57 protein-coding genes, 1 pseudogene and 1 riboswitch (2 of these 59 only partly in view) are annotated in these 57,671 nt (G+C 40.1%); of the genes and pseudogenes, 48 read left to right on the top strand and 10 right to left on the bottom strand.

The genetic code is table 11. The features are described 5' to 3' along the window. Both ACLNCV_RS01435 and ACLNCV_RS01430 read right to left on the bottom strand, forming a co-directional pair. Positions 1-390: the 5' end (the start) of a YfhO family protein gene (locus tag ACLNCV_RS01435; RefSeq protein ID WP_084926257.1), read on the bottom strand. 2,154 nt of this gene lie to the left of the window's left edge; only the first 390 of its 2,544 coding nucleotides appear in the window; its start codon is at positions 388-390; its stop codon lies beyond the left edge, outside the window. Positions 391-451: 61 nt separating this feature from the next. Then, on the bottom strand, positions 452-2,074 hold the full coding sequence (locus ACLNCV_RS01430; protein ID WP_000958782.1) for an ATP-binding cassette domain-containing protein: 1,623 nt from the start codon (positions 2,072-2,074) through the stop codon (positions 452-454). Between the two features lie 205 nt (positions 2,075-2,279). Between ACLNCV_RS01430 and trpS the strand changes: the two genes are divergently transcribed. Next, complete coding sequence (gene trpS / locus ACLNCV_RS01425) at positions 2,280-3,305, top strand: tryptophan--tRNA ligase (protein WP_049543296.1); 1,026 nt, start codon at positions 2,280-2,282, stop codon at positions 3,303-3,305. Between the two features lie 151 nt (positions 3,306-3,456). Beyond that, entirely contained in the window at positions 3,457-4,935 is a 1,479-nt protein-coding gene (gene guaB, locus ACLNCV_RS01420) for an IMP dehydrogenase (protein ID WP_084926258.1), read from the top strand. 50 nt (positions 4,936-4,985) lie between these two features. Here guaB and recF read toward each other — a convergent pair whose 3' ends face one another. Continuing rightward, on the bottom strand, positions 4,986-6,083 hold the full coding sequence (recF, locus tag ACLNCV_RS01415; RefSeq protein ID WP_084926259.1) for a DNA replication/repair protein RecF: 1,098 nt from the start codon (positions 6,081-6,083) through the stop codon (positions 4,986-4,988). 2 nt (positions 6,084-6,085) lie between these two features. Further along, positions 6,086-6,454: a S4 domain-containing protein YaaA gene (gene yaaA, locus ACLNCV_RS01410; protein ID WP_084887673.1), complete on the bottom strand. Its 369-nt coding sequence runs from the start codon at positions 6,452-6,454 to the stop codon at positions 6,086-6,088. 158 nt (positions 6,455-6,612) lie between these two features. Here yaaA and yfmF point away from each other — a divergent pair, with 158 nt between their 5' ends. The 12 genes from yfmF (at position 6,613) to tsf (ending at position 17,776) form a co-directional block, all read left to right on the top strand. After that, positions 6,613-7,863: an EF-P 5-aminopentanol modification-associated protein YfmF gene (yfmF, locus tag ACLNCV_RS01405; protein ID WP_084926260.1), complete on the top strand. Its 1,251-nt coding sequence runs from the start codon at positions 6,613-6,615 to the stop codon at positions 7,861-7,863. After that, complete coding sequence (yfmH, locus tag ACLNCV_RS01400) at positions 7,860-9,143, top strand: EF-P 5-aminopentanol modification-associated protein YfmH (protein ID WP_084926261.1); 1,284 nt, start codon at positions 7,860-7,862, stop codon at positions 9,141-9,143. Before yfmF ends, yfmH begins: the two co-directional genes overlap by 4 nt. Before the next feature lie 41 nt (positions 9,144-9,184). Further along, the gene (gene rodZ, locus ACLNCV_RS01395; RefSeq protein WP_084926262.1) at positions 9,185-10,012 is read left to right on the top strand and encodes a cytoskeleton protein RodZ; all 828 of its coding nucleotides are present in this window, start codon (positions 9,185-9,187) and stop codon (positions 10,010-10,012) included. A gap of 10 nt (positions 10,013-10,022) precedes the next feature. Further along, on the top strand, positions 10,023-10,568 hold the full coding sequence (gene pgsA / locus ACLNCV_RS01390) for a CDP-diacylglycerol--glycerol-3-phosphate 3-phosphatidyltransferase (protein WP_000712122.1): 546 nt from the start codon (positions 10,023-10,025) through the stop codon (positions 10,566-10,568). Continuing rightward, positions 10,565-11,392, top strand: a complete 828-nt coding sequence (locus ACLNCV_RS01385) for an energy-coupling factor ABC transporter ATP-binding protein (RefSeq protein ID WP_084926263.1) — start codon at positions 10,565-10,567, stop codon at positions 11,390-11,392. The genes pgsA and ACLNCV_RS01385 overlap by 4 nt, the downstream gene beginning before the upstream one ends. Continuing rightward, complete coding sequence (locus tag ACLNCV_RS01380) at positions 11,377-12,216, top strand: energy-coupling factor transporter ATPase (protein WP_000510424.1); 840 nt, start codon at positions 11,377-11,379, stop codon at positions 12,214-12,216. Before ACLNCV_RS01385 ends, ACLNCV_RS01380 begins: the two co-directional genes overlap by 16 nt. Continuing rightward, on the top strand, positions 12,209-13,003 hold the full coding sequence (locus tag ACLNCV_RS01375; protein ID WP_084862621.1) for an energy-coupling factor transporter transmembrane component T family protein: 795 nt from the start codon (positions 12,209-12,211) through the stop codon (positions 13,001-13,003). Before ACLNCV_RS01380 ends, ACLNCV_RS01375 begins: the two co-directional genes overlap by 8 nt. A gap of 58 nt (positions 13,004-13,061) precedes the next feature. Beyond that, entirely contained in the window at positions 13,062-13,880 is an 819-nt protein-coding gene (gene mreC, locus ACLNCV_RS01370; RefSeq protein WP_049543276.1) for a rod shape-determining protein MreC, read from the top strand. Then, entirely contained in the window at positions 13,880-14,374 is a 495-nt protein-coding gene (gene mreD / locus ACLNCV_RS01365; protein WP_049543274.1) for a rod shape-determining protein MreD, read from the top strand. Before mreC ends, mreD begins: the two co-directional genes overlap by 1 nt. Positions 14,375-14,467: 93 nt before the next feature. Next, a complete protein-coding gene (pcsB, locus tag ACLNCV_RS01360; RefSeq protein ID WP_049543271.1) occupies positions 14,468-15,652 on the top strand; it encodes a peptidoglycan hydrolase PcsB in 1,185 nt (394 codons plus the stop codon). Between the two features lie 224 nt (positions 15,653-15,876). Further along, positions 15,877-16,656 (top strand): 30S ribosomal protein S2, encoded by a 780-nt coding sequence (gene rpsB, locus ACLNCV_RS01355; protein WP_049543268.1) that lies wholly within the window; start codon positions 15,877-15,879, stop codon positions 16,654-16,656. A 79-nt stretch (positions 16,657-16,735) separates the two neighbouring features. Beyond that, a complete protein-coding gene (gene tsf, locus ACLNCV_RS01350) occupies positions 16,736-17,776 on the top strand; it encodes a translation elongation factor Ts (RefSeq protein WP_033682512.1) in 1,041 nt (346 codons plus the stop codon). A 122-nt stretch (positions 17,777-17,898) separates the two neighbouring features. On the opposite strand, the gene cysK is transcribed toward tsf, so the two are convergent. From cysK to ACLNCV_RS01335, 3 genes are all read right to left on the bottom strand, one after another. Next, entirely contained in the window at positions 17,899-18,825 is a 927-nt protein-coding gene (gene cysK / locus ACLNCV_RS01345; RefSeq protein ID WP_049521100.1) for a cysteine synthase A, read from the bottom strand. A gap of 96 nt (positions 18,826-18,921) precedes the next feature. Further along, positions 18,922-19,365 carry a PH domain-containing protein gene (locus tag ACLNCV_RS01340; RefSeq protein ID WP_060627334.1) on the bottom strand — a complete coding sequence of 148 codons (444 nt, stop codon included), beginning with the start codon at positions 19,363-19,365 and terminating at the stop codon, positions 18,922-18,924. A gap of 15 nt (positions 19,366-19,380) precedes the next feature. After that, on the bottom strand, positions 19,381-20,016 hold the full coding sequence (locus ACLNCV_RS01335; RefSeq protein WP_050391225.1) for a YigZ family protein: 636 nt from the start codon (positions 20,014-20,016) through the stop codon (positions 19,381-19,383). Between the two features lie 56 nt (positions 20,017-20,072). Here ACLNCV_RS01335 and ACLNCV_RS01330 point away from each other — a divergent pair, with 56 nt between their 5' ends. The 17 genes from ACLNCV_RS01330 to ACLNCV_RS01250 all read left to right on the top strand — a co-directional run bounded on the left by ACLNCV_RS01330 (position 20,073) and on the right by ACLNCV_RS01250 (position 36,896). Continuing rightward, positions 20,073-21,371: a DEAD/DEAH box helicase gene (locus ACLNCV_RS01330; RefSeq protein ID WP_261033248.1), complete on the top strand. Its 1,299-nt coding sequence runs from the start codon at positions 20,073-20,075 to the stop codon at positions 21,369-21,371. Beyond that, the gene (locus tag ACLNCV_RS01325; protein WP_261033236.1) at positions 21,368-22,030 is read left to right on the top strand and encodes a ComF family protein; all 663 of its coding nucleotides are present in this window, start codon (positions 21,368-21,370) and stop codon (positions 22,028-22,030) included. The genes ACLNCV_RS01330 and ACLNCV_RS01325 overlap by 4 nt, the downstream gene beginning before the upstream one ends. Before the next feature lie 79 nt (positions 22,031-22,109). After that, on the top strand, positions 22,110-22,658 hold the full coding sequence (gene hpf, locus ACLNCV_RS01320) for a ribosome hibernation-promoting factor, HPF/YfiA family (RefSeq protein WP_004255322.1): 549 nt from the start codon (positions 22,110-22,112) through the stop codon (positions 22,656-22,658). Between the two features lie 135 nt (positions 22,659-22,793). After that, entirely contained in the window at positions 22,794-24,767 is a 1,974-nt protein-coding gene (locus ACLNCV_RS01315) for a DHH family phosphoesterase (protein WP_000715142.1), read from the top strand. Beyond that, on the top strand, positions 24,764-25,216 hold the full coding sequence (gene rplI, locus ACLNCV_RS01310) for a 50S ribosomal protein L9 (protein WP_060627336.1): 453 nt from the start codon (positions 24,764-24,766) through the stop codon (positions 25,214-25,216). The genes ACLNCV_RS01315 and rplI overlap by 4 nt, the downstream gene beginning before the upstream one ends. A 43-nt stretch (positions 25,217-25,259) precedes the next feature. Next, the gene (dnaB, locus tag ACLNCV_RS01305) at positions 25,260-26,612 is read left to right on the top strand and encodes a replicative DNA helicase (protein WP_060627337.1); all 1,353 of its coding nucleotides are present in this window, start codon (positions 25,260-25,262) and stop codon (positions 26,610-26,612) included. Position 26,613: 1 nt separating this feature from the next. Continuing rightward, positions 26,614-26,880, top strand: a complete 267-nt coding sequence (locus tag ACLNCV_RS01300; RefSeq protein WP_001278169.1) for a Veg family protein — start codon at positions 26,614-26,616, stop codon at positions 26,878-26,880. An 89-nt stretch (positions 26,881-26,969) separates the two neighbouring features. Then, positions 26,970-28,088, top strand: a complete 1,119-nt coding sequence (gene cbpD, locus ACLNCV_RS01295) for a choline binding-anchored murein hydrolase CbpD (protein WP_424844794.1) — start codon at positions 26,970-26,972, stop codon at positions 28,086-28,088. A gap of 81 nt (positions 28,089-28,169) precedes the next feature. After that, a riboswitch (TPP riboswitch) is annotated at positions 28,170-28,272 on the top strand. Between the two features lie 68 nt (positions 28,273-28,340). Continuing rightward, on the top strand, positions 28,341-28,631 hold the full coding sequence (locus ACLNCV_RS01290) for a thiamine-binding protein (RefSeq protein WP_045612468.1): 291 nt from the start codon (positions 28,341-28,343) through the stop codon (positions 28,629-28,631). Then, a complete protein-coding gene (locus ACLNCV_RS01285) occupies positions 28,594-29,352 on the top strand; it encodes an ABC transporter permease (protein ID WP_261013718.1) in 759 nt (252 codons plus the stop codon). The genes ACLNCV_RS01290 and ACLNCV_RS01285 overlap by 38 nt, the downstream gene beginning before the upstream one ends. Before the next feature lie 38 nt (positions 29,353-29,390). After that, entirely contained in the window at positions 29,391-30,398 is a 1,008-nt protein-coding gene (locus ACLNCV_RS01280; protein WP_247953435.1) for an ABC transporter substrate-binding protein, read from the top strand. Beyond that, entirely contained in the window at positions 30,398-31,126 is a 729-nt protein-coding gene (locus ACLNCV_RS01275) for an ABC transporter ATP-binding protein (protein ID WP_247953434.1), read from the top strand. The genes ACLNCV_RS01280 and ACLNCV_RS01275 overlap by 1 nt, the downstream gene beginning before the upstream one ends. A gap of 118 nt (positions 31,127-31,244) precedes the next feature. Next, complete coding sequence (locus ACLNCV_RS01270) at positions 31,245-31,703, top strand: CtsR family transcriptional regulator (RefSeq protein WP_001211279.1); 459 nt, start codon at positions 31,245-31,247, stop codon at positions 31,701-31,703. Between the two features lies 1 nt (position 31,704). Next, positions 31,705-34,137, top strand: a complete 2,433-nt coding sequence (locus tag ACLNCV_RS01265) for an ATP-dependent Clp protease ATP-binding subunit (protein WP_261125889.1) — start codon at positions 31,705-31,707, stop codon at positions 34,135-34,137. A gap of 136 nt (positions 34,138-34,273) precedes the next feature. Then, a complete protein-coding gene (locus tag ACLNCV_RS01260; RefSeq protein ID WP_261125888.1) occupies positions 34,274-35,332 on the top strand; it encodes an AAA family ATPase in 1,059 nt (352 codons plus the stop codon). Between the two features lie 9 nt (positions 35,333-35,341). Then, positions 35,342-36,121 carry a nicotinamide riboside transporter PnuC gene (pnuC, locus tag ACLNCV_RS01255; protein WP_261125886.1) on the top strand — a complete coding sequence of 260 codons (780 nt, stop codon included), beginning with the start codon at positions 35,342-35,344 and terminating at the stop codon, positions 36,119-36,121. 1 nt (position 36,122) lies between these two features. Further along, positions 36,123-36,896, top strand: a complete 774-nt coding sequence (locus ACLNCV_RS01250; RefSeq protein ID WP_261125884.1) for an NUDIX hydrolase — start codon at positions 36,123-36,125, stop codon at positions 36,894-36,896. 72 nt (positions 36,897-36,968) lie between these two features. On the opposite strand, the gene ACLNCV_RS01245 is transcribed toward ACLNCV_RS01250, so the two are convergent. Then, the gene (locus tag ACLNCV_RS01245) at positions 36,969-37,199 is read right to left on the bottom strand and encodes a hypothetical protein (RefSeq protein ID WP_261050397.1); all 231 of its coding nucleotides are present in this window, start codon (positions 37,197-37,199) and stop codon (positions 36,969-36,971) included. A gap of 287 nt (positions 37,200-37,486) precedes the next feature. Here ACLNCV_RS01245 and ACLNCV_RS01240 point away from each other — a divergent pair, with 287 nt between their 5' ends. Beyond that, positions 37,487-38,185: a hypothetical protein gene (locus tag ACLNCV_RS01240; protein WP_261103416.1), complete on the top strand. Its 699-nt coding sequence runs from the start codon at positions 37,487-37,489 to the stop codon at positions 38,183-38,185. A 70-nt stretch (positions 38,186-38,255) separates the two neighbouring features. On the opposite strand, the gene dusB is transcribed toward ACLNCV_RS01240, so the two are convergent. Together dusB and hslO are read right to left on the bottom strand one after the other, a co-directional pair. Next, positions 38,256-39,236, bottom strand: coding sequence for a tRNA dihydrouridine synthase DusB (gene dusB / locus ACLNCV_RS01235; RefSeq protein WP_049551175.1), 981 nt, complete (start codon positions 39,234-39,236; stop codon positions 38,256-38,258). Further along, positions 39,223-40,095, bottom strand: a complete 873-nt coding sequence (gene hslO / locus ACLNCV_RS01230; RefSeq protein WP_000357853.1) for an Hsp33 family molecular chaperone HslO — start codon at positions 40,093-40,095, stop codon at positions 39,223-39,225. Before hslO ends, dusB begins: the two co-directional genes overlap by 14 nt. 164 nt (positions 40,096-40,259) lie before the next feature. Here hslO and ACLNCV_RS01225 point away from each other — a divergent pair. The 16 genes and pseudogenes from ACLNCV_RS01225 to ACLNCV_RS01150 form a co-directional block, all read left to right on the top strand. Beyond that, positions 40,260-41,687: pseudogene (locus tag ACLNCV_RS01225) on the top strand (helix-turn-helix domain-containing protein). Between the two features lie 159 nt (positions 41,688-41,846). Next, positions 41,847-43,355 (top strand): glycerol kinase GlpK, encoded by a 1,509-nt coding sequence (glpK, locus tag ACLNCV_RS01220; protein WP_000076785.1) that lies wholly within the window; start codon positions 41,847-41,849, stop codon positions 43,353-43,355. 41 nt (positions 43,356-43,396) lie between these two features. Continuing rightward, positions 43,397-45,223: a type 1 glycerol-3-phosphate oxidase gene (gene glpO / locus ACLNCV_RS01215; protein ID WP_153210232.1), complete on the top strand. Its 1,827-nt coding sequence runs from the start codon at positions 43,397-43,399 to the stop codon at positions 45,221-45,223. Positions 45,224-45,293: 70 nt separating this feature from the next. Next, positions 45,294-45,998 (top strand): MIP/aquaporin family protein, encoded by a 705-nt coding sequence (locus tag ACLNCV_RS01210; protein ID WP_020902151.1) that lies wholly within the window; start codon positions 45,294-45,296, stop codon positions 45,996-45,998. Between the two features lie 224 nt (positions 45,999-46,222). Beyond that, the gene (locus ACLNCV_RS01205) at positions 46,223-46,354 is read left to right on the top strand and encodes a teichoic acid D-Ala incorporation-associated protein DltX (RefSeq protein ID WP_000813667.1); all 132 of its coding nucleotides are present in this window, start codon (positions 46,223-46,225) and stop codon (positions 46,352-46,354) included. A gap of 20 nt (positions 46,355-46,374) precedes the next feature. Next, on the top strand, positions 46,375-47,925 hold the full coding sequence (gene dltA / locus ACLNCV_RS01200) for a D-alanine--poly(phosphoribitol) ligase subunit DltA (RefSeq protein ID WP_424844793.1): 1,551 nt from the start codon (positions 46,375-46,377) through the stop codon (positions 47,923-47,925). Further along, on the top strand, positions 47,922-49,166 hold the full coding sequence (gene dltB / locus ACLNCV_RS01195; protein ID WP_125392831.1) for a D-alanyl-lipoteichoic acid biosynthesis protein DltB: 1,245 nt from the start codon (positions 47,922-47,924) through the stop codon (positions 49,164-49,166). The genes dltA and dltB overlap by 4 nt, the downstream gene beginning before the upstream one ends. A gap of 13 nt (positions 49,167-49,179) precedes the next feature. Continuing rightward, positions 49,180-49,419: a D-alanine--poly(phosphoribitol) ligase subunit DltC gene (gene dltC, locus ACLNCV_RS01190; protein WP_000351967.1), complete on the top strand. Its 240-nt coding sequence runs from the start codon at positions 49,180-49,182 to the stop codon at positions 49,417-49,419. Then, positions 49,412-50,680 (top strand): D-alanyl-lipoteichoic acid biosynthesis protein DltD, encoded by a 1,269-nt coding sequence (gene dltD / locus ACLNCV_RS01185; protein WP_049543209.1) that lies wholly within the window; start codon positions 49,412-49,414, stop codon positions 50,678-50,680. The genes dltC and dltD overlap by 8 nt, the downstream gene beginning before the upstream one ends. 154 nt (positions 50,681-50,834) lie before the next feature. Continuing rightward, a complete protein-coding gene (gene adcR, locus ACLNCV_RS01180) occupies positions 50,835-51,275 on the top strand; it encodes a zinc-dependent transcriptional regulator AdcR (protein WP_001249308.1) in 441 nt (146 codons plus the stop codon). Continuing rightward, positions 51,275-51,979 carry a metal ABC transporter ATP-binding protein gene (locus tag ACLNCV_RS01175; RefSeq protein ID WP_125443258.1) on the top strand — a complete coding sequence of 235 codons (705 nt, stop codon included), beginning with the start codon at positions 51,275-51,277 and terminating at the stop codon, positions 51,977-51,979. Before adcR ends, ACLNCV_RS01175 begins: the two co-directional genes overlap by 1 nt. Further along, positions 51,972-52,778, top strand: a complete 807-nt coding sequence (locus ACLNCV_RS01170) for a metal ABC transporter permease (RefSeq protein WP_045612455.1) — start codon at positions 51,972-51,974, stop codon at positions 52,776-52,778. Before ACLNCV_RS01175 ends, ACLNCV_RS01170 begins: the two co-directional genes overlap by 8 nt. A 9-nt stretch (positions 52,779-52,787) precedes the next feature. Then, a complete protein-coding gene (adcA, locus tag ACLNCV_RS01165; protein ID WP_000724064.1) occupies positions 52,788-54,293 on the top strand; it encodes a zinc ABC transporter substrate-binding lipoprotein AdcA in 1,506 nt (501 codons plus the stop codon). A 284-nt stretch (positions 54,294-54,577) separates the two neighbouring features. After that, complete coding sequence (locus ACLNCV_RS01160; protein ID WP_261125878.1) at positions 54,578-55,729, top strand: iron-containing alcohol dehydrogenase; 1,152 nt, start codon at positions 54,578-54,580, stop codon at positions 55,727-55,729. 146 nt (positions 55,730-55,875) lie between these two features. Continuing rightward, entirely contained in the window at positions 55,876-56,760 is an 885-nt protein-coding gene (locus ACLNCV_RS01155) for an SPFH domain-containing protein (protein WP_004235732.1), read from the top strand. Between the two features lie 183 nt (positions 56,761-56,943). Further along, positions 56,944-57,671 carry the 5' end (the start) of a sugar-binding domain-containing protein gene (locus tag ACLNCV_RS01150; RefSeq protein WP_261125877.1) on the top strand. 3,061 nt of this gene lie beyond the right edge of the window, so the window shows 728 of its 3,789 coding nt (coding positions 1-728); its start codon is at positions 56,944-56,946; its stop codon lies off the right edge, out of view.

Genomic DNA, 57,671 nt, shown 5'->3' with positions numbered 1-57,671 from the left:
ATTTTTAAATAATTTATTTAAACTAAAGAAGGTTGACAAACTAATCAATCCAAATTTTAAGAGAGTTGTCAGATAGACAGCATCTGGCATATTAGTTAGATCAAAAAAGTAAACTAGAGGTGAAAGGAAACTTCCCAAGTAATAACTAGATAGGGCATAGAAATTTAATCCGAGACCACTTGTAAAGGTGTAAAACAGACTACCATTTCCATGTAGGATATTTCTTAGAGCTATATCAAAAATAACGTATTGATGAAAGCCATCTCCTAATAGAGGAGAGTTGTCGCTATTCCAGTAGATACCTTGAGATAGATATACTCCTATCATAATGATTATGGGAATGATGAAAGAAACAAAATAGGTCCAATATGTTTTAAAAAATAATTTCATGTTACCTCATAAAATGTTAGAAAACTCAGCTGGTTACCCCAACTGAGTTTTGAAGTTTTATTTAGTCTTTCCAAAGTTCTTTTACTTTTGCTTGTACTTCTGCATTTTCTAGGAATTCATCGTAGGTTTCATCAATACGATCGATGACGCCATTTTTAGATAAGACAATGATATGGTTAGCTAGAGTTTGAATGAACTCGTGGTCATGACTGGCAAAGATGATTGATTCTTTGAAGTTTTTCAATCCATCGTTCAAGCTTGAGATAGATTCCAAGTCCAAGTGATTGGTTGGATCATCAAGTACAAGGACATTTGATTTTAAGAGCATGAGTTTTGAAAGCATGACACGAACTTTTTCTCCCCCTGACAAGACATTTACAGGTTTGTTAACTTCATCTCCAGAGAAGAGCATACGGCCGAGGAAACCACGTAGGAAAGTATTGTCATCTTCTTCTTTACTTGCGAATTGACGCAACCAGTCAAGGATTGACTCTCCTCCTGCAAAATCTGCCGAGTTATCTTTTGGCAAGTAAGAACGGCTAGTAGTTACTCCCCACTTGACAGTTCCTTCATAGTCAATGTCCCCCATTATTGCACGAATTAATGCAGTCGTTTGGATGTCATTTTGACCAATAAGAGCTGTCTTATCACCTGGACGCAAGATAAAGCTGATATTATCTAAAATAGTCTCACCATCAATCTTTACAGTTAGATTTTCTACTGTCAAGAGATCATTACCAATCTCACGTTCCGCTTTAAAGTTGATAAATGGATATTTACGACTAGATGGAACAATTTCTTCTAGTTCAATCTTATCAAGCATTTTCTTACGTGATGTTGCTTGTCTTGATTTAGAAGCATTGGCAGAGAAACGAGCAACGAACTCTTGCAATTGTTTAATTTTTTCTTCTGCTTTGGCATTACGGTCTGCTAGCAATTTAGCAGCGAGTTCAGAAGATTCCTTCCAGAAGTCATAGTTTCCGACATAGAGTTTGATTTTTCCAAAGTCAAGGTCGGCCATGTGAGTACATACTTTGTTTAAGAAGTGACGGTCGTGGGATACTACGATAACTGTGTTATCAAAGTCAATCAAGAAGTCTTCTAACCAAGTAATCGATTGGATGTCCAAACCGTTGGTAGGCTCGTCCAATAGAAGCACATCTGGTTTACCAAAAAGTGCTTTGGCAAGGAGAACTTTTACTTTTTCACCGTTGGCCAATTCGCTCATGTTTTGATAGTGCAATTCTTCTGGAATGTTTAGGTTTTGAAGGAGTTGAGAGGCTTCACTTTCTGCTTCCCAACCTCCAAGCTCGGCAAACTCTCCTTCGAGTTCGGCAGCACGCACTCCATCCTCATCTGAGAAATTTTCCTTCATGTAGATGGCATCTTTCTCCTTCATGATGCTATAAAGTTTTTCATTTCCCATGATAACGACATCAATGGCACGTTCGTCTTCATAGTCAAAGTGATTTTGACGAAGAACAGAGAGACGTTCATCTGGACCAAGAGAGATGTGACCAGTAGTAGGTTCGATATCTCCAGCTAAAATTTTTAAAAAGGTAGATTTTCCGGCACCATTAGCACCAATTAATCCGTAAGTATTTCCTTCTGTAAATTTGATATTGACATCATCAAAAAGTTTGCGATCACTAAAACGTAGTGAAACATCAGATACTGTAAGCAATGTTTTTCTCCTATATGTGTAATATATTTATTCTACTAGAAAATACGGAAATATTCAAATTTTTATCTGTCAATTTTGTGTAAATTACATTTACAGCATACTTTACAAGAATCCGTAAATAGCAAGGCTGATTTATTTTGATAAATTACGGTTATTTCATTAAAAAAATGCTATAATTGAAGGGACTATATCGAAGGAGAACAAAATGACTAAACCCATTATTTTAACAGGAGACCGTCCAACAGGAAAATTGCATATTGGACATTATGTTGGAAGTCTCAAAAATCGAGTATTATTACAGGAAGAGGATAAGTATGATATGTTTGTGTTCTTAGCTGACCAACAAGCTTTGACAGATCATGCTAAAGACCCTCAAACAATTGTAGAGTCTATCGGAAATGTGGCTTTGGATTACCTTGCAGTTGGATTGGATCCCAGTAAATCAACTATCTTTATTCAAAGCCAAATTCCAGAATTAGCTGAGTTGTCTATGTATTATATGAATTTGGTGTCATTAGCACGTTTGGAGCGTAATCCAACTGTCAAGACAGAAATTGCTCAGAAAGGCTTTGGAGAGAGTATTCCGACAGGATTCTTGGTCTATCCAATAGCTCAAGCAGCTGACATCACAGCTTTTAAGGCTAATTATGTTCCTGTTGGGACAGATCAGAAACCAATGATTGAGCAAACTCGTGAAATTGTTCGTTCTTTTAACAATGCATATAACTGTGATGTATTGGTAGAACCGGAAGGTATTTATCCAGAAAATGAGAGAGCGGGTCGTTTACCTGGTTTAGATGGAAATGCTAAAATGTCTAAATCACTCAATAATGGTATTTATTTAGCTGATGATGCGGATACTTTGCGTAAAAAAGTAATGAGTATGTATACAGATCCAGATCATATCCGCGTTGAGGATCCAGGTAAAATTGAAGGCAATATGGTTTTCCATTATCTAGATGTTTTTGGTCGCCCAGAAGATGCTCAAGAAATTGCCGAAATGAAAGAACATTATCAACGAGGTGGTCTTGGTGATGTGAAGACCAAGCGTTATCTACTTGAAATATTAGAACGTGAACTTGGTCCTATTCGTGAGCGCCGTATCGAATTTGCTAAGGATATGGGAGAAGTTTATAATATGCTTCAAAAAGGTAGTGAAAGAGCGCGTGAAGTTGCAGGTCAAACCCTATCTGAGGTTAAAGGGGCAATGGGACTTCAGTACTTTAACTAAATTTATTTTACAAGAAACTATCATTTCTATCTCAAAGAAAAGATAGTTTTTTATTTACCCCTGTAACATTTGACAAATTTTTATAGAATGGTATGATAGATACAATATAAAAAGAGTCAAGCTCAAAAAGAAAGAAAAGAGGAAACTTCGAATGTCTAATTGGGACACTAAATTTTTGAAAAAAGGTTTTACCTTTGATGATGTATTGCTTATTCCAGCTGAAAGTCATGTGTTGCCTAACGATGCAGATTTAACAACTAAATTGGCAGATAATTTGACTTTAAATATCCCAATTATTACCGCTGCCATGGACACAGTTACAGAGAGTCAAATGGCTATTGCTATTGCTCGTGCAGGCGGTCTCGGAGTTATCCATAAAAACATGTCAATTGCTCAACAAGCAGACGAGGTTCGCAAGGTAAAACGTTCTGAAAATGGAGTTATTATTGATCCGTTCTTCTTGACGCCTGAACATACAATTGCTGAAGCTGATGAGCTTATGGGACGTTACCGCATCAGTGGTGTTCCAGTTGTTGAAACACTTGAAAATCGTAAATTAGTTGGTATTTTGACAAACCGAGATCTTCGTTTTATTTCAGACTATAACCAACCAATCTCAAATCATATGACTAGTGAAAATCTTGTTATTGCTCCTGTGGGTACAGATCTTGCAACAGCTGAGAGCATTCTTCAAGAGCACCGTATTGAAAAACTTCCTTTGGTAGATGAAGAAGGTCGCCTTTCTGGTTTGATTACTATCAAAGATATTGAAAAAGTTATTGAGTTTCCAAATGCGGCGAAAGATGAGTTTGGTCGTCTTCTAGTTGCAGGTGCAGTAGGTGTTACTTCAGATACATTTGAACGTGCAGAGGCTCTTTTTGAAGCAGGAGCGGATGCGATTGTTATTGATACTGCACATGGTCATTCTGCAGGTGTCTTGCGTAAAATTGCTGAGATTCGTGCTCACTTCCCAGATCGTACTTTGATTGCTGGAAATATTGCTACTGCTGAGGGAGCGCGCGCACTTTACGAAGCAGGTGTAGACGTTGTCAAGGTTGGGATTGGACCAGGTTCAATCTGTACAACTCGTGTGATTGCTGGTGTTGGTGTTCCGCAAGTAACAGCTATCTATGATGCTGCAGCTGTTGCGCGTGAATATGGTAAAACGATCATTGCTGACGGTGGAATCAAGTATTCTGGAGATATTGTAAAAGCCCTTGCTGCAGGTGGAAATGCAGTTATGCTTGGATCTATGTTTGCTGGAACAGATGAAGCACCAGGTGAAACTGAAATCTTCCAAGGGCGTAAGTTCAAGACTTACCGTGGTATGGGATCAATCGCAGCAATGAAGAAAGGTTCAAGCGATCGTTACTTCCAAGGTTCTATCAATGAAGCAAACAAACTTGTTCCAGAAGGAATTGAAGGTCGTGTTGCTTATAAAGGTGCGGCAGCTGATATTGTCTTCCAAATGATTGGAGGTATTCGCTCTGGTATGGGTTACTGTGGTGCAGCTAACCTTAAAGAACTACACGATAATGCTCAATTTATTGAAATGTCTGGTGCTGGTTTGAAAGAAAGCCACCCTCATGACGTACAAATTACTAATGAGGCACCAAATTATTCTATGTAAAAAACAATGAAAAGAACTCCCGTGGAAATAGGAGTTCTTTTACAATGTTGTCAATTATAATTTACAGAAACTTTACCATCCTGAATAGTGAAGATACTTAGATTTTCTGGCAGATTTTGAAGATGGTCTAAGCTTGTTGTTGTGATAAAAGTTTGGATTGAATGAGAAATCGTTTCTAATAATTTTAGTTGTCTAGTGTTGTCAAGTTCGCTCATGACATCGTCAAGCAGTAATATTGGAGATTCTGTAGTAACGCTTTCCATTAATTCGATTTCTGCTAATTTTATCGAGAGGACGAGACTGCGATGTTGACCTTGACTTCCAAAACTAGCATCCATCCCATTTATATAAAAAGAAATGTCATCTCGATGAGGACCGACACCAGTATTCTTTTTAAATAAATCTCTGGATCTACTTTTTTCTAAAGCAATTTTGAAAGATTCGGATAAGTCTTCTTTGTCAGTTATATTGACAGAAGATTGATAGGATATTGACAACTCTTCAATCTGATTAGAGAGTTCAAAATGTTTCTTACGCCCAAATGATTCTAGTTTTTTTATGAAATCTAAGCGGTGATTCATTACACGACATCCATAATCAACTAGCTGATCATCCAACACTGAAAGGAAGGTTTCATCTATTGTTTGAGCTGATTTTAGATAGGTATTTCTTTGCTTAAGAATATGGTTATAATTGGTTAAATCTGATAAATAGATTGGCTTAATTTGTCCAAGCTCCATATCAATGAATTTTCGTCGAACTGAAGGTGCTCCTTTAATTAGTTGTAAATCTTCAGGAGCAAATAAGACAACATTCATGTGTCCTACGTAATCTGAAAGTCGTGCCTGTTTTAAGTGATTCACTTTTGTCACACGTCCTTTTTGTGTTAGTTCGATTTCGAGAGGAATGGATCCAGTTTTTTTCTGAACAAGACCTGAAAGGTGAAGTTGTTCCTCATTAAAATGAATGAGATTTTTATCTGTTCGAGTTCGATGACTACGTGTTAAGGCTAAAAAATAGATAGCCTCTAACATATTTGTTTTACCTTGTGCATTGCGTCCTAAAAAGACATTTAATTTAGGATTAAAGTCTATTTTCGTCTCTTTGTAGTTACGAAAAGTCTTGAGAGATAGGTGTTGTAGCCACATGATTATCTACCAGGGAATCGCGGAGCTTGTTTGCTTTTGGGTGATGAAGTAGGTTTTGATTTATCTTTTTTTACACCCTTATTCATCTCCTTAACAAGTTTAGCAATTCGTTCTTTTTCAACTTTATCAGCTTGGTATTCCTCTTGCTCATCAGACGTAGGTTGTGTCAACAAGATGTCAATATTCATGTCAGGGATGTCAACTTTATCACCAATACGAAGTTTTTTACCACGACGACTCTCTAATTCCCCATTAAAGTAAACAGAATGTTCAGAGAGAAATGATTTGATAGCTCCTCCACTATGTGTAATTCCAAGTTCTTTGAGTAGTGCTTGGAGGGTAATAAATTCTTCAAATAATTTGTATTCCATAATTCACCTCAATCTTTGGTATTATACCATATTTTCCTAAAAATAGTGAGAGAAACAGGGAGAAATGTAAGCGATTTTTATTTCAAAAGTGTTACAGAGAACAAGAAAATTTCAGGTTTTCGTGATATAATAGAAGTCTGTATATAAGGAGGTAAATCATGGAGTTAGTGCATGGAATTTCAACACATTTTATCCAATCAAAAAAGTTTAAAACGAACAAAATCACCGTGCGTTTTACCGCTCCATTATCTCTTGATACGATTGCAGGTCGCATGTTGAGTGCGAGTATGCTAGAGACTGCTAATCAGATGTATCCTACTGCTCAAGATTTGAGAAAACATTTGGCCAGTCTATATGGTACAGATATGTCAACCAATTGTTTCAGAAGAGGGCAAAGTCATATTGTAGAATTGACATTTAACTATGTTCGTGATGAGTTTTTAAGTAAGAAAAATGTGCTAACTTCTCAGGTTTTGGAACTTTTAAAAGAAACTCTTTTTTCCCCCGTAGTAGTTGATAATGGATTTGATCCAGCCTTATTTGAAATTGAGAAAAAACAATTGCTAGCAAGTTTAGCAGTTGATATGGATGATTCTTTTTATTTTTCACATAAAGAATTAGACAAAATATTTTTTCATGACGAACGTCTCCAATTGGAATATAGTGATTTACGAAATCGTATTTTAGCTGAAACTCCACAGAGTTCTTATTCTTGTTTCCAAGAATTTTTGGCCAATAATCGAATAGATTTCTTTTTCCTAGGTGATTTTAATGAGGTTGAAATTCAAAATGTATTAGAATCATTTGGCTTTAAAGGTCGAGAAGGGGATGTGAAGGTTCAGTATTGTCAACCTTATTCCAATATCCTGCAGGAAGGTATGGTTCGGAAAAATGTGGGACAATCTATTTTGGAATTAGGTTATCATTGTCCTTCTAAATATGGTGATGAGCAATATTTACCCATGATTGTAATGAATGGTTTACTTGGTGGATTTGCTCACTCTAAACTATTTACAAATGTCCGTGAAAATGCTGGATTGGCTTATACTATTTCAAGTCAGCTCGATTTGTTTAGTGGATTCTTGAGGATGTATGCTGGCATTGATCGAGAAAATCGGAATCAGGCTCGAAAAATGATGAATAATCAACTGCTTGATTTAAAAAAAGGTTATTTTACAGAGCTTGAGCTAGAGCAGACCAAGGAAATGATTCGTCGGTCTTTGTTGCTTTCTCAAGATAATCAATTTTCATTGATTGAACGTGCTTATCAAAATGCCTTACTTGGAAAATCTTCAGCAGACTTTAAAGGTTGGATTGCAAAACTCGAGCAAGTTGACAAAGATGCTATTTGTAGAGTAGCTAGTAATGTGAAATTACAAGCAATTTACTTTATGGAAGGAATAGAATGACAAAGGTTGTTTTTGAAGAAAAATACTATCCAGCTGTAAAAGAAATGGTTTATCGAACTCGTTTGGCCAACGGATTGACAGTTGCTCTTTTGCCTAAAAAGGAATTTAAAGAAGTTTACGGGAGTGTCACTGTTCAGTTTGGTTCGGTAGATATGCTTGTCACTGAAGTTGACGGAGATGTAAAAGAATATCCTGCGGGAATTGCTCATTTTCTTGAACATAAATTATTTGAGAGAGAAGATGCTAGCGATTTGATGTCGGCTTTTACGAGTCTAGGTGCAGATAGTAATGCCTTTACAAGCTTTACAAAAACAAGTTATCTTTTTTCAGCAACGGATCATTTTTTAGATAATTTAGACTTAATTGATGAATTGGTAACATCAGCACACTTTACTGAAGATTCCATTTTAAGAGAGCAGGATATTATCCAGCAAGAACGAGAAATGTATCAAGATGATCCAGATTCGTGTTTATTCTTTTCAACTTTAGCGAATTTGTATCCAGGCACACCTTTAGCAACTGATATAGTTGGTAGTGAGGAGTCCATTTCCCAAATCAATCTAACTAATTTACAAGAAAATTTTACAAGATTTTACAAACCTGTAAACATGTCTCTGTTTTTAGTTGGTAATTTTGATTTGGAACGAGTACAGGACTATTTTGAAAGCAAAAAACTGAAAGATTTAGATGTTCAGGATGTAGCAAGAGAAAAGTTTGTTTTACAGGCTGTAAAGCAAACAGACAGTATGAGAATGGAAGTGTCTTCTCCAAAACTAGCGATTGGTATTAGAGGTAAACAAGATGTTGCTGAGGATGATTGCTATCGACATCATATTTTATTAAAATTATTGTTTACAATGATGTTTGGTTGGACCTCGGATCGTTTTCAGAAATTATATGAATCAGGTAAAATTGATGCGTCCTTATCTCTTGAAGTTGAAGTAACAAGTCGCTTTCATTTTATTATGTTGACAATGGATACAAAAGAGCCAGTTGCTTTATCTCATCAGTTTAAAAAGGCTATTCGTAATTTCACAAAGGATTTAGATATTACAGAGGATCATTTAGATATTATCAAAAGAGAGATGTTTGGAGAATTTTTCAGTAGCATGAACTCTCTTGAATTTATTGCAACGCAATATGATGCTTTTGGACAAGGTGAGACAATCTTTGATTTGCCGAAAATTTTACAGGAAATTACTGTAGAGGATGTCCTTGATGCTGGACACCATTTAATAGATGATGGTGACATAGTTGATTTTACAATATTTCCATCATAGTAACCTATCATAATCGACACTAGAAAGAAGGAATGACAAGTATGAGGAAAAAAACAATTGGTGAGGTTTTACGTTTAGCTAGAACCAACCAAGGGTTAACTTTAGAAGAATTACACAAAAAAACAGAAATTCAGTTGGATATGTTGGAGGCAATGGAAGCTGATGATTTTGATCAACTTCCTAGTCCATTTTATACTCGTTCTTTTTTGAGAAAGTATGCGTGGGCAGTTGAGCTAGATGAGCGAATTATCTTAGATGCTTATGATTCTGGGAGCATGATTACTTATGAGGAAGTAGATGTTAATGAAGACGAGTTGACAGGCAGGAGACGTTCGAGTAAGAAAAATAGGACATCATTTTTACCTTTATTTTATTTTATACTCTTTGCACTATCGATTGTCATTTTTGTGACTTATTATGTTTGGAATTATCTCCAGACTCAACCGGAGCGTTCGTCTGCGTCTAGTTATAGTGTAGTCCAAGCAATAAGTTCGACTAGTTCTGTAACTCCATCTTCAAGCAGTAGCTCATCTAGTAGTTCTTCAAATATAGAACCTGCTATAAGTGTATCAGGTGAAGGAAATCGAGTAGAAGTTGCTTATAAAACGAGCAAGGAAACTGCAAAATTGCAATTATCAGTGTCAGATGCTAGAAGTTGGGTTAGTGTTTCAGAAAGTGATCTTGAGGGTGGTGTGACTTTATCATCGGATAATAAAAGTGCGGAGACAAGCGTTTCAACTAAAAATCCTGTGACAATTACTTTAGGTGTTGTCAAAGGTGTTGCCTTAACAGTAGACAATCAGACTGTTGATTTATCGAAATTAACAGCTCAGACTGGAAAAATCGCTGTAACCTTTACTAAAAATTAAGGAAAAACGAATGAAAAAAGAACAAATTCCAAATATCTTAACAATAGGTCGAATTCTCTTTATACCTATTTTTATCTTTATTTTAACAGTAGGAAATTCGATAGAGAGTCATATGGTAGCAGCTATTATCTTTGCTATTGCCAGTATTACAGACTATTTAGATGGATATTTAGCTCGTAAATGGAATGTGGTTAGTAATTTTGGTAAATTTGCAGATCCTATGGCGGATAAGCTACTAGTTATGTCGGCTTTTATTATGCTGATTGAGTTAGGAATGGCTCCAGCTTGGATTGTTGCAGTGATTATCTGTCGTGAGTTGGCTGTGACAGGTTTAAGACTTTTATTAGTTGAAACTGGTGGAACAGTTTTAGCAGCAGCAATGCCTGGAAAAATTAAAACTTTTAGTCAGATGTTTGCCATTATTTTCTTGCTATTACATTGGACTTTGCTTGGTCAAGTTCTACTTTATGTAGCCTTGTTTTTCACTATCTACTCTGGCTATGATTATTTCAAGGGTAGTGCCTATGTATTTAAAGGGACATTTGGTTCGAAATGAAATCAGTAGTTGATGTAAAAAATCTTTCTTTTCGCTATAAGGAAAGTCAGGAATATTACGATGTGAAGGATATTACGTTTCACGTGAAACGTGGAGAATGGCTTTCGATTGTAGGGCATAATGGTAGTGGTAAATCAACGACGGTTCGCTTAATTGATGGCTTACTGGAAGCAGAATCCGGAGAGATTGTAATTGATGGCCAACGGCTGACTGAGGAAAATGTTTGGAATATACGTCGTCAAATCGGTATGGTTTTTCAAAATCCAGACAATCAATTTGTTGGAGCGACTGTTGAAGATGATGTTGCCTTTGGTTTGGAAAATCAGGGACTTTCTCGTCAAGAAATGAAAAAGAGAGTGGAAGAAGCTCTGGATTTGGTTGGCATGTTGGACTTTAAAAAGAGAGAGCCAGCGCGTCTATCAGGTGGCCAAAAGCAACGTGTGGCTATTGCAGGTGTTGTAGCCCTAAGACCAGCTATTTTAATCTTAGATGAAGCAACGAGTATGTTGGATCCTGAGGGACGTAGAGAACTGATTGAGACAGTAAAAGGAATTCGGAAAGACTATGATATGACGGTCATTTCCATTACACATGATTTGGAAGAAGTTGCCATGAGTGATCGTGTGTTGATCATGAAAAAAGGGTCAATTGAATCAACTAGTAGTCCAAGGGAGCTTTTCTCTCGAAATGATTTGGATCAAATTGGATTAGACGATCCTTTTGCTAATCAATTAAAACATTCTTTGAGCCAGAATGGCTATGATTTGCCTGAAAATTATTTGACAGAAAGTGAGCTAGAGGATAAACTATGGGAATTGCTCTAGAAAATGTGAGTTTTACGTATCAAGAAGGGACTCCCTTAGCTTCAACAGCTTTGTCAGATGTTTCTTTGACGATTGAAGATGGTTCTTATACGGCTTTAATTGGCCACACAGGTAGTGGTAAATCAACTATTTTACAACTTTTAAATGGTTTGTTGGTGCCAAGTCAAGGGAGTGTGCGAGTTTTTGATACCTTAATCACTTCGACTTCTAAAAATAAAGATATTCGTCAAATTAGAAAACAGGTTGGCTTGGTATTTCAGTTTGCTGAAAATCAGATTTTTGAAGAAACGGTTTTGAAGGATGTTGCTTTTGGACCGCAAAATTTTGGAGTTTCTGAAGAAGATGCGGAGCAGATTGCGCGTGAGAAACTGGCTCTGGTTGGAATTGATGAATCACTTTTTGATCGCAGTCCGTTTGAGTTATCAGGTGGACAAATGAGACGTGTCGCCATTGCAGGCATACTTGCCATGGAACCAGCCATATTAGTCTTAGATGAGCCCACAGCAGGCCTAGATCCCCTGGGAAGAAAAGAGCTGATGAATTTGTTCAAAAAGCTCCATCAGTCAGGGATGACCATCGTCTTAGTAACACATTTGATGGATGATGTTGCTGAATATGCGAACCAGGTATATGTGATGGAAAAGGGACGTTTAGTTAAGTTTGGTAAACCGAGTGATGTCTTTCAAGATGTTGTTTTTATGGAAGAAGTTCAGTTGGGAGTACCTAAAATTACAGCTTTTTGTAAACGATTGGCTGATAGAGGCGTGTCATTTAAACGATTACCGATTAAGATAGAGGAGTTCAAGGAGTCGCTAAATGGATAGTATGATTTTGGGGCGTTATATCCCAGGGGATTCGATAGTTCACCGATTGGATCCACGTAGCAAATTACTGGCTATGATGCTACTGATTTTGATCGTTTTTTGGGCTAATAATCCCTTGACGAATCTGATTCTTTTTATAGCGACAGGGATCTTTATTGCCTTGTCAGGAGTATCTCTTTCATTTTTTATTCAGGGCTTGAAGTCTATGTTTTTCTTGATTGCCTTCACAACTATTTTTCAACTGTTTTTCATTTCTAATGGGAATGTTTTATTTGAGTTTTCGTTTGTGAGAATCACGGATTATGCTTTGCAACAAGCTGGGATTATTTTTTGTCGCTTCGTATTGATTATTTTCTTTTCAACTTTGTTAACCTTAACTACCATGCCCTTAAGTTTGGCATCAGCTGTCGAAGCTTTATTAGCACCTTTAAAGCGTGTGAAAGTTCCAGTTCATGAAATTGGATTGATGCTATCTATGAGTTTGCGTTTTGTTCCGACCTTAATGGATGATACGACGCGGATTATGAACGCACAGAAAGCGCGTGGAGTGGATTTTGGTGAAGGAAGCATTGTTCAAAAGGTGAAGGCTATGATTCCCATTTTGATTCCTCTTTTTGCGACAAGTTTAAAACGTGCAGATTCCTTGGCTATCGCTATGGAAGCGCGTGGTTATCAGGGGGGAAAATGCAGAAGTCAATACCGACAACTGAAATGGACTAGAAAGGATACGCTGACCATTCTTGTTATTATCGTACTTGGTTGTTGCTTATTTTTCTTAAAATCTTAGTAGCTTTCAGGAATTGATAAAAAATTACTGTAACAGTTTTTGATATGAAGGTAGGGATATGAACCGTTTTAAAAAATCAAAATATGTCATTATTGTTTTTGTCACTGTTTTGCTTGTGTCAGCTCTCTTAGCGACGACTTATTCAAGTACAATTGTGACAAAATTAGGAGATGGAATCTCATTGGTTGATAGAGTTGTTCAAAAACCTTTTCAGTGGTTTGATTCTGTCAAATCAGATTTGGCTCATTTGACACGAACTTATAATGAAAATGAAAGTTTGAAGAAACAGATTTACCAATTAGAAGTTAAATCAAATAAGGCGGAAAGTTTAAAGACAGAAAATGAACACCTGCGCCAATTGCTTGATATGAAGTCCAAATTACAAGCTACAAAGACTTTAGCAGCAGATGTTATTATGCGTTCTCCAGTATCTTGGAAGCAGGAATTGACCCTGGATGCAGGTAAATCAAAAGGGGTTTCTGAAAATATGTTAGCCATTGCAAATGGTGGTTTGATTGGGAGTGTTTCAAAAGTGGAGGACAACTCTACTATGGTCAACCTTCTGACAAATACGGAAAATGCTGATAAGATTTCTGTTAAAATTCAACATGGTTCTACAACAATTTATGGAATTATTGTTGGCTATGACAAGGAAAATGAAGTTCTAAAAATTAGCCAATTAAATAGTAATAGCGATATTAGTGCGGGAGATAAGGTGGCCACTGGTGGATTAGGAAACTTTAACGTTGCTGATATTCCTGTTGGTGAAGTGGTTGCTACAACGCATAGTACAGACTATTTGACAAGAGAAGTAACAGTTAAATTAAGTGCAGATACTCATAATGTGAGTGTGATAGAATTAGTGGGGAATTCATAATGAGACAGTTGAAGCGGGTTGGAGTATTTTTATTGCTTCCTTTCTTTGTTCTAATTGATGCCCATATTAGTCAGCTTCTGGGCTCATTTTTTCCCCACGTGCAGTTGGCTAGTCATTTTCTATTTTTGTTTCTCTTATTTGAGACGATTGAGGTATCAGAGTATCTCTATTTAGCATATTGTTTTGTAGTGGGTTTGGTTTATGACATTTACTTTTTCCACTTGATAGGGATTGCGACTTTGTTGTTCGTCTTGTTGGGAGTATTTCTCCATAAATTTAATAGTGTTATTTTATTGAATCGTTGGACGAGAATGTTGGCAATTATTGTCATGACTTTTCTATTTGAGATGGGAGCTTATATACTTGCATTAGTGGTAGGTTTAACTGTGGATGGTATGTCTTTATTTATAGTCTATAGTTTAGTACCATCAATGATTTTGAACCTTATATGGATGATTATTTTTCAGTTTATTTTTGAAAAGATTTACCTATAAGAAAGAAATAAAAATGTAACAAAGGCGTAATATTCATTAGGCCTTTTTTTGGTATACTAGTAGTGTCTTTAAAAGAAGGAGTATCTACGAAATATGAAGAAAAAAATCTTAGCGTCACTTTTACTAAGTACAGTAATGGTTTCTCAAGTAGCTGTTTTAACAACTGCGCATGCAGAAACGACTGATGACAAAATTGCTGCTCAAGATAATAAAATTAGTAACTTAACAGCACAACAACAGGAAGCCCAAAAACAAGTTGATCAAATTCAGGAGCAAGTATCTGCTATTCAAACAGAGCAATCAAACTTGCAATCTGAAAATGATAGACTACAAGCAGAATCTAAAAAGCTTGAGGGTGAAATTACAGAACTTTCTAAGAATATTGTATCTCGCAATGATTCATTGCAAAAACAAGCTCGTAGTGCTCAAACAAATGGAGCTGCAACAAATTACATCAATACAATTGTAAATTCAAAATCAATTACAGAAGCTATTTCACGTGTTGCTGCAATGAGTGAAATCGTGTCTGCAAACAACAAAATGTTGGAACAACAAAAAGCAGATAAAAAAGCTATTTCTGAAAAACAAGTAGCAAACAATGATGCAATTAATACAGTTATTGCAAATCAGCAAAAACTAGCTGATGATGCTCAAACATTAACTACAAAACAAGCTGAATTGAAAGCTGCAGAATTGAATCTTGCTGCTGAAAAGGCTACTGCAGAGGATGAAAAAGCAAGTTTACTTGAGAAAAAAGCAGCAGCGGAAGCAGAAGCTAAAGCAGCTGCAGAAGCAGAAGCAGCTTACAAAGCTAAACAAGAAAGTCAACAACAAACAGTTGTTGCTTCTGGGAATACAACTTTTACAGCAGAAGTTCAAGCAGTCTCTGAATCATCTTCAAGCTATACTCCTGCATTAGTGAAACATCGTCCAACATATAGCACAAATGCGTCAAGTTATCCAACGGGTGAGTGTACATGGGGAGCTAAGACATTGGCACCTTGGGCTGGAGATTACTGGGGTAATGGAGCACAGTGGGCTACAAGTGCAGCTGCAGCAGGATTCCGTACAGGATCTACACCTCAAGTTGGTGCGATTGCATGTTGGAATGATGGTGGATATGGACACGTAGCCGTGGTTACAGCTGTTTCATCATCAACAAGTATCCAAGTATCTGAATCAAACTATGGTGGAAACCGTACAATCGGAAATAAACGTGGATGGTTCAATCCGACTACAACTTCAGAAGGTTTTGTAACATATATCTATCCAAACTAATGAATAAAACGAAGAGGCTCAATTTGAGTCTCTTTTATGATTTATATAGTTAACTTACTTTAAAAATCTACTAAAATAGCTTGAAAATATTGAAAAAGTATGGTAAAATGAAATTTGTCGTGTGAACGATAATACTCATTCTTGATGAATTGTGAAACAGTTGCCCTTGGGTCGTTTTGCGAGTTGAAGTCAAGAAGAGGAAAAAACAAAAAGGAGAAATACTCATGGCAGTAATTTCAATGAAACAACTTCTTGAGGCTGGTGTACACTTTGGTCACCAAACTCGTCGCTGGAACCCTAAGATGGCTAAATACATCTTCACTGAACGTAACGGAATCCACGTTATCGACTTGCAACAAACTGTAAAATACGCTGACCAAGCTTACGATTTCATGCGTGATGCAGCAGCTAACGATGCAGTTGTATTGTTCGTTGGTACTAAGAAACAAGCAGCTGATGCAGTTGCTGAAGAAGCAGTACGTTCAGGTCAATACTTCATCAACCACCGTTGGTTGGGTGGAACTCTTACAAACTGGGGAACAATCCAAAAACGTATCGCTCGTTTGAAAGAAATCAAACGTATGGAAGAAGATGGAACTTTCGAAGTTCTTCCTAAGAAAGAAGTTGCACTTCTTAACAAACAACGTGCACGTCTTGAAAAATTCTTGGGTGGTATCGAAGACATGCCTCGTATCCCAGATGTTATGTACGTAGTTGACCCACATAAAGAGCAAATCGCTGTTAAAGAAGCTAAGAAATTGGGAATCCCAGTTGTAGCGATGGTTGACACAAACACTGATCCAGATGATATCGATGTAATCATCCCAGCTAACGATGATGCTATCCGCGCTGTTAAATTGATCACAGCTAAATTGGCTGACGCTATCATCGAAGGACGTCAAGGTGAAGATGCAACAGCAGTTGAAGCAGAATTTGCAGCTTCTGAAGCTCAAGCAGATTCAATTGAAGAAATCGTTGAAGTTGTAGAAGGCAACAACGCTTAATTCATATAAATAGTAATTACCTAGGAGGGCGGGGCTTAGCCCGGCTCTCCTATTTTTAAAAAAATATAGGAGAATCAAAATGGCAGAAATTACAGCTAAACTTGTAAAAGAGTTGCGTGAAAAATCTGGTGCCGGTGTTATGGACGCTAAAAAAGCGCTTGTAGAAACAGACGGTGACATCGAAAAAGCGATTGAATTGCTTCGTGAAAAGGGTATGGCTAAGGCAGCTAAGAAAGCTGACCGTGTTGCTGCAGAAGGTTTGACGGGTGTTTATGTTAACGGTAATGTTGCAGCAGTTATTGAAGTAAACGCTGAAACTGACTTCGTTGCGAAAAATGCTCAATTCGTTGAATTGGTAAATACTACAGCTAAAGTTATTGCTGAAGGAAAACCTGCTAATAATGAAGAAGCACTTGCTTTGACAATGCCTTCAGGTGAAACTCTTGAAGCTGCATACGTATCTGCAACAGCAACTATCGGAGAAAAAATCTCATTCCGTCGCTTTGCATTGATTGAAAAAACAGACGCACAACACTTTGGAGCATACCAACATAACGGTGGACGTATCGGTGTTATTTCAGTTGTTGAAGGTGGAGACGAAGCACTTGCTAAACAATTGTCAATGCACATCGCAGCGATGAAACCAACAGTTCTTTCTTACAAAGAATTGGATGAGCAATTCGTTAAAGATGAGTTGGCACAATTGAACCACGTTATCGACCAAGACAACGAAAGTCGTGCAATGGTTAACAAACCAGCTCTTCCACACTTGAAGTATGGATCAAAAGCTCAATTGACTGATGAAGTGATTGCCCAAGCTGAAGCTGACATCAAAGCTGAATTGGCTGCAGAAGGCAAACCAGAAAAAATCTGGGACAAAATCATCCCAGGTAAAATGGACCGCTTCATGCTTGACAACACTAAAGTTGACCAAGCTTACACACTTCTTGCACAAGTATACATCATGGATGACAGCAAGACAGTTGAAGCATATCTTGAATCAGTTAACGCTTCAGTAGTTGAGTTCGCTCGCTTTGAAGTTGGTGAAGGTATCGAAAAAGCTGCAAACGACTTCGAAGCTGAAGTTGCAGCTACAATGGCAGCAGCCTTGAATAACTAATAATAAAAAGGAAGCTGAAGTGCTTCCTTTTTTCTATGCAGTAGATTCCTATAGGGAAAGAATTCTACTTTTCAAGATATAAATAAAAAGCCCTATAAAAAGGGCTAAGTGCATTTAGGAGACTACACTTCAAATTCATAAAGTGCTGTAGAGAGATAACGTTCACCGTTATCTGGTGCTAGAGCAAGAACCTTTTTACCTGTACCTAATTTCTTGGCAACCTCGATGGCTCCGTAGATAGCTGCAGCTGAAGAAATCCCTACAAGAAATCCTTCTTTTCCACCAATTTCACGGCCGAGTGCGAGAGCATCGTCTGATGTTACACGAACGATACCATCATAGGCTTTTGTATCAAGTGTATCAGGAATAAATCCAGCTGAGATACCTTGAATTTTGTGAGGGCCAGGTTTTTCACCAGATAGAATAGCAGATTCATCTGCTTCTACCGCAAAAACTTGAATGTTAGAATTTGCTGATTTGAGTGCATGAGAAACACCAGAAATCGTTCCACCGGTACCCACTCCAGCAACAAAGGCATCTAGTCCATCTTTACCGAAAGCAGCTAGTATTTCAGCTCCTGTTGTTCTTTCGTGTACTTCTGGATTAGCTGGATTGTCAAATTGAAGAGGAAGGAAACCATCACGTTCAGCAGCGATTTCTTGAGCCTTAGCAATAGCGCCTTTCATTCCCTCACTACCAGGAGTTAGGACGAGTTCAGCACCATAAGCTTGGATAATCTTACGTCGTTCTACACTCATAGTTTCAGGCATAACGATGACGACTTTATACCCTTTAGCAGCACCTACCCATGAAAGTCCAATACCAGTGTTTCCACTTGTTGCTTCAACAATTGTAGAACCTGGTTTCAGAATACCGTCTTGTTCAGCTTTTTCAATCATGCTAAGAGCAATACGATCTTTTACAGAAGAACCAGGGTTGAATGCTTCAAGCTTTACATAGACGTCCGCAGCCCCTTCTGGTACGATGTTGTTGAGTTTAACAATCGGAGTTTGACCGATTAATTCAGTAATATTGTTATAAATAGACATATGAATACCTCTTTGTATAAGATATTTCTAGTATAACGCTATCTATATCATTTGTAAAATATAGAAATCCTATCGAAGTGATAGGATTTTTTTATATCACAGGTCCAAGTCATTAATTTTCAAGCGATTGTGATAAGCTAATTCTAATAAATAGGTATAAAGTGGAACGATATCCGTTTTCTTAGGAAATTCAAATTTATGAGAACTAAAATGTTCATTATGTGCTTTTAGAAAGACATTCTCTAAATAAGTAATAGTAATTTCACTATCATCTATACCTGCTCCTGCAGTTTCCATTTCAACGTTAACAATGTTCATCAAAAAGATTGATTTAATAGACATCTTACGACCGGTAGCGCCTTGTTTATCTGTAAAGATAATGCGGATATTTGTAAATATAATTGAGTCACGAATCAGTTTATATCCACTTTGAATTTCTTCATTTTCTAGTAGATATTGTCCATATTCTTTGATAAGAGTTTCTTTGTTTTGCTCGCTAAAGTTACCAGCAAGTCCTTGAATGAATTTACCAAATGCCATATTTTTCTCCTTTGTTTACACTAAATTTACAGGAACTTCAACTTCTCGTAAACCTTGATCAGTTAAAGTAACTTTTCCATTAAAAAACTCCACCAGTGCAGCTTTAATAGTTTCTTTTTCTTCTTTATCAACATAAATCATCGTATCGACTTGATCTGTAAAGTTTGTATCCAGTTCCATGAGATTATGTTCTTTAAGGAAGTTACTGTACTCTTGGTACTGAGCGTAAGACATTTGAATAGCAATGCCAGCTTGTTCCTTTATTTCAATGATGCCAATTTCTTTGATAGCTAAGGCAACACTGCCAGCGTAAGCACGAATCAATCCTCCAGCGCCTAGTTTAATGCCACCAAAGTAGCGTGTCACTACCACACAGACATTAGTAAGATTGTGATTTTCTAGTACCCCAAGCATGGGAACGCCAGCAGTACCACTAGGCTCACCATCATCACTTGTCCGTTTGATTTCACTACGTTCTCCAATAATGAAGGCAGAGCAGTTGTGCGTAGCTTTGTAGTGCTCTTTCTTGATGGCAGTAATGAAGTCACGAGCCTCTTCTTCGCTATAAACACGCTTGGCATGACAGATAAAGCGGGATTTTTTGATTTCTTCTTGGACTTGTCCGTCCTCTTTAATTGTTCTAAATTCCATGATTTAATTGTACTAAAAAATCATCTAAAGCGCTAGGTTTTTACGAATAAAGAAGTATGAAAGTAAATCCAAATTATCTCGGTCGTTTGTTTACTGAGAATGAATTAACTAAAGAGGAACGTCAGTTGGCGGAGAAACTTCCAGCAATGAGAAAGGAGAAAGGGAAACTTTTCTGTCAACGTTGTGATAGTGCTATTTTAGATGAATGGTATTTGCCCATCGGTGCTTACTATTGTAGGGAGTGTTTACTGATGAATCGAGTCAGGAGTGATCAAGCTTTATACTATTTTCCGCAGGAGGATTTTCTGAAGCAAGATGTTCTTAAATGGCGTGGTCAATTAACCCCTTTTCAAGAGAAGGTATCAGAGGGACTGATTCGAGCAGTAGACAAGCGGGAGCCAACCTTGGTTCACGCTGTAACAGGAGCTGGAAAGACAGAAATGATTTATCAAGTAGTAGCTAAAGTGATCAATGCGGGTGGTGCAGTATGCTTGGCTAGTCCTCGCATAGATGTTTGTTTGGAGCTGTACAAGCGCCTGCAAGATGATTTTGCTTGCGAGATATCTTTACTACACGGAGAATCAGAGCCGTATTTTCGAACACCACTAGTTGTTGCGACGATCCATCAGTTATTGAAGTTTTATCAAGCTTTTGATTTGCTGATAGTGGATGAAGTAGATGCCTTTCCTTATGTTGACAATCCCATGCTTTACCATGCTGTCAAGAATAGTGTAAAGGAGAATGGATTGAGAATCTTTTTAACAGCAACTTCTACAGATGAGTTAGATAGGAAGGTTCGCATCGGAGAATTAAAACGATTAAGTTTGCCAAGACGATTTCATGGAAATCCTTTGATTATTCCTAAACCTGTCTGGTTATTCGATTTTAATCACTGTTTAGAGAAAAGTCGGTTGTCACCAAAGCTAAAGTCTTATATTGAGAAGCAGAGAAAGACAGCTTATCCTTTACTCATTTTTGCATCAGAAATTAAGAGAGGGGAGCAATTAAAAGAAGTCTTACAGAAGGAATTTCCGCATGAGAAAATTGGTTTTGTGTCTTCTATCACAGAAAATCGATTAGAGCAGGTACAAGCTTTTCGAGAAGGAGAACTGACAATACTTATCAGTACGACAATATTGGAGCGTGGAGTTACCTTCCCTTGTGTAGATGTTTTCGTAGTAGAGGCCAATCATCGTTTGTTTACCAAGTCTAGTTTGATTCAGATTGGTGGACGAGTTGGACGAAGCATGGATAGACCGACAGGAGATTTGCTTTTCTTTCATGACGGATTAAATGATTCAATCAAGAAGGCAATTAAGGAAATTCAGCAGATGAACAAGGAGGCAGGCTTATGAAGTGTTTGTTATGTGGGCAGACTATGAAGACTGTTTTAACTTTTAGTAGTCTCTTACTTCTGAAGAATGATGACTCTTGTCTTTGTTCAGACTGTAATTCTACTTTTGAGAGGATTGGAGAAGAGCACTGTCCAAATTGTATGAAAACAGATTTGTCAACAAAGTGTCAAGATTGTCAATTTTGGTGTAAAGAAGGAGTTGAGGTCAGTCATAGAGCGATTTTTATTTACAATCAAGCTATGAAGGATTTTTTCAGTCGGTATAAGTTTGATGGAGACTTCCTTTTAAGAAAAGTTTTCGCTTCATTTTTAAGTGAGGAGTTGAAAAAGTACAAAGAGTATCAATTTGTTGTAATTCCCCTAAGTCCTGAAAGATTGCTTGACAGAGGATTTAATCAGGTTGAAGGTTTAGTTGAAGCAGCAGGTTTCAAGTATCTGGATTTATTAGAGAAAAGAGAAGAGAGAGCTAGTTCTTCTAAAAGTCGCTCAGAACGCTTGACGACAGAACTTCCTTTCTTTATTAAAAGTGGAGTCACTATTCCTAAAAAAATCCTACTTATAGATGACATTTACACTACTGGAACAACTATAAATCGTGTGAAGAAACTGTTGGAAGAGGCTGGTGCTGAAGATGTAAAAACATTTTCCCTTGTAAGATGAGGAAAAAATTTGCAAAACTAAAATGAAAGCGTTATAATGAAATCAGAAAAACAAAAATGTTTAGAAAGAAGGTACTCATATGATTAAATATAGTATCCGTGGTGAAAACCTAGAAGTAACAGAAGCAATTCGTGATTATGTAGTTTCTAAACTCGAAAAGATCGAAAAGTATTTTCAAGCTGAACAAGAGTTGGATGCTCGAGTTAACTTGAAGGTGTATCGTGAAAAAACGGCTAAAGTGGAGGTGACGATTCCGCTTGGCTCAATTACTCTTCGTGCAGAAGATGTGTCTCAAGATATGTATGGTTCAATTGACCTTGTAACTGATAAAATTGAACGTCAGATTCGTAAAAATAAAACAAAAATCGAGCGTAAAAATAAAAACAAGGTAGCAACTAGTCAATTATTTACAGATGCTTTGGTGGAAGATACAAATGTTGTCCAATCTAGAGTGGTTCGTTCAAAACAAATTGATTTAAAACCAATGGATTTGGAAGAAGCTATTCTACAGATGGATTTGTTGGGACATGATTTTTTTATCTATGTGGATGTTGAAGATCAGACAACCAATGTGATTTATCGTCGTGAGGATGGCGAAATTGGTTTGTTAGAAGTTAAAGAATCTTAATTTCAATATGTGTAAAGGAAGGTTTACTGAATTGTAAACCTCCTTTTTCTTATAATTGATAGAATTACTGATTACACCTTTAAAAAGTCGCTTTTTGGTGGTTATTATGGTATAATGGGTGCCAAGAGGTTTGGAATGAAAAAATTTTATGTAAGTCCTATTTTCCCCTTAATATTAGGAATAGTGGCGTTCGGAGTGCTATCTGTGCAACTTGTTTTTGTAACGAATACACTGGTAACGCTATTTCTTTTGCTACTTATTTTGGGTTCATATAGTTTATTATTCATCCATCAGAGAGACTACTACTCAAAGAGTGAAGTAGAACAAATCCAGTATGTAAACCACCAAGCTGAAGAAAGTTTGACAACCTTGTTAGAACAGATGCCTGTCGGAGTTATTAAATTAGACTTGTCGTCAGGTGAAGTTGAATGGTTTAATCCTTATGCTGAATTGATTTTGACTAATGAAGTGGGCGAGATTGATGTTGCATTAATTCAAACAATTATCAAGGCATCGGTAGGAAATCCAGGTTCTTATGCTACCTTGGGTGAGACCCGCTATTCGGTTCATATGGACAAGGTGTCTGGAGTTCTTTACTTCTTTGATGTGTCTGGAGAATACGAAGCGACTGTTGAGTTAGTAACGAGTCGACCTGTGATTGGGGTCGTTTCCGTTGACAACTATGATGATTTAGAAGATGAAACATCGGAGTCTGATATCAGTCATATCAATAGTTTTGTAGCCAATTTTGTTTCAGAATTTGCTGGTAAACATGCCATGTTCTCCCGTCGAGTAAGTATGGATCGCTTTTATCTATTTACGGACTACACGGTGCTTGAGGGATTGATGAACGATAAATTTTCTGTTATTGATTCTTTCAGAGAAGAGTCGAAACAGAGACAGTTGCCATTGACCTTAAGTATGGGCTTTTCTTATGGTGATGGAAATCATGATGAGATAGGGAAAGTTGCATTGCTCAACTTAAACTTGGCTGAAGTACGTGGTGGCGACCAGGTGGTTGTCAAGGAGAATGACGAAACGAAAAATCCCGTTTATTTTGGTGGTGGATCTGCGGCGTCAATCAAGCGTACAAGGACACGTACGCGCGCTATGATGACAGCTATTTCAGATAAAATTAGAAGTGTAGATCAGGTTTTTGTAGTTGGTCACAAAAATCTTGATATGGATGCTTTGGGTTCTGCTGTAGGTATGCAGTTATTTGCTAGTAATGTGACAGAAAATAGTTATGCTCTTTATGATGAAAATCAGATGTCTCCGGATATTGAACGAGCTGTTTCATTCTTAGAAAAAGAAGGAGTTACGAAGTTGTTGTCTGTTAAGGATGCAATGGGGATGGTGACCAATCGTTCTTTGTTGATTCTTGTAGACCATTCAAAGACAGCCTTAACTTTATCAAAAGCTTTTTATGATTTATTTACCCAAACCATCGTCATCGACCACCACAGACGGGATCAGGATTTTCCAGATAATGCGGTTATTACTTATATCGAAAGTGGTGCAAGTAGTGCCAGTGAGTTGGTAACGGAATTGATTCAGTTCCAGAATTCTAAGAAAAATCGTTTGAGTCGTATGCAAGCAAGTGTCTTGATGGCTGGTATGATGTTGGATACTAAAAATTTCACCTCACGAGTGACTAGTCGGACATTTGATGTTGCTAGCTATCTCAGAACGAGAGGAAGTGATAGTATTGCTATCCAAGAAATTGCTGCGACAGATTTTGAAGAATATCGTGAGGTCAATGAACTGATTTTACAGGGGCGTAAATTAGGTTCAGATGTACTAATAGCAGAGGCTAAGGACTCGAAATGCTATGATACAGTTGTTATTAGTAAGGCAGCAGATGCCATGTTAGCTATGTCAGGTATTGAAGCGAGTTTTGTTCTTGCGAAGAATACACAAGGATTTATCTCTATCTCAGCTCGCAGTCGTAGTAAGCTGAATGTACAACGGATTATGGAAGAGCTGGGAGGTGGAGGCCACTTTAATTTGGCAGCAGCTCAAATTAAGGATTCAACCTTGTCAGAAGCAGGGGAAAAACTGACAGAAATTGTATTAAATGAAATAAAGGAAAAGGAGAAAGAAGAATGAAAGTAATCTTTTTAGCAGATGTTAAAGGAAAAGGTAAAAAAGGCGAAATTAAGGAAGTACCAACAGGGTATGCGCAAAACTTTCTTATCAAAAAGAGTCTAGCCAAAGAAGCGACTGCTCAAGCTGTAGGTGAACTTCGTGGTAAACAAAAATCTGAAGAAAAAGCTCATGCTGAGATGATTGCAGAAGCAAAAGCAATTAAAGCTCAACTAGAAGCAGAGGAAACTATTGTAGAATTTGTTGAAAAAGTTGGTCCAGATGGTCGTACCTTTGGTTCCATTACCAATAAGAAAATTGCAGAAGAATTGCAAAAGCAATTTGGAATTAAGATTGATAAACGTCATATCCAAGTACAAGCTCCGATTCGAGCAGTTGGTTTGATTGATGTACCAGTGAAAATCTATCAAGATATTACAAGTGTAATCAATCTTCGTGTGAAAGAAGGGTAAATTTACACTTTCTTGACAAGATTGTAAAAGGAAGGGAAGTCTGATGGCAGAAGTAGAAGAGTTACGAGTACAACCTCAAGATATCTTAGCTGAGCAATCCGTTTTAGGGGCTATCTTTATTGACGAGAGTAAGCTTGTTTTTGTGCGAGAATATATTGAGTCTAGGGACTTTTTTAAGTATGCCCATCGTTTGATTTTCCAAGCTATGGTCGACTTATCCGATCGTGGCGATGCTATAGATGCAACAACGGTTCGTACCATTCTTGATAATCAAGGTGATTTACAGAATATTGGTGGCCTGTCTTACTTGGTTGAGATTGTCAATTCTGTGCCAACTTCTGCTAATGCGGAGTATTATGCTAAGATTGTTGCAGAGAAGGCCATGCTACGTCGATTAATCTCCAAGTTGACAGAGTCTGTCAATCAAGCTTACGAGGCTTCGCAACCAGCTGATGAAATCATTGCTCAGGCAGAAAAAGGCCTGATTGATGTCAGCGAAAATGCAAATCGAAGTGGATTTAAGAACATTCGAGATGTGTTGAATATCAACTTCGGAAATCTGGAAGCTCGCTCGCAACAAACGACCGATATTACAGGTATTGCGACAGGCTATCGTGACTTGGATCATATGACGACTGGACTTCATGAGGAGGAGTTGATTATCCTAGCAGCCCGTCCAGCTGTTGGTAAGACAGCCTTTGCCTTGAATATTGCTCAGAATATTGGGACTAAGTTGGACAAAACAGTTGCTATTTTTTCACTGGAAATGGGTGCGGAAAGTCTAGTGGACCGTATGTTAGCGGCAGAAGGTTTGGTAGAATCGCATTCTATCCGTACGGGTCAATTGACTGATGAGGAGTGGCAAAAATATACCATTGCTCAAGGAAATCTAGCTAATGCAAGTATCTATATCGATGATACGCCAGGGATTCGGATTACAGAGATTCGTTCTCGTTCTCGTAAACTGGCTCAAGAAACTGGAAATCTTGGCTTGATTTTAATAGACTATTTGCAGCTTATCACGGGAACTGGTCGGGAAAATCGTCAACAAGAGGTTTCAGAAATTTCACGTCAGTTGAAAATTTTAGCTAAGGAACTGAAGGTTCCAGTAATCGCTCTAAGTCAGCTTTCTCGTGGTGTAGAACAACGTCAGGATAAGAGACCGGTCTTGTCTGATATTCGTGAATCTGGGTCTATTGAGCAGGACGCTGATATTGTAGCCTTTCTTTATCGCGACGATTACTATGAGCGTGGTGGTGAAGAAGAGGAAGGAATGCCGAATAATAAGGTAGAAGTTATTATCGAGAAAAACCGTAGTGGAGCTCGTGGAACGGTGGAATTAATTTTCCAAAAAGAATACAATAAATTTTCAAGTATCTCAAAGAGGGAGGCATAAGATGTCAGATGCATTTACAGATGTAGCCAAGATGAAAAAAATCAAAGAAGAAATCAAGGCACATGAGGGTCAAGTCGTAGAAATGACTTTGGAGAATGGTCGTAAGCGCCAAAAAAATAGATTGGGTAAGCTAATTGAGGTTTATCCATCCCTATTTATCGTTGAATTTGGAAACGTTGAAGGAGATAAACAAGCTAATGTTTACGTTGAATCCTTTACTTACTCAGATATCCTTACAGAAAAGAATTTGATTCATTATCTTGACTAAAGTGAGAAATTTTCTCACTTTTTCTTTTTTTCTCCGAATAGTTTAAGTGAAGGTAATCTTCGATTTATATTATTTTTCAAGGAGGAAGAATGAAAATTTCACCATTTAAAGTAGCAGAGACAAGATTTTCTTTCAGAAAATCAGCTAAAAAGGTTGTTCCCTTTTTAGTAGTAGGATTGATGTTAGCAGCGGGTAATAGTGTATATGCCTATTCCGGAGGAAATGGATCGATTGCGCGTGGGGATGATTATCCTGCTCATTATAAAAATGGGAGCCAGGAGATTGATAAGTGGCGCATGTATTCTCGTCAGTGTACTTCTTTTGCAGCCTTTCGTTTGAGTAATGTCAATGGTTTTGAGATTCCGGCTGCTTATGGGAATGCGAATGAATGGGGCTATCGTGCTCGTCGTGAAGGTTATCGTGTCGATAATACACCAACGATTGGCTCTATTGCTTGGTCTACTGCAGGAACTTATGGTCATGTTGCTTGGGTGTCAAATGTAATAGGAGATGAGATTGAGATTGAAGAATACAATTATGGAATAAGGGAATCTTACAACAAGCGCATCGTGAAGGCAAATACTATGACGGGGTTTATTCATTTTAAAGATTTAGCTGGTGGCAGTGTTGGGAATAGTCAATCCTCAGTTTCAACAGGAGGAACACATTATTTTAAGACTAAGGCTGCTATCAAAAATCAGCCTCTAGCTAGCGCAACTGCGATTGATTACTATTATCCTGGGGAGAATGTTCATTATGATCAAATTCTCGAAAAAGATGGGTACAAGTGGTTGAGTTATACGGCTTATAACGGAAGTCGTCGTTATATCCAGCTAGAGGGAGTAACCTCTTCACAGAATTATCAGAATCAATCAGGAAATAGCTCTAACTATGGATCCAATAACAGTTCAACTGTCGGTTGGAAGAAAATAAATGGTAGTTGGTATCATTTCAAATCAAATGGGTCTAAATCAACAGGCTGGCTGAAAGATGGTTCTAGCTGGTATTATTTGAAATCATCTGGTGAAATGCAGACAGGATGGTTAAAGGAAAATGGTCTGTGGTATTATTTGGATAGTTCAGGTGCAATGAAAACGGGCTGGTACCAAGTATCTGGTAAGTGGTATTATTCTTACTCTTCAGGCGCCTTAGCTGTTAATACGACGGTGGATGGCTACAGAGTAAATAGTGATGGAGAACGAGTATAGAAAATGGGAGTAGGAAATTTTTCCTACTTTTTCTGTAAGCAGTTTCCTTGACATTTTTTTGGTTTTGCGCTATCATATGTCCATATAATATATGGGAGTCTGTGTACAGTCTGAGAGGAAGCGTTAAGCTTCGACCGCACCTGATCTGGGTAATGCCAGCGTAGGGAACGATACTTAGTCTAATCTTGACCTTTTCCATATATGGCAAAGGTTTTTCTTTTTATCAAAGGAAAACGAGAAGTGGAGGTTGTTATGAAAGCAAGCATTGCCTTGCAAGTTTTACCCCTTTCACAGGGGATTGATCGGATTGCTGTTATCGATCAGGTCATTGCCTATCTGAAAGCTCAAGAAGTGACCATGGTAGTGACACCATTTGAAACAGTTTTGGAAGGGGAGTTTGATGAGCTTATGCGCATTCTAAAAGAAGCGCTGGAAGTGGCAGGGCAGGAGGCAGACAATGTCTTTGCCAATGTCAAAATAAATGTAGGAGAGATTTTAAGTATTGATGAGAAACTTGAAAAGTATACTGAGACGACACATTAGTCTGTTGGGCTTTCTAGGGATCTTGTCAATCTGGCAGCTAGCAGGGTTGCTTAAACTTCTCCCCAAGTTTATCCTGCCGACACCTCTTGAAATCCTCCAGTCTTTTGTGCGTGATAGAGAATTTCTCTGGCACCACAGCTGGGCGACCTTGAGAGTGGCTTTGCTGGGGTTGGTTCTGGGAGTTTTGATTGCCTGTCTCATGGCTGTGCTTATGGATAGTTTGACTTGGCTCAATGACCTGATTTACCCTATGATGGTGGTTGTTCAGACCATTCCGACCATTGCCATAGCCCCTATCCTGGTTTTGTGGCTCGGTTATGGGATTTTGCCCAAGATTGTCTTGATTATCTTAACGACAACCTTCCCCATCATCGTCAGCATTTTGGACGGTTTTAGGCATTGTGACAAGGATATGCTGACCTTGTTTAGTCTGATGCGGGCCAAACCTTGGCAAATCCTTTGGCATTTTAAAATCCCAGTCAGTCTGCCTTACTTTTATGCAGGTCTGAGGGTCAGTGTCTCCTACGCTTTTATCACAACAGTAGTATCTGAGTGGTTGGGAGGCTTTGAAGGACTAGGTGTCTACATGATTCAGTCCAAGAAATTGTTTCAGTATGATACCATGTTCGCTATTATTATTCTGGTATCGATTATCAGCCTTCTTGGTATGAAATTGGTCGATGTCAGCGAGAAATATGTTATTAAATGGAAACGTTCGTAGAATTAGAATGTTTCGGAAAAAGAAAAGAGGAAATCAAAATGAAAAAAACATGGAAAGTGTTTTTAACTGTTTTAACAGCTCTTGTAGCTGTTGTGCTTGTGGCCTGTGGTCAAGGAACTGCTTCCAAGGACAACAAAGAAGCAGAACTTAAGAAGATTGACTTTATCCTAGACTGGACACCAAATACCAACCACACAGGGCTTTATGTGGCTAAGGAAAAAGGCTACTTCAAGGAAGCTGGGGTGGATGTTGATTTGAAATTGCCACCAGAAGAAAGTTCTTCTGACTTGGTTATTAACGGTAAGGCACCATTTGCAGTCTATTTCCAAGACTATATGGCTAAAAAATTGGAAAAAGGGGCAGGAATTACTGCCGTTGCAGCTATCGTAGAACACAATACATCAGGAATCATCTCTCGTAAATCTGACAATGTAGCTAGTCCAAAAGACTTGGTTGGTAAGAAATACGGAACTTGGAATGACCCAACTGAACTTGCTATGTTGAAAACCTTGGTAGAATCTCAAGGTGGAGACTTTGAGAAGGTTGAAAAAATACCAAATAACGACTCAAACTCAATCACACCGATTGCCAATGGAGTATTTGACACTGCTTGGATCTACTATGGATGGGATGGAATTCTTGCCAAATCTCAAGGTGTAGACGCTAACTTTATGTACTTGAAAGACTACGTTAAAGAATTTGACTATTACTCACCAGTCATCATTGCTAACAACGACTACCTCAAAGACAACAAAGAAGAAGCACGTAAAGTCATCCAAGCTATCAAAAAAGGCTACCAATATGCCATGGAGCATCCAGAAGAAGCAGCTGATATCCTCATCAAAAATGCACCTGAACTTAAGGAAAAACGTGACTTTGTCATCGAATCTCAAAAATACTTGTCAAAAGAATACGCAAGCGACAAGGAAAAATGGGGGCAATTTGATGCGGCTCGCTGGAATGCCTTCTACAAATGGGATAAAGAAAATGGTATCCTTAAAGAAGACTTGACAGACAAAGGCTTCACCAACGAATTTGTGAAATAATGACAGAAATTAGACTAGAACACGTCAGTTATGCCTATGGTCAAGAGAGGATTTTAGAGGATATCAATCTGAAAGTGACTTCAGGTGAAGTGGTTTCTATCCTAGGCCCAAGTGGTGTTGGTAAGACTACGCTTTTCAACTTAATTGCGGGGATTTTAGAAGTTCAGTCAGGGAGAATTGTCCTTGATGGTGAAGAAAATCCCAAGGGGCGGGTGAGTTATATGTTGCAAAAGGATCTGCTCTTGGAACACAAGACGGTGCTTGGTAATATCATTCTGCCCCTCTTGATTCAAAAGGTGGATAAGGCAGAAGCTATTGCTCGCTCAGATGAAATTCTTGCGACCTTCCAGTTGACAGCTGTAAGAGATAAATACCCTCATGAACTCAGTGGTGGGATGCGCCAGCGTGTGGCCTTGCTCCGGACCTACCTTTTCGGGCACAAGCTCTTTCTCTTGGATGAGGCCTTTAGCGCCTTGGATGAGATGACCAAGATGGAACTACACGCTTGGTACCTTGAGATTCACAAGCAGTTGCAGCTAACAACCTTGATCATCACGCATAGTATCGAGGAGGCCCTCAGTCTCAGCGACCGCATCTATATCTTGAAAAATCGCCCTGGGCAGATTGTTTCAGAAATTAAACTAGATTGGTCTGAAGATGAGGACAAGGAAGTCCAAAAGATTGCCTACAAACGTCAAATCTTGGCAGAATTAGGCTTAGATAAGTAGAAAAATAGGGAGTTGGTGAAGATTATCCTTTACCAGCGCCCTTTTTCTTTTAAAAATGAGAAAATTTCGGTATAATAGTCAAAGATAGTCAAGGTTTAAAGAGAGAGGTGGGTTTGTAATGAGATTTAAAAATACATCGGATCATATTGAGGCCTACATCAAGGCGATTTTAGATCAATCTGGTATCGTGGAGTTGCAACGTAGTCAGTTGGCAGATACTTTTCAGGTTGTTCCCAGTCAGATTAACTATGTGATCAAGACACGCTTTACGGAAAGTAGGGGCTACTTGGTTGAAAGTAAGCGTGGTGGCGGAGGCTACATTCGTATAGGACGGATTGAGTTTTCTAGTCATCATGAAATGCTCAGGGAGCTTCTTTACTCAATTGGTGAGCGGGTCAGTCAAGAAATTTATGAAGATATTCTCCAGCTTTTGGTTGAGCAGGAATTGATGACCAAGCAGGAGATGAATTTGCTAGTATCAGTAGCTTTGGATCGCGTTTTAGGAGAAGAAGCTCCAGTTGTTCGTGCAAACATGCTACGACAGGTCATACAAGAGGTAGATAGAAAAGGGAAGTAAGATGAACTATTCAAAAGCATTGAATGAATGTATCGAAAGTGCCTACATGGTTGCTGGCCATTTTGGAGCTCGTTACCTAGAGTCTTGGCACTTGTTGATTGCCATGTCCAACCACAGTTATAGTGTGGCAGGGGCAACTTTAAATGATTATCCATATGAGATGGACCGTTTAGAAGAGGTCGCTTTGGAACTGACTGAAACGGACTATAGCCAGGATGAAACCTTTACGGAATTGCCGTTTTCTCATCGTTTGCAGGTCCTTTTTGATGAAGCAGAGTATGTAGCGTCAGTGGTTCATGCTAAGGTGCTGGGGACGGAGCACGTCCTTTATGCGATTTTGCATGATGGCAATGCCTTGGCGACTCGTATCTTGGAGAGGGCTGGTTTTTCTTATGAAGACAAGAAAGATCAGGTTAAGATTGCTGCCCTACGTCGAAATCTAGAAGAACGTGCAGGCTGGACTCGTGAAGACCTCAAGGCTTTACGCCAACGCCATCGTACAGTAGCTGATAAGCAAAATTCTATGGCCAATATGATGGGCATGCCGCAGACTCCGAGCGGTGGTCTCGAGGACTATACGCATGATTTGACAGAGCAAGCGCGTTCTGGCAAGTTAGAACCAGTCATCGGTCGGGACAAGGAAATCTCACGTATGATTCAAATCTTGAGCCGTAAGACCAAGAACAATCCTGTTTTGGTTGGGGATGCTGGTGTCGGGAAAACAGCTCTGGCGTTTGGTCTTGCTCAGCGTATTGCTAGTGGGGATGTGCCTGCGGAAATGGCTAAGATGCGCGTGTTAGAGCTTGATTTGATGAATGTCGTTGCAGGGACACGCTTCCGTGGTGACTTTGAAGAACGCATGAACAATATCATCAAGGATATTGAAGAAGATGGTCAAGTTATCCTCTTTATCGATGAACTTCACACTATCATGGGTTCTGGTAGTGGGATTGATTCAACTCTGGATGCGGCCAATATCTTGAAGCCAGCCTTGGCGCGTGGAACCTTGAGAACGGTTGGTGCGACCACTCAGGAAGAATATCAAAAACACATCGAAAAAGATGCGGCCCTTTCTCGTCGTTTCGCTAAAGTGACGATTGAAGAACCAAGTGTGGCAGACAGCATGACCATTTTGCAAGGTTTGAAGGCGACTTATGAGAAACATCACCGGGTGCAAATCACAGATGAAGCGGTTGAAACAGCCGTCAAGATGGCTCATCGTTACTTGACTAGTCGTCATTTGCCAGACTCTGCTATTGATCTCTTAGATGAAGCGGCAGCAACAGTGCAAAATAAAACTAAAAATGTAAAAGCAGACGATTCAGGTTTGAGTCCAGCTGACAAGGCCTTGATGGATGGCAAGTGGAAACAGGCAGCTCAGCTAATCGCAAAAGAAGAGGAAGTGCCTGTCTATAAAGACTTGGTGACAGAGTCTGATATTTTGACTACCTTGAGTCGCTTGTCAGGTATTCCAGTCCAAAAACTGACTCAGACTGATGCTAAGAAATACTTAAACTTGGAAGCTGAACTGCACAAACGTGTCATCGGTCAAGATCAAGCAGTTTCAAGCATTAGCCGTGCCATTCGCCGCAATCAGTCAGGGATTCGCAGTCACAAGCGTCCGATTGGTTCCTTTATGTTCCTAGGACCTACAGGTGTCGGTAAGACCGAATTGGCCAAGGCTCTGGCAGAAGTACTCTTTGATGACGAATCAGCCCTTATCCGCTTTGATATGAGTGAGTATATGGAGAAATTCGCAGCCAGCCGTCTCAACGGAGCTCCTCCAGGCTATGTGGGTTATGAAGAAGGTGGGGAGTTGACCGAGAAGGTTCGCAACAAACCCTATTCCGTTCTCCTTTTTGACGAGGTAGAGAAGGCCCATCCAGACATCTTTAATGTTCTCTTGCAGGTCTTGGATGACGGTGTCTTGACCGATAGCAAGGGACGCAAGGTTGACTTTTCAAATACCATTATCATCATGACGTCAAACCTTGGTGCGACAGCCCTTCGGGATGACAAGACTGTCGGATTTGGGGCTAAGGACATTCGTTTTGACCAGGAAAATATGGAAAAACGAATCTTTGAAGAGCTGAAAAAAGCTTATAGACCTGAGTTTATCAACCGTATTGATGAAAAGGTGGTCTTCCATAGCTTATCTAGCGACCATATGCAGGAAGTAGTGAAGATTATGGTCAAACCTTTAGTAGCAAGTTTGGCTGAAAAAGGTATTGACTTGAAATTACAAGCTTCCGCACTGAAATTGCTGGCAAATCAAGGATATGACCCAGAGATGGGAGCTCGTCCACTTCGCAGAACCCTGCAAACAGAAGTGGAAGACAAGTTGGCAGAACTTCTTCTCAAGGGAGAATTAGAGGCAGGCAGCACACTTAAGATTGGTGTCAAAGCAGGCCAGTTAAAATTTGATATTGCATAAAAATGGAGAATCAGGAGCAATCTTGATTCTCTTTTTTCTAGTTTTTTATAAAAAACTATTGACAAAACAAAAATATAGTTTATAATAAAAACATAGATAATAAAAATATAAAAAATTATAAAAAGATAATAGGTTTATGAAAAAGAAAACAGCAGTGGTATTTGGAACCTTTGCTCCGCTTCATCAAGGACATATCGATCTAATCCAGCGAGCGAAGCGGCAGTGTGATCAGGTCTGGGTTGTCGTTTCAGGCTATGAGGGAGATCGAGGGGAGCAGGTAGGCTTAACGCTTCAAAAAAGATTTCGCTATATTAGAGAGGCTTTTCGTGATGACGAGTTGACCTCCGTTTGCAAGTTAGATGAGACTAATCTTCCCCGTTACCCTATGGGCTGGCAGGAGTGGTTGGACCAAATGTTAGCGGAGATTTCCTATGATGAAACCCAGCAAGAGCTGATCTTTTTTGTAGGAGAAGCAGACTATCAGCAAGAATTATCTAAACGTGGATTTGGCACTGTCTTGCAAGAAAGAAAGTTCGGTATCTCAGCGACTATGATTCGAGAAAATCCAAGCAAATATTGGAAAAACATCGCTCAGCCCTTCCGTCGTCAGTTTACAAAGAAAGTATTGATTATGGGGAGTGCCAGCAATGGGAAGACCACTCTGGCCAAGGATTTGGCAAGGTATTACGATGCACCCGTCAGTTTGGAATACGCACATGAGTACCAGATTAAAAACAATGTCCGCGACGATGAATTGACTCCAAAAGATTACTATTATCTCCTGTTGGGGCAGTATGACCAGACCTCTAAGTTAATTGACAGTAATGCCAATAGGGGATTGGTGATAGCTGACACCAACTCCTTAGTAACTAAGGGCTACTATGATTATTACATGGAGACCGAGGACCAAGGGGACTTATCAGGAGAAACCTTTGATAATCTCTTTGTTTCGATCTTGGCTAAGGAAAAATGGGACTTGATTCTCTTTGTGCAACCGGTCGGCTCCTATGTCAATGACGGATTTAGAGATATGACTATGGCAGAAGACCATATTCGTCATAGTTTTTCCCAGCATTTGGACCATATGAGAGAGCGATATTTAACCACCATTCCACTAGTTTATCTAGCTGAGGATTACCTAGGCAATTATGAAGCAGCCAAAGTGGCTATTGATGCCATTTACCAAGCAGATTAGGAGAAAATTATGAAAAAACTAACTGAAAAAATCACACAATTTATCGAAAACTTTAAAAATGTTCATGCAGAAGCTCGTAAGATTAGTTTTGCAGGAGCCATGCGCTTGCTCTGGAAAGATCTCTTTGTCGGCCGTAGCCTTTTCCAGTGGTTATATCTCATCGCTTTGTCAAGTGTTCCCTTGATCTTGGAATTCACGCAAAATGCGGAAACTCATGACTGGCTGAGCTTGTTTGCCTCTTGGACGGGGATTGTCTGTGTTATCTTGGTGGCAGAAGGGCGTGCAAGCAATTATCTCTTTGGGGCCATTAACTCGGCGATCTATTTGATTTTGGCTATGAATGCGACTTTTTATGGCGAAGTTTTGACGACCGTTTACTTCTTTGTCATGCAGCCGATTGGCCTCTATGCTTGGCTGTCCAATCGTATCAATGACCAAGGAAAAGCAGAAGAATCTCACTTTGAAGCTAAGAAATTATCTGTGCTTGACTGGCTCAAGTACTTGGCCTTGACTGCTATCATTTGGATTGGTATGGGCTTGGCTTACCAAAGTATCCATAGTGCTCGCCCTTTCCGTGATAGTGTTACCGATGCGACCAATGGTGTTGGTCAGCTCTTGATGACACGTCTCTACCGTGAGCAATGGATTTTCTGGATTGCAACCAATCTCTTTAGTATTTACCTCTGGTGGGGTGAAAATATCCACATCCAAGGGATGTACTGGGTTTACACACTCAATAGTCTAGTAGGTTGGTACCAATGGACCAAGGCAGTTCGTAAGGAGGCATAAAATGACGGACACGATGATTCCAGCAGGGATGACGGAAAAAGAATATTTTGAAATTCATGCAAGTCAGGAAGAGTTTTTAGATTGGTATCACAAACAGGAACTCCCTCAATACGAAAAACCAAGTGTGACGGTGGATATGGTAGCCTACTGCTTTGTCGAAGGAAAGATCAAGCTCTTATTAATTCGCCGCAAGGCTCACCCTTATCAAAACTGTTTGGCTCTGGTTGGAGGATTTATGGACAAGGGAGAAGATGCTACACATGCCTGTCAGCGCGAGGTGAGTGAAGAGGTTAATCTCGATCTTCCTTTGGAAAAAGTCGAGCAATTGATGACTGTGTCGACTCCTGGGCGTGACCCCCGAGGCTGGACGGTGACCATTGCTCACTTGGTGTATTTGCCTAGTCGTGCATTAGAACTGGTTCAGGCAGGTGACGATGCCAAGGATGTCGTTTTCGTAGATGTCGATTTTCAGTCGGGCAAATGCTTCTTGGAGGGAGTGGAGCTGGACGAGCAAGCCTTCGCCTTTGACCATTATGCCATTATCCAAGAATCCATCAAACGAATCCAAGGTCGACTTGACTGGAATCCGACCTTCCTTTATCTGCTGGAGGAGGAGTTCACTGTCTACGAAGGGACTGAACTGGTCAATCTTATCAACCCCGGTCGTCCAATCGTCAGCAATAACTTTCTTGTAAAATACGGAGAATATGTAGAAGAAGTCGGACTCAAACGAGTGCCTAAAAAGAAACCAAGAAAAACCTATCGATTGAAATAAAAAACGAGGTCGGGACAAAGTTCCCGACCTCTTTATGTACCATCATGAGATGGTTTTGTGTTGTGACTGCTTTTATGGGTGGCTATCTTTCTTAGAATTGCTCAACAGGTGAGTAAAAAAGTCTTTGTATCGATACTTGAGATAGTTCTCATGTAAAAATAACAAAGCGATGTAGACAATCAAAAAGATTGTAGTCAGATAGAAGACATCAAATGCAGTTCGCGCATAGTAAGTTGCTGATTGATAAGAGCCAATTGCTCCCAAAATCATCCAAGGAAGATACTTGTAATATTTGCTTAACATAAACCTATACCTCCTATATCCTAGTTCGCTATTATTATATTCCTTTGCAGTTAAAGATGCAAGCGATTACACAAGAGCGATTTAAAAAATTTTAAACAAAATAGGAATTTTTCTCTGTTTTTTCTATTAGATTACGAATAAAAGAGTAGGAGGAGTAAATGTATCTAAAGTATTTAAGATTTTTAAAATAGTTTAGATAAATTGTTGACATATTCAAATTTGAATGTTACAATTATATTACAAAAAGATTTCTTTATATTTCTAAAACATTACAAAGGAGTAGAAAAATGAAAAAGAAAACCTATATCAAATTTATGACAGCAACTGTATTGGCTTCTACCTTGCTATTAGGAGCTTGTGGAAATAAAAAGGAAACAACTCAAGCAAGCAGTTCTGCTAAGACAAGCCAGTCATCAAGTTCTAAAGCAACTTCTTCTAACAAAGAAAGCAAGACTCAGAAGTCCTCAAGTTCAGCTTCATCTGAAAAGGCTAAGGCGTCTACTGATCAATCTTCAGCAACTGCAACGCCATCACAAGCGGCACCTGCACCAGAGCAAAGACAAGGTCAAGAAGTGGCTAATCAACAGGCGGCTAGTCAACAAACTCCTGCTCAGACTTCTTCAACTCAACAGGCTCCTCAAGCCCAGTCTAACCAATCAAGCTATGATCCTACAACTGACCGCAAACTTCAAGACAAACAAGCAGAGCAAAATAAACGCTACAAGGGTGTTTTAACCATGGTAGATGGTGATTTCTCAGCTGCAGCGGGCAATTGGAAGGGAGCCAATGGCGAAACTATCACAGTTTCATCAGGTGGTCAATTTACAGTAGAATCTTCCGATGGAAAGAAAGAAAATTACTCTATCAAAGGCTATTCTTATACTCTTGATGATGGTAAGTATAACGCTAAAATTGGTGGAGGAAAAATCATCCAAATTACAACAGGAGCGGATGGTAAGGTTTCCAGTGTTGCTTTGAATCAATAATAACCCTCAGTATTTAAATTTTTACAATCAAAAACCCGTAACCTTTAAGAGAGTTACGGGTTTTAAACTATTAAGCCTTATCTAACTGCAAGAGAGCCTCAATCTCTGCTAGGGTGCTAGCTTGTGAAATGGCTCCACGTAGTTTGGCAGCGCCAGATGTTCCACGTAGGTAGTGAGGAGCGAGACCACGGAATTCACGAACTGCGACATTTTCCCCTTTGAGGTTAATCAAGCGTTTCAAGTGTTCGTAGGCAATTTTCATCTTGTCCTCAAAGGTCAAATCAGGTAGGATTTCTCCTGTTTCAAAGTAGTGGTTGATTTGGTTGAAGAGGTAGGGATTTCCCATAGCTGCACGGCCAATCATGACTGCGTCAGCACCGACTTCTTCAATGCGTTGTTTAGCTTCTTGGACTGTACGGATGTCACCGTTGGCGATGAAGGGAATCTTGGTCAGAGCTTGAGCTACGTCGTGCAAGGTCTCAAGGTCTGCGTGACCTGTATACATTTGCTCACGGGTACGGCCATGCATGGCGAGGGCAGAAACGCCTGCAGCTTCAGCAGCGAGGGCATTTTCTACTGCAAGAGCTGGGTCGGACCAGCCGGTACGCATCTTGACGGTGAGGGGAATATCAAGGACAGACTGAACCTTGTTGATAATAGAGTAAATCTTGTCTGGATCCTTGAGCCACATAGCGCCAGCTTCGTTTTTCACGATTTTGTTAACTGGGCAGCCCATGTTGATATCGACTATATCGGTCTTGGTATTTTCTTGGATGAATTCTGCTGCGCGCGCTAGGCTGTCTTCATCACTACCAAAAAGTTGGATAGAAACAGGGTTTTCACCTTCATCGATATGAAGCATGTGCAGGGTTTTTTCGTTGTTGTATTGGATTCCCTTGTCAGAGACCATTTCCATGACAACGAGTCCAGCTCCGAGCTCTTTTGCAATAGTACGAAAGGCTGAGTTTGTCACGCCAGCCATAGGTGCTAAAACGGTACGATTGGGAATCTCAACATTGCCAATCATAAAAGGTGTGTTAAGATTTGTCACGAATGAGTTCCTCCAGGTCGTTTTCATCAAAGTTGTAAGTCGTTTGGCAGAATTGACAAGTGATTTCTGCCCCATGGTCTTCCTCTTTCATTTCCTGTAAGTCTGAGCTTGGAAGGCTAGAAAGAGCGTTCATAAAGCGTTCATGGCTACAGTCACATTGGAAACGGATTTCTTCTTCAGAAAGACGCTTGTAGGCCTCGTCACCGTAGATAGCCTTGAGGAGGGCTTCGATATGGTCGTCGCTTTCCAGAAGGGTTGAGATAGCTGGCATTTCTTGGATGCGTTTTTCAAAGCGAGCAATCTCTTCTTCCTTAGCTCCTGGTAAGACTTGGACTAGGAAACCACCTGCAACCTTGACCTTGTCTTCCTCGTCCAAAAGGACATTGAGGCCGACTGCTGAAGGCGTTTGTTGGCTTTCAGTCAGGTAAAAGGCAAGATCTTCACCGATTTCCCCAGAGATAAGGGGAGTCATAGAGTTGTAAGGATTTCCAGTACCGTAGTCTGTGATAACGAGGAATTGGCCATTGCCGACAAAAGGTCCGACTAGGACTTCACCAGTTGCAGTCTTTTTGATGTCAACACCAGGATTTTGAACATAGCCTTTGACATTCCCCTTGGTATCAGCGACCGTGATAATGGCACCTAGAGAGCTAGATCCCAGCACCTTAACTGTTAGTTTGGTATTCCCTTTTTCATTGGCTGCGAGAATCTGGCTAGCGATAAGAGTTCGACCAAGCGCTACAGTTGAGCTAGCTTGGGTTTGGTGTTTTTCTTGAGCAGTACGGACGGTTTCTGTGCTATCAAGGACAAAAGCACGAAAGGCTCCGCTTTCTGATATAGTTTTAATAATTTTATCCATAGCTACTATTTTAGCATAAAAATGCCCAAAGAGGGAGCCGTGTGTTTGCTGATTTTTAGGATAATGGGCCGGGAAATCAGCATGAAAACAAAAAGAGAAACAGATTATTTCAGCATTTGTAAGATTTATGCTATGCTTAAGATAGAAAATGAAAGGGGTAACAAATGTATTTAGGAGATTTGATGGAGAAAGCCGAGTGTGGTCAATTTTCAATCCTTTCCTTTCTATTACAAGAGTCTCAGACGACCGTCAAGGCTGTAATGGAAGAAACAGGATTTTCAAAAGCAACCCTAACCAAATATGTCACCCTACTCAATGACAAGGCTTTGGATAGTGGCTTAGAGCTGACTATTCACTTAGAAGATGAAAATCTGCGTCTATCGATCGGTGCAGCTACCAAGGGGAGAGATATTCGGAGCTTGTTTTTGGAGAATGCTGTTAAATACCAGATTTTAGTTTATCTCCTCTATCATCAGCAGTTTCTAGCCCATCAGCTGGCTCAAGAATTGATGATTAGTGAGGCTACGCTTGGCCGCCACTTGGCTAGTTTAAATCAGATTTTGTCAGAATTTGATTTATCCATCCAAAATGGACGTTGGCGAGGTCCAGAGCATCAGATTCGTTACTTTTATTTCTGTCTTTTCCGCAAGGTTTGGTCGAGTCAGGAGTAGGAAGGTCACATGCAGAAGCCAGAGAGAAATCAGGAGATTGCCAGTTTAGAGGAAATCTGCGGTGCAAGTTTGTCTTCGGGGCAGAAATTGGACCTGGTTCTCTGGGCTCACATCAGTCAACAACGTCTCCGGGTCAATGCCTGTCAGTTTCAAGTCATAGAAGAGAAAATGCGAGGGTATTTTGACAATATTTTCTATCTTCGTTTGCTGAGAAAGGCTCCGTCCTTTTTTGCTGGGCAACACCTTCCTCTCGGAACTGAGGATGGGGAGATGATGATTTTCTTCTCTTTCCTCCTATCTCATCGCATTCTTCCTCTTCATACTATGGAGTATATCCTTGGTTTTGGAGGGCAGTTGGCAGATTTGCTGACACAATTGATTCAAGAAATGAAGAAGGAGGAGTTACTGGGTGATTATACAGAGGACCATGTTACCTATGAACTCAGTCAGCTTTGTGCTCAAGTCTATCTTTATAAGGGCTATATTTTACAGGATTGCTACAAGTACAAGTTAGAGAATCGTCATCCATATTTACTGATGGAACATGATTTTAGGGGGACGGCAGAGGAGATTTTTCATGCTCTACCTGCCTTTCAGCAGGGGACGGATTTGGATAAGAAAATTCTCTGGGAATGGCTTCAGTTGATGGAATATATGGCTGAAAATGGTGGTCAGCATATGCGGATTGGTCTGGATTTGACATCTGGTTTTCTTGTCTTTTCAAGGATGGCAGCCATTTTAAAACGGTATTTGGAATATAATCGTTTTATTACCATTGAAGCCTATGACCGAACTCGACATTATGATTTGCTGGTTACCAATAACCCCATTCATAAGAAGGAACAAACCCCAGTCTATTATTTAAAAAATGACTTGGATATGGAAGATTTGGCGGCTATTCGTCAGTTATTATTCACTTAAAAGGCTTGGTCGTTCCAGGTCTTTTTTGTGAAATTCACACAATCTCCTCACATTTTTTTAAAAATTAAAAAAAGTTGATGAACAAGAAAGCGTTTTATTTTGTATACTAGTAAGTGTAAAGAGGAAACATCCTCAAGATCTTTATCAGGAGGACAGCACATGTCACAAGAAAAATACATCATGGCCATTGACCAGGGGACTACAAGCTCTCGTGCCATCATTTTCAACAAAAAAGGAGAAAAAGTTAGCTCGAGTCAAAAAGAGTTTACTCAGATTTTCCCTCAGGCAGGTTGGGTTGAGCACAATGCCAATGAAATTTGGAATTCCGTCCAGTCTGTTATTGCTGGAGCTTTCATCGAAAGTGGTGTCAAGCCAAATCAAATCGAAGCAATCGGAATTACCAACCAACGTGAAACAACTGTCGTCTGGGATAAGAAAACAGGACTTCCTATCTACAACGCTATCGTTTGGCAGTCTCGCCAAACAGCCCCTTTGGCTGAGCAACTAAAAAGTCAAGGTTATGTGGAAAAATTCCATGAAAAGACTGGTTTGATCATCGATGCTTACTTCTCAGCGACTAAGGTTCGTTGGATTTTGGATCATGTAGAAGGCGCTCAAGAGCGAGCAGAAAAAGGGGAATTGCTCTTTGGTACCATCGATACTTGGTTGGTTTGGAAATTGACTGACGGTGCGGCTCACGTGACTGACTACTCAAATGCAGCTCGTACCATGCTTTATAACATTAAAGAACTCAAATGGGATGATGAGATTTTAGAAATCCTCAATATTCCTAAAGCAATGTTGCCTGAGGTTCGTTCTAACTCTGAAATCTACGGTAAGACAGCCCCATTCCATTTCTATGGTGGAGAAGTCCCAATCTCAGGTATGGCTGGGGACCAACAGGCAGCCCTCTTTGGACAGTTGGCCTTTGAACCAGGTATGGTCAAGAATACTTATGGAACAGGTTCTTTCATCATCATGAATACTGGTGAAGAGATGCAGTTGTCTGAAAACAACCTATTAACAACCATTGGTTACGGAATCAACGGCAAGGTTTACTATGCCTTGGAAGGTTCAATCTTCATCGCAGGAAGCGCCATTCAGTGGCTTCGTGACGGTCTTCGCATGGTAGAAAATTCACCAGAATCTGAAAAATACGCTCGTGATTCTCACAACAATGATGAAGTTTATGTCGTTCCAGCCTTTACAGGTCTAGGTGCTCCATACTGGAACCAAAACGCTCGCGGTTCTGTCTTTGGCTTAACTCGTGGAACAACTAAAGAAGACTTTATTAAGGCGACTTTGCAATCTATCGCTTATCAAGTGCGTGATATCATCGATACGATGCAAGTGGATGCGCAGACAGCTATCCAAGTCTTGAAAGTAGACGGTGGTGCAGCTATGAACAATTTCCTCATGCAGTTCCAAGCTGACATTTTGGGAATCGATATCGCACGCGCCAAAAACTTGGAAACAACAGCTCTAGGTGCAGCCTTCCTAGCAGGTTTGTCAGTGGGCTATTGGAAGGACTTGGATGAGTTGAAACTCTTGAACGAGACAGGAGAACTCTTTGAGCCATCTATGAACGAATCGCGCAAGGAACAACTCTACAAGGGCTGGAAGAAGGCTGTAAAAGCAACCCAAGTCTTTGCGGAAATAGACGACTAATACTGGAAGAATAAAGTGACTTAGTTAGAAAGTGTGTAAAAATGGAATTTTCAAAGAAAACACGTGAATTATCAATTCAAAAAATGCAGGAACGTACCTTGGACCTCTTGATTATCGGTGGAGGAATTACAGGGGCTGGTGTAGCCTTGCAGGCAGCAGCTAGTGGTCTAGATACTGGTTTGATTGAAATGCAGGACTTCGCAGAAGGGACATCCAGCCGTTCAACAAAACTGGTTCACGGAGGACTACGTTACCTTAAGCAATTTGATGTAGAAGTGGTATCAGATACAGTTTCTGAACGTGCAGTGGTTCAACAAATCGCTCCACACATTCCGAAACCAGACCCAATGCTCTTGCCAGTTTACGATGAAGATGGAGCTACTTTTAGCCTCTTCCGTCTTAAAGTAGCTATGGATCTTTACGACCTCTTGGCAGGTGTCAACAACACACCAGCTGCTAACAAGGTTTTGAGCAAGGAAGAAGTCTTGGAACGCCAGCCAAACTTGAAGAAAGAAGGTTTGGTAGGAGGTGGAGTTTATCTTGACTTCCGTAACAACGATGCTCGTCTCGTGATCGAAAACATCAAACGTGCCAACCAGGACGGTGCCCTCATTGCTAACCACGTGAAGGCAGAAGGCTTCCTATTTGACGAAAGTGGCAAGATTACAGGTGTTGTAGCTCGTGATCTCTTGACAGACCAAGTCTTTGAAATCAAGGCCCGTCTGGTTATTAACACAACAGGTCCTTGGAGCGACAAGGTGCGCAATTTGTCTAATAAGGGAACACAATTCTCACAAATGCGTCCAACTAAGGGAGTTCACTTGGTAGTGGATTCAAGCAAGATCAAGGTTTCACAGCCAGTTTACTTTGATACAGGTTTGGGTGATGGCCGTATGGTCTTTGTTCTCCCACGTGAAAACAAGACCTACTTTGGTACAACGGATACAGACTACACAGGTGATTTGGAACATCCAAAAGTGACTCAGGAAGATGTGGATTACCTACTTGGCATTGTTAACAACCGCTTCCCAGAAGCTAACATTACTATCGATGATATCGAAAGCAGCTGGGCAGGTCTTCGTCCATTGATCGCAGGCAATAGCGCTTCTGACTACAATGGCGGAAATAACGGAACTATCAGTGATGAAAGCTTTAACAACTTGATCGCGACTGTCGAATCTTATCTCTCTAAAGAAAAAACGCGTGAAGATGTTGAGTCTGCTGTCAGCAAGCTTGAAAGCAGCACATCTGAGAAACATTTGGACCCATCTGCAGTTTCTCGTGGTTCGAGCTTGGATCGTGATGACAATGGCCTTTTGACCCTTGCTGGTGGTAAAATCACAGACTACCGTAAGATGGCTGAAGGAGCTATGGAGCGCGTGGTTGACATCCTCAAAGCAGAATTTGACCGTAGCTTTAAACTTATCAACTCTAAGACTTACCCTGTTTCAGGTGGGGAATTGAACCCAGCAAATGTTGATTCAGAAATCGAAGCCTTTGCGCAACTTGGAGTGTCACGTGGATTGGATAGCAAGGAAGCTCACTATCTCGCAAATCTCTATGGTTCAAATGTACCGAAAGTCTTTGCCCTTGCTCATAGTTTAGAACAAGCACCAGGACTCAGCTTGGCAGATACTTTATCACTTCACTATGCAATGCGCAATGAGTTGGCTCTTAGCCCAGTTGACTTCCTCCTTCGTCGTACCAACCACATGCTCTTTATGCGTGATAGTTTGGATAGCATCGTTGAGCCAGTTTTAGATGAAATGGGACGATTCTATGACTGGACAGAAGACGAGAAAGCAACTTACCGTGCGGATGTTGAAGCAGCCCTTGCTAACAACGATCTAGCGGAATTGAAAAATTAAGAAAAACTAGAAGAGAGGGAGACAAGCCTTCCTTGCCTTCCCTCTCCTTCTTTAAAATGGAGACAACGATATGATGAAAGAATTATTTGGAGAATTTTTGGGGACTTTAATCCTGATTCTTCTAGGAAATGGTGTTGTTGCAGGTGTGGTTCTTCCTAAAACCAAGAGCAACAATGCAGGTTGGATTGTGATTACTATGGGTTGGGGAATTGCTGTAGCCGTTGCGGCTTTTGTATCTGGCACGCTCAGCCCAGCCCACCTAAATCCAGCTGTAACGTTTGCGATGGCCTTAAAAGGAACGCTCTCTTGGGCTTCCGTTTTCCCATACATCCTAGCTCAGTTCGCAGGGGCTATGCTGGGTCAGATTTTGGTTTGGTTGCAATTCAAACCGCATTATGAGGCAGAAGAAAATGCAGGCAATATCCTGGCAACCTTCAGTACTGGACCAGCTATAAAAGATACTGTATCAAACTTGATTAGTGAAATCCTAGGAACTTTTGTATTGGTATTAACAATCTTTGCTTTGGGACTTTATGACCTTCAAGCAGGAATCGGAACCTTCGCAGTGGGAACTTTGATTGTCGGTATCGTTCTATCACTAGGTGGAACAACAGGTTGTGCCTTGAACCCTGCGCGTGACCTTGGACCTCGTATCATGCATAGCATCTTGCCAATTTCAAACAAGGGAGACGGAGATTGGTCTTACGCTTGGATTCCAGTTGTAGGACCTGTTATCGGTGCAGCCTTGGCCGTGCTTGTATTCTCACTTTTCTAATCTAGAAAACAATTATGTTGATAAAGCTTGAGATGAAAATCTCAGGCTTTTTTAAAAATATACATAGAAAAACCGCATAATTTTAAAATTAGCTTAAATATAATGAAAATCTACGGCAAACAATTGAAAAAATACTATATAAAGTGGTACAATGGTAGAAAAATAAGCTAGTAAGAATCACTCTTATTTTAGCGAAAAATTACAGAAATGAATGGTTTTTCTTGATGAAACAGAGAAAAGAATTGTACCTCTTTCTTGGTCGGACAGCCTTGTATTTTCTTATCTTTCTAGGGCTGCTTTACTTCTTTAGCTATCTTGGTCAGGGTCAAGGAAGCTTTATCTATAATGAATTTTAACTTGAAGGAGAATCCCTATTGTGTCAAATAAACCAATAGTAGATATGATTGAAACCATTGAGCATTTTGCTCAGACACAGCCTAGCTATCCTGTTTACAATGTTTTGGGACAGGAACACACTTATGGAGATTTAAAGGCTGATTCGGATAGTTTGGCTGCAGCCATCGATCAACTGGATTTACCAGAGAAGTCTCCTGTGGTTGTCTTTGGAGGCCAAGAATATGAAATGTTGGCAACATTTGTAGCGCTGACTAAGTCAGGTCATGCCTACATTCCGATTGATAGCCATTCGGCCTTGGAGCGAGTTTCAGCTATTTTAGAAGTAGCGGAGCCAAGCTTGATTATTGCCATCTCAGATTTTCCATTGGAGCAGATTTCTACACCGATGTTGAATCTAGCTCAGGTTCAAGAAGCCTTTGCTCAAGGGACTAGCTATGAGATCACGCATCCAGTCAAGGGAGATGATAACTACTACATTATCTTTACTTCTGGTACGACTGGTAAGCCTAAGGGAGTGCAGATTTCCCATGATAACCTCCTCAGTTTTACCAACTGGATGATTACGGATAAGGAATTTGCGACGCCAAGTCGTCCGCAAATGCTGGCTCAGCCACCTTATTCTTTTGATCTGTCTGTCATGTACTGGGCTCCGACCTTGGCATTAGGTGGTACGCTCTTCGCTCTTCCTTCAGCCATTACTCAGGACTTTAAGCAACTCTTTGCGACCATCTTTTCATTGCCAATCGCTATCTGGACATCAACCCCTTCTTTTGCGGATATGGCCATGTTATCAGAAGACTTTAATAGCGAGAAAATGCCTGACATCACGCATTTCTACTTTGATGGAGAAGAATTGACGGTCAAAACGGCTCAAAAACTACGCGAACGTTTCCCAAATGCCCGTATTATCAATGCCTACGGCCCAACAGAAGCGACAGTAGCCTTGTCAGCTGTTGCTGTGACAGACGAGATGTTGGCGACTCTCAAACGCCTACCAATCGGCTATACCAAGGCTGATTCTCCAACCTTTATCATTGATGAGAATGGCAAGAAACTGCCAAATGGTGAACAGGGAGAAATCATTGTGTCAGGACCAGCTGTTTCAAAAGGTTATATGAACAATCCTGAAAAAACAGGGGAAGCCTTCTTTGAGTTTGAAGATCTGCCAGCCTACCATACAGGCGATGTGGGAACCATGACAGATGAGGGCTTGCTTCTCTACGGCGGACGTATGGACTTCCAGATTAAGTTCAACGGTTACCGCATTGAGTTAGAAGATGTCTCTCAAAACCTCAATAAGTCTCGCTTTATCGAGTCTGCTGTAGCTGTGCCACGTTATAATAAAGACCACAAGGTGCAAAATCTATTGGCTTATGTCATCTTGAAAGACGGTGTTCGTGAGCAGTTTGAGCGAGATATTGATATTACCAAGGCTATCAAGGAAGATTTAACAGATATCATGATGTCCTACATGATGCCGTCTAAATTCCTTTATCGAGACAGTTTGCCACTGACTCCAAATGGAAAGATTGACATCAAAGGATTGATTAACGAGGTGAATAAGAGATGATGGAGTTCTTTCAACAGCTTCCTCATTTAGAGCCATATGGCAATCCTCAGTATTTTGTTTATGTGATTGCTGCAACCTTGCCCATCTTTATAGGCCTCTTTTTCAAGAAACGCTTTGCCTGGTATGAAGTGCTGGTAAGTCTCTTCTTTATCGTCACCATGTTGGTAGGTGGGAAGACCAATCAGTTGGCTGCCTTGGGTATTTACCTTTGCTGGGAAATATTGCTCCTGCTCTTCTACAAGAATTATCGAAAAAGTAAGGATGGCAAGTGGGTCTTCTACCTAGTTAGTTTTCTGTCCCTCCTTCCGATTATCTTTGTCAAGGTGCAGCCGGCTATCAATGGAACACAGTCTTTGCTTGGGTTTTTGGGAATTTCTTACCTGACCTTTCGTTCGGTTGGGATTATCATCGAGCTGAGAGATGGAGTGATTAAGGATTTTACCCTCTGGGAATTCCTCCGTTTTCTTCTCTTCATGCCGACTTTTTCAAGTGGTCCAATCGATCGCTTTAAGCGTTTTAATGAAAATTATCAGACCATTCCTGAGCGGGATGAGTTGATGGATATGCTGGATGAATCTGTTCGCTATATCATGTGGGGATTTTTGTACAAGTTTATCCTAGCTCATGTTTTAGGAGAAACTTTACTCCCTCCTCTGAAGAATCTAGCCCTGCAGTCAGGTGGCTTCTTTAACCCCTATGCCTTGGCAGTTATGTATACCTTTGGTTTGGAGCTCTTCTTTGACTTTGCAGGTTACTCTATGTTTGCCTTGGCTATCTCAAACTTAATGGGAATCCGTAGCCCCATCAACTTTAATAAGCCTTTTTTATCAAGGGATTTAAAGGAATTTTGGAATCGTTGGCACATGAGTCTATCTTTCTGGTTCCGTGACTTTGTCTTTATGCGAATGGTCATGGTGTTAACCAGAAAGAAGGTCTTTAAGAATCGCAATGTAACCTCAAGTGTGGCCTACATTGTAAATATGCTGATTATGGGATTTTGGCATGGTGTGACCTGGTACTATATCGCCTATGGCCTCTTTCATGGACTGGGCTTGGTCATCAATGACGCTTGGATTCGCAAGAAAAAAACGCTCAATAAGGAGCGGAAAAAATCAGGGAAGCCTGCTCTACCTGAGAATCGCTGGATTCAGTTGCTTGGCATGGTTGTCACCTTCCATGTCGTCATGCTGTCATTCTTAATCTTTTCTGGATTTTTGAATGATTTATGGTTTAAAAAATAAAAGGAAATAAAATATGGATATCAAATCAGAAGTTATCGAAATTATTGATGAGTTGTTTATGGAAGATGTTTCTGACATGATGGATGAAGATCTTTTTGACGCAGGTGTCTTGGATAGTATGGGAACGGTTGAATTGATTGTGGAGATTGAAAACCGTTTTGACATTCGTGTCCCTGTAACAGAGTTTGGTCGTGACGACTGGAATACAGCTAATAAAATCATAGCTGGTATTGTGGAGCTACAAAATGCTTAAACGCTTATGGATGATCTTCGGACCGGTCTTGATAGCTGGTTTGTTGGTTTGTCTGCTTATCTTTTTCTATCCTGCTGAGATGCGCCATGATCTGGGAGCTGAAAAGCGTTCGGCGGTGGCTACTACCATTGAAAGTTTTAAGGAGCGGAGTCAAAAGGTCAGAGCCTTATCTGATCCAAATATGCGTTTTGTTCTCTTCTTTGGCTCCAGTGAATGGCTTCGTTTTGACGGTGCCCATCCTGCGGTATTGGCTGAGAAATACAACCGCTCTTATCGCCCCTATCTTTTAGGACAGAGGGGAGCTGCATCGCTCAACCAGTATTTTGGGATGCAACAGATGTTGCCACAACTGGAGAATAAACAAGTTGTATATGTCATCTCGCCCCAGTGGTTTAGTAAAAATGGCTATGAGCCAGCAGCCTTCCAGCAGTATTTTAATGGGGATCAGTTGACGAGTTTTCTGGAACATCAATCTGGAGATCAGGCTAGTCAATATGCAGCGACCCGCTTACTACAGCAGTTTCCAAATGTAGCTATGAAGGACCTGGTTCAGAAGTTGGCAAGTAAAGAAGAATTGTCGACGGCAGACAATGAAATGATTGAATTATTGGCTCGTTTTAATGAACGTCAAGCTTCCTTTTTTGGTCAGTTTTCGGTTAGAGGCTATTTCAAATACGATAAGCATGTAGCTAAGTATTTAAAGACCTTGCCAGATCAGTTTTCTTATCAAGCTATAGAAGATGTTGTCAAAGCAGATGCAGAAAAGAATACTTCTAATAATGATCTGGGAATGGAGAATTATTTCTATAATACACAGATTAAGAAGGATTTGAATAAATTAAAGGATTCTCAGAAAAATTTTACCTATCTCAAGTCGCCAGAATATAATGACTTGCAGTTAGTGTTGACACAGTTTTCTAAATCCAAGGTAAACCCGATTTTTATCATTCCACCTGTTAATAAAAAATGGATGGACTATGCTGGTTTACGAGAGGATATGTACCAACAAACGGTGCAGAAGATTCGCTACCAGTTAGAAAGTCAAGGTTTTACCAATATAGCAGATTTTTCTAAGGACGGTGGGGAAGCTTTCTTTATGAAGGATACCATTCACCTTGGTTGGTTAGGTTGGTTGGCATTTGATAAGGCCGTTGATCCTTTCCTATCCAATCCCACACCAGCTCCGACTTATCATCTGAATGAGCGCTTTTTCAGTAAAGACTGGGCGACTTATGATGGAGATGTCAAGGAATTTCAATAGATCATAATATAGAAGAGTTCAAGGATGAAACTAGTTTTCACGTTTTTTCTTGACTCTTTTTTTGGTTGTGATATAATTAACCAGTAAATAATTTTTCAAAGAATAGTATTTTTCTCTTAAAATAAAGAGAAGTCCAAAAGGAAAGGAGTCAGATATGAGACAGCTAGCGAAGGATATCGATGCCTTTTTAAATGAGGTGATTTTGCAGGCGGAAAATCAGCATGAAATCCTAATAGGTCATTGTACTAGCGAGGTGGCCCTGACCAATACTCAGGAGCACATTCTCATGCTCTTGTCAGAGGAATCTTTAACAAATTCAGAGTTGGCCCGTCGCCTCAATGTCAGTCAGGCGGCAGTTACCAAGGCCATTAAGTCTTTGGTCAAGGAAGGAATGTTGGAAACATCTAAAGATCCTAAGGATGCGCGTGTGATTTTTTATCAGTTGACTGATTTGGCTCGTCCAATCGCTGAGGAGCACCATCATCACCATGAGCATACACTTTTAACCTATGAACAAGTGGCGACTCAGTTTACTCCAAATGAACAAAAAGTTATTCAGCGGTTTTTGACTGCTTTAGTAGGAGAAATCAAATAATGAGATATATTACGGTAGAGGATTTATCCTTCTATTATGATAAGGAGCCCGTTCTTGAACATATCAATTATAGTGTTGATAGTGGGGAATTTGTTACCTTGACAGGGGAGAATGGGGCAGCTAAGACGACACTGATTAAGGCCAGTCTTGGAATCCTTCAGCCACGCATTGGAAAGGTGACTATTTCAACGACAAATACGCAGGGTAAGAAATTGAGAATAGCCTATCTTCCTCAACAGATTGCCAGTTTTAACGCAGGTTTTCCAAGTACGGTTTATGAGTTTGTCAAGTCAGGTCGCTATCCGCGAAAAGGCTGGTTCCGTCGTTTGAATGCTCATGATGAGGAGCATATCAAGGCCAGTTTAGACTCAGTTGGTATGTGGGAACACCGAGACAAACGCTTGGGGTCTCTATCTGGAGGACAAAAGCAGCGAGCGGTGATCGCGCGTATGTTTGCTTCTGACCCAGATGTATTTATCCTAGATGAGCCGACAACGGGGATGGATGCAGGAAGTAAAAATGAATTTTACGAACTCATGCACCACAGCGCCCATCATCATGGCAAGGCTGTTTTGATGATTACCCATGACCCTGAAGAAGTTAAGGACTATGCGGACCGCAATATCCATCTAGTCCGTAACCAAGACTCACCATGGCGTTGTTTCAACGTTCATGAGAATGACCAGGAGGTGGGCCATGCTTAGTTTATTATCTTACGACTTTATGCAACGCGCCTTTCTGGCTGTTATTGCTATGAGTCTTTTCTCGCCGGTATTGGGAACCTTCCTTATCTTGCGTCGTCAGAGTTTGATGAGTGATACCCTCAGCCACGTCTCGCTTTCGGGTGTAGCCTTTGGTCTGGTTCTGGGGATTTCTCCGACTATTTCTACTATTGCCATTGTCTTGATTGCGGCAGTCTTCCTGGAGTATCTCCGTACGGTTTACAAGAACTTTATGGAAATCGGGACAGCTATCCTCATGTCGACAGGACTGGCTGTTTCTCTGATTGTCATGAGCAAGGGTAAAAGCTCGAGTTCTATGAGTTTGGACCAATATCTTTTTGGTTCGATCGTGACTATCAGCGAAGAGCAGGTTATTTCCCTCTTTGTCATTGCGGCGGTTGTTTTGATTTTGACCTTCCTCTTCCTTCGTCCGATGTATATTTTGACCTTTGATGAGGATACGGCCTTTGTGGATGGCTTGCCAGTTCGTACCATGTCCATTCTTTTTAACATGGTGACGGGGGTGGCCATTGCCCTTATGATTCCAGCTGCGGGAGCTCTTCTGGTATCGACCATTATGGTCTTACCAGCTAGTATTGCCCTGCGTCTGGGGAAAAACTTTAAATCGGTTATGCTGCTTGCCAGTGCTATTGGATTTTTGGGAATGGTAGCAGGACTTTACATTTCCTACTATGCAGAAACACCTGCAAGTGCAAGTATTACCATTATTTTTGTAACTGTTTTCTTGCTAATCAGTTTAGTAAGACGTTTTATCAAATAGGAGATGAACATGAAAAAAATTAGCTTATTACTCGCCAGTCTATGTGCCTTGTTTTTAGTGGCTTGTTCCAATCAAAAGCAGGCAGATGGCAAACTAAATATTGTGACAACCTTTTACCCTGTCTATGAATTTACCAAGCAAGTCGCAGGAGATACGGCTAATGTAGAGCTTCTCATCGGTGCTGGTACAGAACCCCATGAATATGAACCGTCTGCCAAGGCAGTTGCCAAAATCCAAGACGCAGATACCTTCGTTTATGAAAATGAAAACATGGAAACATGGGTTCCTAAATTACTAGATACTTTGGATAAGAAAAAGGTGAAAACCATCAAGGCGACAGGCGATATGTTGCTCTTGCCAGGTGGTGAGGAAGAAGAGGGAGACCATGACCATGGAGAAGAAGGCCATCACCATGAGTTCGATCCCCATGTTTGGTTATCACCAGTTCGTGCCATTAAACTAGTAGAGCACATCCGTGACAGTTTATCAGCAGATTATCCTGATAAAAAAGAGACCTTTGAGAAGAATGCTGCTGCCTATATCGAAAAATTACAAGCCTTGGATAAGGCGTATGCAGAAGGATTGTCTCAAGCCAAACAAAAGAGCTTTGTGACTCAACACGCAGCCTTTAACTATCTCGCCTTGGACTATGGACTCAAACAAGTTGCAATCTCAGGCCTTTCTCCAGATGCAGAGCCATCAGCAGCTCGCTTGGCAGAATTGACAGAGTATGTCAAGAAAAATAAAATTGCCTATATCTACTTTGAAGAAAATGCCTCACAGGCCCTTGCTAACACACTTTCAAAAGAGGCAGGTGTCAAAACTGATGTCCTTAATCCTTTAGAAAGTCTGACAGAAGAGGACACCAAGGCTGGAGAAAACTACATTTCCGTGATGGAGAAAAACCTCAAGGCTTTGAAACAAACAACGGACCAAGAAGGCCCAGCAATCGAGCCTGAAAAGGCAGAGGATACCAAGACAGTCCAAAATGGTTACTTTGAGGATGCAGATGTCAAGGATCGCACCTTGAGTGACTATGCAGGTAACTGGCAATCAGTTTATCCTTTCCTTGAAGATGGTACTTTTGATCAAGTGTTTGATTACAAGGCTAAGTTGACAGGTAAGATGACTCAGGCTGAGTACAAGGCCTACTATACAAAAGGCTATCAGACAGATGTGACTAAGATTAATATCACTGATAACACTATGGAATTTGTTCAAGGTGGACAAAGTAAGAAATTCACCTACAAGTATGTTGGTAAGAAAATCTTGACTTATAAGAAAGGAAATCGTGGCGTGCGCTTCCTCTTTGAAGCGACAGATGCGGATGCTGGACAATTCAAGTATGTTCAGTTTAGTGACCACAATATCGCCCCAGTTAAGGCAGAACACTTCCATATCTTCTTTGGAGGCACAAGCCAAGAAGCCCTCTTTGAAGAAATGGATAACTGGCCAACCTACTACCCAGATAACCTATCTGGCCAAGAAATTGCCCAAGAAATGTTGGCGCATTGATGAGAAATCGACTAGTTCATAGGAGCTAGTCGGTTTTTTGAAATAGGGGCTGATGTGTAGCCCATTTCATGTGTCGGCGGATAGCCTATAGCTGTTATCTTTGGTAGATGCAATTTTGTTTCAAGGAGCAGAGTATCATATTGGGAAAGGATCTTATAAATAATAATCAAATTTCACTCCTTTTAAAATTATTTGTTAAACAATTCACAAATAATTGAAAACGAATACAAAAAGTAATATAATGATGTTAAATATATAGCGCGAAGGCGCAGGAGGAAAATTATATGGCTACATTTTATGTTCCGGCAGTCAACCTTATTGGAAAAGGTGTTGTAAATGAAGTGGGTCCTTATATCAAGGAACTTGGCTATAAAAAGGCACTTTTGGTGACAGACAAGTTTATCGAAGGAAGTGACATTTTGCCTAAGGTTTTAAAACCGCTAGATGCAGAAGGAATCGAATATGTCATCTTTAGCGATGTAGAGCCAAACCCTACTTGTAAGAATGTCACAGATGGGGTAGCTGCTTTGGAAGAACATGGATGTGATTTTATCATCAGTCTTGGTGGGGGTTCTCCACAGGATGCAGCTAGTTGTATCTCTATCATGGCTACAAATGGTGGAAAACCACAGGATTATGAAGGGCTTCATAAGTCTGCTAAAAAAGGCTTGCCAGTTGTGGCTATCAATACAACAGCAGGAACTTCTGCAGAAATTACCATTAACTATGTGATTACCGATGAAGAACGCAAGGTTAAGATGGTAATGGTTGACAAGAATAGCCTTGCTCTTATCTCTGTTAATGACCCTGAATTGATGATTTCAAAACCTCAAGCTTTGACTGCAGCTACAGGTATGGATGCTCTAACCCATGCTGTTGAAGCTTTGGTAACACCTGGTGCTTATGATGTGACCAAGAAATTATCTATCGGAGCAATTGAGCTTATCAAGGAATATCTTCCTCGCGCTGTAGCAAATGGACACGATATTGAAGCGCGTGAAGGTATGGTCAATGCCATCTTCCTTGGTGGTATGAGTTTTAACAATGCAGGTCTGGGCTATGTTCACTCAATGGCTCACCAGCTCGGCGCAGTATATAATTTGCCACACGGTGTTTGCTGTGCCATGTTGTTACCAGTTATAGAACGTGAAAATGCTAAACGTGTACCAGAAGCTTTCCGTAATGTTGCCAAGGCCTTGGGACTTCATGTAGAAGGTAAATCAGATGAAGAGTGTGCCGATTACGCAATTGCTGAGATTGAGAAGCTTTCTGAGATAGTAGGCATTCCTAAGAAATTGACTGAACTTGGTATTGAAGAAAAAGATTTCGACTTTGAATACCTTTCTAAGAATGCCTTGATTGATGCCTGCGCACCAGGAAATCCATTCATGCCAACCTTAGAAGAAACGATTGCCTTTTATAAAGAGTTGTTTTAGCAAGAGATTTGACGACAATGTGACAATTCACCTCTAATTATTGACATTTCAGGAAAAATTGCAGTAAAAACTGCACATCCTTCTTTAAATGTGCTATAATACAGAAAAAAATAATGATGGAGGTCACGATAATGGCAACATTTTTGATGATTTTTGTGGTGGTTTGTGTGCTCCTATTGGTGATAGTCACACTGAGTACAGTTTATGTGGTTCGTCAGCAGTCGGTGGCGATTATTGAACGCTTTGGGAAATACCAAAAGGTTGCCAATAGCGGTATTCATATTCGCTTGCCTTTTGGGATTGACTCGATTGCAGCGCGGATTCAGTTGCGCTTGTTGCAAAGCGATATTGTGGTTGAGACCAAGACCAAGGACAATGTGTTCGTTATGATGAATGTAGCGACTCAGTACCGTGTCAACGAGCAGAGCGTGACAGATGCCTACTATAAACTCATGCGTCCAGAATCTCAGATTAAATCTTATATCGAAGACGCTCTTCGCTCTTCTGTTCCAAAATTAACCTTGGATGAATTGTTTGAGAAAAAAGATGAGATTGCCCTTGAAGTCCAACACCAGGTAGCAGAAGAAATGACTACTTACGGGTACATTATCGTGAAAACCTTGATTACTAAGGTCGAACCAGATGCAGAAGTCAAGCAATCCATGAATGAAATCAATGCGGCGCAACGTAAGCGGGTCGCAGCGCAAGAATTAGCGGAAGCCGACAAGATTAAAATCGTCACTGCAGCTGAAGCCGAAGCAGAAAAAGACCGCCTCCATGGTGTGGGGATTGCCCAACAACGTAAGGCGATTGTGGATGGATTGGCAGAGTCTATCACAGAACTCAAGGAAGCCAATGTTGGTATGACAGAAGAGCAAATCATGTCCATTCTTTTGACCAACCAGTATTTGGATACCTTGAATACCTTTGCCTCTAAAGGAAACCAAACTATCTTTTTACCAAATACTCCAAATGGTGTTGATGATATCCGTACACAAATCTTGTCAGCCCTCCGTGCTGAGAAGAAATAATAGACTAAAGAGCCTGGAGTCAGGCTCTTTTTGTATCACCCTTGTATCTTTGAGAACTAAATCCTCCTCCACAAATTATAGAATCTTTTCTGAGGATTTAGGGAGTGATGGAGGAAGTCTTGAAAGCGCTTTTGTTTTGTGCTATAGTCAAGTAAATCGAGTTGTTTAAAGAGGAATGCCTGTATGAGAAGAGAAGAAGTTTTGCGAAATCACTGGTTTTTTAGCCAAGAGGTGGGGAAAGAAGAGGCCTTGGCGCCGGATTTTCATGGAGAAAATTGGCAGGCTATTCAAGTGCCACATGACTGGAGTATTTACAATGATTTTGACCAGTATTCGCCAGCGCAAAATGAGGGTGGTCAGTTAAATGGGGGTCAGGCTTGGTACCGGACGCAGTTTTACTTGGAAGAAGATGCCAGTCTTGTATCGGTGCGTTTGTTGTTTGATGGAGTTTACATGAATGCCCAAGTCTATATCAACGGGCAAGTGCTGGGCTATTATCCCAGTGGCTATACGCCCTTTTCTTATGATATCACGCCTTATCTAAGAAATGATGGGACGGCCAACCAGCTTGCAGTCTTTGTGGAAAATCAGCAACCTAGCAGTCGTTGGTACTCTGGTAGCGGTATTTATCGAGAAGTAAAATTATTGATTACAGATTCGGTGCATCTGGATTTATATGGGATTAGGATAGGAAGTCCCAAGCTTAAAGAACAAAGAGATGGATGGGTGGAAACCCAGCTTGAAAGCAAGGTTTCAAATGATGGGCCTCAGTCCGTGTCGGTGTATTTGGAGCAGAGTATCTGGTATGATGGACAACAACTGTCTGACTGGCAGGCGACAGACTCTTTAGTGATTGAGTCTGGGGACAAACACCATTTCCAACAAGCCATATCAATTTTCCAACCCTTGCT

It is taken from the genome of Streptococcus sp. CL5.50 (assembly GCF_049738015.1).
Lineage (GTDB): Bacteria > Bacillota > Bacilli > Lactobacillales > Streptococcaceae > Streptococcus > Streptococcus mitis_CA.
This window is presented reverse-complemented; position numbering and strand designations above follow the sequence as displayed.

What these genes read in the sequence shown, in the direction of transcription:
- trpS (WP_049543296.1), top strand. Translation starts at nt 2,280, where the DNA reads ATGACTAAACCCATTATTTTAACAGGAGACCGTCCAACAGGAAAATTG.
- guaB (WP_084926258.1), top strand. Translation starts at nt 3,457, where the DNA reads ATGTCTAATTGGGACACTAAATTTTTGAAAAAAGGTTTTACCTTTGAT.
- recF (WP_084926259.1), bottom strand. Translation starts at nt 6,083, where the DNA reads ATGTGGCTACAACACCTATCTCTCAAGACTTTTCGTAACTACAAAGAG.
- yaaA (WP_084887673.1), bottom strand. Translation starts at nt 6,454, where the DNA reads ATGGAATACAAATTATTTGAAGAATTTATTACCCTCCAAGCACTACTC.
- yfmF (WP_084926260.1), top strand. Translation starts at nt 6,613, where the DNA reads ATGGAGTTAGTGCATGGAATTTCAACACATTTTATCCAATCAAAAAAG.
- yfmH (WP_084926261.1), top strand. Translation starts at nt 7,860, where the DNA reads ATGACAAAGGTTGTTTTTGAAGAAAAATACTATCCAGCTGTAAAAGAA.
- rodZ (WP_084926262.1), top strand. Translation starts at nt 9,185, where the DNA reads ATGAGGAAAAAAACAATTGGTGAGGTTTTACGTTTAGCTAGAACCAAC.
- pgsA (WP_000712122.1), top strand. Translation starts at nt 10,023, where the DNA reads ATGAAAAAAGAACAAATTCCAAATATCTTAACAATAGGTCGAATTCTC.
- ACLNCV_RS01385 (WP_084926263.1), top strand. Translation starts at nt 10,565, where the DNA reads ATGAAATCAGTAGTTGATGTAAAAAATCTTTCTTTTCGCTATAAGGAA.
- ACLNCV_RS01380 (WP_000510424.1), top strand. Translation starts at nt 11,377, where the DNA reads ATGGGAATTGCTCTAGAAAATGTGAGTTTTACGTATCAAGAAGGGACT.
- ACLNCV_RS01375 (WP_084862621.1), top strand. Translation starts at nt 12,209, where the DNA reads ATGGATAGTATGATTTTGGGGCGTTATATCCCAGGGGATTCGATAGTT.
- mreC (WP_049543276.1), top strand. Translation starts at nt 13,062, where the DNA reads ATGAACCGTTTTAAAAAATCAAAATATGTCATTATTGTTTTTGTCACT.
- mreD (WP_049543274.1), top strand. Translation starts at nt 13,880, where the DNA reads ATGAGACAGTTGAAGCGGGTTGGAGTATTTTTATTGCTTCCTTTCTTT.
- pcsB (WP_049543271.1), top strand. Translation starts at nt 14,468, where the DNA reads ATGAAGAAAAAAATCTTAGCGTCACTTTTACTAAGTACAGTAATGGTT.
- rpsB (WP_049543268.1), top strand. Translation starts at nt 15,877, where the DNA reads ATGGCAGTAATTTCAATGAAACAACTTCTTGAGGCTGGTGTACACTTT.
- tsf (WP_033682512.1), top strand. Translation starts at nt 16,736, where the DNA reads ATGGCAGAAATTACAGCTAAACTTGTAAAAGAGTTGCGTGAAAAATCT.
- cysK (WP_049521100.1), bottom strand. Translation starts at nt 18,825, where the DNA reads ATGTCTATTTATAACAATATTACTGAATTAATCGGTCAAACTCCGATT.
- ACLNCV_RS01340 (WP_060627334.1), bottom strand. Translation starts at nt 19,365, where the DNA reads ATGGCATTTGGTAAATTCATTCAAGGACTTGCTGGTAACTTTAGCGAG.
- ACLNCV_RS01335 (WP_050391225.1), bottom strand. Translation starts at nt 20,016, where the DNA reads ATGGAATTTAGAACAATTAAAGAGGACGGACAAGTCCAAGAAGAAATC.
- ACLNCV_RS01330 (WP_261033248.1), top strand. Translation starts at nt 20,073, where the DNA reads ATGAAAGTAAATCCAAATTATCTCGGTCGTTTGTTTACTGAGAATGAA.
- ACLNCV_RS01325 (WP_261033236.1), top strand. Translation starts at nt 21,368, where the DNA reads ATGAAGTGTTTGTTATGTGGGCAGACTATGAAGACTGTTTTAACTTTT.
- hpf (WP_004255322.1), top strand. Translation starts at nt 22,110, where the DNA reads ATGATTAAATATAGTATCCGTGGTGAAAACCTAGAAGTAACAGAAGCA.
- ACLNCV_RS01315 (WP_000715142.1), top strand. Translation starts at nt 22,794, where the DNA reads ATGAAAAAATTTTATGTAAGTCCTATTTTCCCCTTAATATTAGGAATA.
- rplI (WP_060627336.1), top strand. Translation starts at nt 24,764, where the DNA reads ATGAAAGTAATCTTTTTAGCAGATGTTAAAGGAAAAGGTAAAAAAGGC.
- dnaB (WP_060627337.1), top strand. Translation starts at nt 25,260, where the DNA reads ATGGCAGAAGTAGAAGAGTTACGAGTACAACCTCAAGATATCTTAGCT.
- ACLNCV_RS01300 (WP_001278169.1), top strand. Translation starts at nt 26,614, where the DNA reads ATGTCAGATGCATTTACAGATGTAGCCAAGATGAAAAAAATCAAAGAA.
- cbpD (WP_424844794.1), top strand. Translation starts at nt 26,970, where the DNA reads ATGAAAATTTCACCATTTAAAGTAGCAGAGACAAGATTTTCTTTCAGA.
- ACLNCV_RS01290 (WP_045612468.1), top strand. Translation starts at nt 28,341, where the DNA reads ATGAAAGCAAGCATTGCCTTGCAAGTTTTACCCCTTTCACAGGGGATT.
- ACLNCV_RS01285 (WP_261013718.1), top strand. Translation starts at nt 28,594, where the DNA reads ATGAGAAACTTGAAAAGTATACTGAGACGACACATTAGTCTGTTGGGC.
- ACLNCV_RS01280 (WP_247953435.1), top strand. Translation starts at nt 29,391, where the DNA reads ATGAAAAAAACATGGAAAGTGTTTTTAACTGTTTTAACAGCTCTTGTA.
- ACLNCV_RS01275 (WP_247953434.1), top strand. Translation starts at nt 30,398, where the DNA reads ATGACAGAAATTAGACTAGAACACGTCAGTTATGCCTATGGTCAAGAG.
- ACLNCV_RS01270 (WP_001211279.1), top strand. Translation starts at nt 31,245, where the DNA reads ATGAGATTTAAAAATACATCGGATCATATTGAGGCCTACATCAAGGCG.
- ACLNCV_RS01265 (WP_261125889.1), top strand. Translation starts at nt 31,705, where the DNA reads ATGAACTATTCAAAAGCATTGAATGAATGTATCGAAAGTGCCTACATG.
- ACLNCV_RS01260 (WP_261125888.1), top strand. Translation starts at nt 34,274, where the DNA reads ATGAAAAAGAAAACAGCAGTGGTATTTGGAACCTTTGCTCCGCTTCAT.
- pnuC (WP_261125886.1), top strand. Translation starts at nt 35,342, where the DNA reads ATGAAAAAACTAACTGAAAAAATCACACAATTTATCGAAAACTTTAAA.
- ACLNCV_RS01250 (WP_261125884.1), top strand. Translation starts at nt 36,123, where the DNA reads ATGACGGACACGATGATTCCAGCAGGGATGACGGAAAAAGAATATTTT.
- ACLNCV_RS01245 (WP_261050397.1), bottom strand. Translation starts at nt 37,199, where the DNA reads ATGTTAAGCAAATATTACAAGTATCTTCCTTGGATGATTTTGGGAGCA.
- ACLNCV_RS01240 (WP_261103416.1), top strand. Translation starts at nt 37,487, where the DNA reads ATGAAAAAGAAAACCTATATCAAATTTATGACAGCAACTGTATTGGCT.
- hslO (WP_000357853.1), bottom strand. Translation starts at nt 40,095, where the DNA reads ATGGATAAAATTATTAAAACTATATCAGAAAGCGGAGCCTTTCGTGCT.
- glpK (WP_000076785.1), top strand. Translation starts at nt 41,847, where the DNA reads ATGTCACAAGAAAAATACATCATGGCCATTGACCAGGGGACTACAAGC.
- glpO (WP_153210232.1), top strand. Translation starts at nt 43,397, where the DNA reads ATGGAATTTTCAAAGAAAACACGTGAATTATCAATTCAAAAAATGCAG.
- ACLNCV_RS01210 (WP_020902151.1), top strand. Translation starts at nt 45,294, where the DNA reads ATGATGAAAGAATTATTTGGAGAATTTTTGGGGACTTTAATCCTGATT.
- ACLNCV_RS01205 (WP_000813667.1), top strand. Translation starts at nt 46,223, where the DNA reads ATGAAACAGAGAAAAGAATTGTACCTCTTTCTTGGTCGGACAGCCTTG.
- dltB (WP_125392831.1), top strand. Translation starts at nt 47,922, where the DNA reads ATGATGGAGTTCTTTCAACAGCTTCCTCATTTAGAGCCATATGGCAAT.
- dltC (WP_000351967.1), top strand. Translation starts at nt 49,180, where the DNA reads ATGGATATCAAATCAGAAGTTATCGAAATTATTGATGAGTTGTTTATG.
- dltD (WP_049543209.1), top strand. Translation starts at nt 49,412, where the DNA reads ATGCTTAAACGCTTATGGATGATCTTCGGACCGGTCTTGATAGCTGGT.
- adcR (WP_001249308.1), top strand. Translation starts at nt 50,835, where the DNA reads ATGAGACAGCTAGCGAAGGATATCGATGCCTTTTTAAATGAGGTGATT.
- ACLNCV_RS01175 (WP_125443258.1), top strand. Translation starts at nt 51,275, where the DNA reads ATGAGATATATTACGGTAGAGGATTTATCCTTCTATTATGATAAGGAG.
- ACLNCV_RS01170 (WP_045612455.1), top strand. Translation starts at nt 51,972, where the DNA reads ATGCTTAGTTTATTATCTTACGACTTTATGCAACGCGCCTTTCTGGCT.
- adcA (WP_000724064.1), top strand. Translation starts at nt 52,788, where the DNA reads ATGAAAAAAATTAGCTTATTACTCGCCAGTCTATGTGCCTTGTTTTTA.
- ACLNCV_RS01160 (WP_261125878.1), top strand. Translation starts at nt 54,578, where the DNA reads ATGGCTACATTTTATGTTCCGGCAGTCAACCTTATTGGAAAAGGTGTT.
- ACLNCV_RS01155 (WP_004235732.1), top strand. Translation starts at nt 55,876, where the DNA reads ATGATTTTTGTGGTGGTTTGTGTGCTCCTATTGGTGATAGTCACACTG.